A 54,980-nucleotide genomic window follows, 5' to 3' on the forward strand; every position below is an offset into this window, starting at 1 on the left:
CATGCCGCCGGACGCGACACTGTTCGACGAGGCGCCGCGCCACCTCTCGGCCATGGTCCGTGGCTATCCACCGGCGCTGCTGGCAGACCCGGACACTCGCCTGGTGCCCATGGCGGCGCTCGGAACGCCACTGCCCGGCAGCAACCAGCACTTTTTCGATGACTGGATGACCTACCGCCAACTGCCGGCCAGCGCCGCGTCGGTGATGACCCTGTTCCGCGAGCTGTGCCACAGCTTCTTCGACATCAACCTGCGGATGTTGCGCATCGGCATGCTCGGGGAAATCCACGGGCAGAACGCGGTGCTGGTGTGGAAGGCCGGCTTCGCCCAGGGCCTGCTGTTGCGCGATCACGATTCGCTGCGCATCTACGTGCCGTGGCTGGAACGCAACGGCCTGGCCGACCCGGCCTACCGGCTGAAGAAGGGCCACGCCAACACGCTGTACCACGATCGCCCCGAAGACTTGCTGTTCTGGTTGCAGACCCTGGGTATTCAGGTCAACCTCCGCGCCATTATCGATACGCTGGCTGAGGTTTACGCCTTGCCGCCGACCCGGTTGTGGAAAGCAATGGGCGAGGAACTCAACGAGCTGATCGACACCATCGAGTTTGATGCCGAGGCGCGAACCATGATCAAGCACCAGGTGTTCGAAGCGCCGCACTGGCCGCAGAAATTGCTGCTGACCCCGATGATCGAACGGGCGGGCGGCCCTGGCAGCATGCCGTTTGGCAAAGGCCAGGTGGTCAACCCGTTCCACAGGCTCGATCACGATGCCTGAACCGCGACATCATCCTTCCAGGCGCACGCTGCTGCGCCTGTCCCTGGGGGCGCTGGCCCTCAGGTGTTGCGCGCCGGCGTGGGCCGACACCGGCGCCGCGCCGTTGCGGGTGATTACCCTGTTTCAGGGTGCCACCGACTGCGCCGTGGTGTTGGGCGTGACGCCCTGTGGCGTGGTGGATTCCTGGAGTGAAAAACCGACCTATCGCTATTTGCGCGAAGCCCTGGGCGCCGTGCCCCATGTCGGGCTGGAAACCCAGCCCAGCCTTGAGGACATCGCGCTGCTCAAGCCGGACCTGATCGTGGCCTCGCGCTTTCGCCATGAACGCATCGCGCCCTTGCTCCGGCAGATCGCCCCGGTGCTGATGCTGGAGGAAGTGTTTGAATTCAAAAAGACCCTGGCCCTGATGGGCGCTGCATTGCAGCGGCAACAGCAGGCCGATGACATTCTCAACCGTTGGCAGCAGCGTGTGGCGCAACTGCGTCAGCAATTGCAGCAGACCTTTGCCGGCCGCTGGCCGCCGACGGTGTCGATCCTGGATATCCGCGAAGACCATATCCGCAGCTACCTGCCGGCCAGCTTCCCCGGTTCCGTGCTCAGCGAACTGGGCTTCAACTGGAGTGACAGCAGCCGGGAGGCGAGCGGGGTGTCGATCAAACTCACCAGCAAGGAGAGCCTTGCGGTGGTGAATGCCGATATCTTTTTCGTGTTTCTGCGGGCGCAGAACGCGGCGGTGCAACGCAACTACCAGAGCCTGGTGCAACACCCGCTGTGGCAGCAGATGCGTGCGCCGCAGCAAGGGCAGGTGTGGCAGGTCGATGGCATCGCCTGGAGCCTGTCGGGCGGCATGCTGGGGGCGAACCTGATGCTCGACGACGTGGCCCGCGTGGCCGCCGCGCAGGTGGCCTCATGAGTCCTGGTGCAAAGCTGTGCTGCGCCGGGGTCGTATTGCTGTTGTGCTGCGTGTTGAGCCTGGCGGTCGGTGCCACCTGGATTCCGCTGCCGCAGATTGCCGCGGCGTTTGTCCACCCCGACCCGCTGAGTATCGATCATGTGCTGGTCACCACCACGCGCCTGTCGCGGACCCTGATGGCGATTTCCGTCGGCGCCAGCCTGGCGGTCGCGGGCGCCCTGATGCAGGCCCTGACGCGTAATCCCCTGGCGTCCCCCGGCCTGTTCGGGATCAATGCCGGTGCGACTTTTTTCATCATCCTGTTTTCCTCGATCTTCTCCCTGGCCTCGCCGGATGCCTGGCTGTGGTGTGCCTTTCTTGGGGCGGCCGTGGCGGGGTGCCTGGTGTGGTTGATCGGCAACATGGGGCAGGGCAGTCTCAGTCCGCTGCGCATTGTGCTGGCGGGGGCGGCGATGGCCGCGCTGTTTTCCGCCTTCAGTCAGGCGTTACTGGTGGTGAATCAGGATGGCCTGGACACGGTGCTGTTCTGGATGGCCGGTTCCTTGACCGAACGCAGCCTGTCGACCGCCGCACCCTTGTTGCTGTGCGCGGTGCTTGGCTTGTCGGGGGCGCTGTTGCTGGGCGGGCAGCTCAACGTACTGAACGCCGGGGAAGAGATTGCCACCGGGCTCGGGCAGCGTACCGGGCTGATCCGGCTGCTGATGAGCGTGCTGGTGATCTGTCTGGCGGGCAGCGCCGTGGCACTGGCCGGCAGCATCGGTTTCATCGGCCTGCTGGTGCCGCACATGGTGCGCAAGGGGCTGTCCATCGACCACCGCTGGCTGTTGCCCGGTTGTGCGCTGCTGGGGGCCATTCTGCTGCTGTTGGCGGATACCCTGTCGCGGGTGGTGATCCTGCCGCAGGAGGTGCCGGTGGGCGTCATGACGGCGCTGTTCGGCGCGCCGTTCTTTATCATGCTGGCGCGGCGTGGAGGTCGTTATGGATAAGGTGGTGACCTGGCGCCGGGGCGGCTATTCCCGGCAGGTCAACCTCGGTACCTGGTGGCGACTGGCGGCGGCGCTGCTGGTCACCTTGCTGGTGATGCTCGGCTCGTTGGCGCTGGGCAAGGTGATCCTGTCGCCCTTCGAGGTGCTGCGCATCCTGTTTTCCAGCCAGGACCCCAGCCTGACCTTGATCGTCGAGCAACTGCGTTTTCCGCGCATTGTCCTGGCGGCCTTGGTGGGGGCGGCGTTGTCGGTGTCCGGGCTGATCCTGCAAAGCATCATCCGCAACCCGCTGGCGTCGCCTGACCTGCTGGGCATCACCAGCGGTGCCAGCGCCGCCGCCGTGCTCTATCTGTCATTCCTGTCGGTGACCCTGGGGCAACAGTTTCTGCCCCTGGCCGCGATGCTCGGAGCGGCCCTGGCGACACTGGCCATTTACCTGCTGGCCTGGAAGCAGGGGGCTTCGCCGTTGCGCCTGGTGCTGATCGGCGTCGGCGTGTCGGCGATGTTGACGGCGGCGACCACCTTCATCCTGGTCTTCAGTCCGCTGACCACCACCCTGTCGGCGTATGTCTGGTTGACCGGCAGCGTCTATGGCGCCAGTTGGCCCGAGCCCCTGGCGCTGGCGGGCTGGCTATTGGGCATTTGCCCGTTGCTGGTGCTGTTGGCCCGGCAGGTGATGGTGCAACAGCTGGACGACCACCTGGCCCAGGGTATCGGCGTGCGTGTGCAATGGCTGCGGGCCGGTCTGTTGCTGGTGAGTGTGGCCTTGGCCGGGGCGGCCGTGGCCTGGGGTGGCGCGATCGCCTTTGTCGGGCTGATTGCGCCGCACATCGCCAAGCGCCTGGTGGCCCCCGGTTTCGCCGGTCAGGCGGTGATGGCGGCGCTGGTCGGGGCCAACCTGGTGATGCTGGCGGACCTGGCCGGGCGCACGCTGTTCTTGCCCCTGGATCTGCCGGCCGGGATTTTTGTCGCGGTCCTGGGCACGCCCTTTTTTCTCTATCTGTTGATTAAACAACGTCATTAAGGAACTCAACGCATGACGTCGATTGCAAGTCGCGGCCTGACCCTGAGCTATCAGCGCCAGGTAATTATTGACGCACTGGACATGCAACTGCCCAAGGGCAAGATCTCGGTGCTGATCGGCAGTAACGGCTGCGGCAAAAGCACCCTGCTCAAATCCTTCGCCCGGCTGCTGAAACCGCAGCAAGGCTCGGTGATTCTCAACGGCGTGGATATCCAGCAAAAATCCACGGCGGCGGTGGCGCGTGAGCTGGCCATCCTGCCCCAGACCCCGACCGCGCCGGAGGGCATTACCGTGCGCCAGCTCGTGGCCCTGGGCCGATACCCGTATCAGAGCTGGATGCAGCAGTGGTCGGTCGAGGATGAAGCCATGGTCAATCGCGCGCTGGAGCAGACCAGCCTGCAGGCGCTGGCCGATCGCCCGGTGGATGCCTTGTCCGGCGGGCAGCGCCAGCGGGCGTGGATCGCCATGACCCTGGCCCAGGACACCGGCATCGTGCTGCTGGACGAGCCGACGACCTTTCTCGACCTGGCGCACCAGATCGAGGTCCTGGACCTGCTGCGCGACCTCAACCGGCTCGAGAACAAAACCATCATCATGGTGCTGCACGACCTCAACCTGGCCTGTCGGTATGCCGATCACATGGTCGCGGTGCATGAACGAACGGCCTTCGCCCAGGGCCGGCCCGAGGACGTCTTGACCCAGGCGCTGGTCAAGACCGTGTTCGACCTCAACTGTCGAATCATTCCTGACCCGTTCTTCGGTACGCCGATGTGCATCCCGTTCGGTCGGGAACTGCCGCAATGAGTCTGGCGGGTTATTTCACGGCGCCAGAGTGGGCCGTGTTGTCCGCTGGATTGCGGCTCAAAGACATTGAAGCGCGCGACCCGTTACGCTCGCTGATGGCCCGGGACTTGTTGCAGGAGGCGGTGTGCGAGCAACTGCTGGACGCCCTGGGCCCGGTGATCGGCTCGCCGACCCGGGCGATCACTGCCTCGCTGCTGGGCAAGCGCTTATCGTTCCTGGCGACCGGTGCCTGCCTGTATGCGATGTCGGTGTATGACAAGGGGCTGTTGCTGTCTCTGGACAACACGGTGATCGAGTACGGCCACGATGACGGGCTGTGGACGTCGTCGCTGCCGCTGCATCACGGCCAGCCGCTGACCTATGGGGTGAACGAGCGCGAGGCCTGGCGGGAAGCCGTGGTGCAGGCGCTGTTTGCCGGGCTGTTGAAACCGCTGTGGCAAACCTTCAACCGGGTCACCGGCGTTACCCGGCGCATCCTCTGGGAGAACACCGCGGTACGCGTGTATTCGTTGTATGAAAAACGCATGGCAAAAATCGACGATCCGTCGGTGCGCGAACGCTGCGAAGCGGACTTCCAATGGTTGCTGACTCAGGCCGAGCCTGCGCTGTTCGGCCTCGACTACAACCCGCTGAGCCATTTCCGCCGACCGCCGACACTGGTCGACGACGGCCAACGCAGCGTTCGCTTTCGGCGCACCTGTTGTTTCTACTACCTGGCCACCGAGCCTGCCGAATACTGCTCGACCTGCCCATTGCTACGCCCGGGGAAAAAATGCCGATGAGGGATCAGATTTCCTCGCGACAGCAGGTCGTCAGCAGGTCGTCAGCCGGGAGCTGCCAGACCAGTCCATTGTCACGCCCGGGGATTGCCGATGAGTTTTCAGATCAACCCTCGCCAGCAGGTCGTCAGCCGGGAGCTGCCAAACCAGTCCATTGTCACGCCCGGGGAATGCCGATGAGTTTTCAGATCAACCCTCGCCAGCCAGTCGTCAGCCGGGAACTGCTCGCCGCCTACCGTTCGATCCCTTCGTCGACCATCGGCCATTTTTCCGACCGTGGTTTCCTGCGCGGGATCAAGCCGTTGTTCAACGACATCCGCATGGTCGGCCAGGTCGTCACCGTCAAAGTCTTCCCGCCCGATGGCAGCATTCTGCGTGAGGCCCTGTTGCTGAGCGAGCCAGGCGACGTGCTGGTGATCGAATGCATGGGCGACGAGGAATGTGGTTGCTGGGGCGAACTGCGCACCTTGGCGGGATTGATCAAAGGCCTGGCCGGGGTGGTGGTGTCGGGCGCCGTCACCGACGTCAGCGCTTTGCGTCGTCATGGCCTGCCAGTGTTTTGCCGGAACGTCAGTGCATTCACCACGCGCGGCATCGGCGCACAGGGAGAAGTCAATCAGCCGATCCAGGTCGGCGCGGTTCGGGTGCAGCCGGGAGACCTGGCCATCGGTGACGATGACGGCGTGTTCATCCTCGATCCCGGCCGGGCCGCCGAGCTGCTGCCCGAGCTGTTGATCAAGGAGGAAACGGACCAGCGACGCAGGGCGGAATTCCTCCAGCGGCTCCACGGCCGTCCTGCATAAACCGCCGCAATCGCCGTTTGCCCTTGGCCCTTGTAGGAGCGAGCTTGCTCGCGAAGGCCTCAAGGGCGACGCGTTCATTCAGGAAGAACGCGTTATCGTTAACGTCCTTCGCGAGCAAGCTAGCTCCTACAGGGTTCGGCGTTGACCACAATCCATCGATACACCGCTGATCCCTGTAGGAGCTGGCTTGCCAGCGAAGGCGGCCTCAAGCCTTGCAGCGCCCATGACGACGCCTTCGCCGGCAAGCCGGGCTCCTACAGGGTGTGGCGTTGACCACAATTCATCGATACACAGCTGATCCCTGTAGGAGCTGGCTTGCCAGCGAAGGCGGCCTCGAGCCTTGCAGCGCCCATGACGGCGCCTTCGCCGGCAAGCCGGGCTCCTACAGGGTGTGGCGTTGACCACAATTCATCGATACACCGCTGATCCCTGTAGGAGCTGGCTTGCCAGCGAAGGCGGCCTCAAGCCTTGCAGCGCCCATGACGACGCCTTCGCCGGCAAGCCGGCTCCTACACAGGGGTTTGGCGTTGACCACAATCCATCGATACACCGCTGATCCCTGTAGGAGCTGGCTTGCCAGCGAAGGCGGCCTCGAGCCTTGCAGCGCCCATGACGACGCCTTCGCCGGCAAGCCGGGCTCCTACAGGGTGTGGCGTTTTCCACAATTCATCGATACACCGCTGATCCCTGTAGGAGCTGGCTTGCCAGCGAAGGCGGCCTCGAGCCTTGCAGCGCCCATGACGACGCCTTCGCCGGCAAGCCGGGCTCCTACAGGGTGTGGCGTTTTCCACAATTCATCGATACACCGCTGATCCCTGTAGGAGCTGGCTTGCCAGCGAAGGCGGCCTCGAACCTTGCAGCGCCCATGACGACGCCTTCGCCGGCAAGCCGGCTCCTACACAGGGGTTCGGCGTTGACCACAATCCATCGATACACCGCTGATCCCTGTAGGAGCTGGCTTGCCAGCGAAGGCGGCCTCGAGCCTTGCAGCGCCCATGACGACGCCTTCGCCGGCAAGCCGGGCTCCTACAGGGTGTGGCGTTGACCACAATTCATCGATACACCGCTGATCCCTGTAGGAGCTGGCTTGCCAGCGAAGGCGGCCTCGAGCCTTGCAGCGCCCATGACGACGCCTTCGCCGGCAAGCCGGGCTCCTACAGGGTGTGGCGTTGACCACAATTCATCGATACACCGCTGATCCCTGTAGGAGCTGGCTTGCCAGCGAAGGCGGCCTCGAGCCTTGCAGCGCCCATGACGACGCCTTCGCCGGCAAGCCGGGCTCCTACAGGGTGTGGCGTTGACCACAATTCATCGATACACAGCTGATCCCTGTAGGAGCTGGCTTGCCAGCGAAGGCGGCCTCGAGCCTTGCAGCGCCCATGACGGCGCCTTCGCCGGCAAGCCGGCTCCTACACAGGGGTTTGGCGGTCGTTCAGAACCCGAACTTGTCGCGCAACCCGTAATACCACGCCCCCAACGCCGCAAACGGTGTCCGCAGCATCTGCCCACCGGGAAACGGATAATGCGGCAGGTCGGCAAACGCGTCGAAGCGCTCCGCCTGGCCGCGCAACGCTTCAGCCAGGACCTTGCCCGCCAGGTGCGTATAGGTCACCCCATGGCCGCTACAGCCCTGGGAGTAGTAAATGTTGTCGCCCAGACGTCCGACCTGAGGCAGGCGCGACAGGGTCAGCAGGAAATTGCCGGTCCAGGCGTAATCGATCTTCACGTCCTTGAGCTGCGGAAAGGCCTTGAGCATCTTCGGCCGGATGATCGCTTCAATGTTCGCCGGATCCCGCGCGCCATACACCACGCCGCCGCCGAAAATCAGGCGCTTGTCACCACTCAGGCGGTAGTAGTCGAGCAGGTAATTGCAGTCTTCGACGCAATAATCCTGCGGCAGCATGGCCCTGGCCAGTTCCTCGCCCAGCGGCTCGGTGGTAATCACCTGAGTTCCGCAGGGCATCGACTTGGCCGCCAGCTCCGGCACCAGATTGCCCAGATAGGCGTTGCCGGCAACGATGATGAACTTGGCCCTGACGGTGCCCTGTGGCGTATGCACCCGCGGATTCGCCCCGCGCTCGATGCGCACCGCCGGCGACTGCTCATAAATAGTGCCGCCCAGCGACTCGACGGCCGCGGCTTCGCCCAGCGCCAGGTTCAGCGGATGAATGTGCCCGCCACTCATGTCGAGCATGCCGCCGATGTATTGATCGCAGGCCACCACTTCACGGATCCGGCGTTGATCCATCAACTCCAGCTGGGTGTGACCGAAACGCTCCCACAGGCGCTTCTGGGCTTCCAGGTGTTCCATCTGCTTGGCGGTGATGGCCGCGAACACGCCGCCATCCTTCAGGTCGCACTGGATATTATATTTGGCAACCCGCTCGCGAATGATCCGTCCACCCTCGAACGCCATCTGCCCCAGCAACTGAGCCTGCTTGGGCCCGACAGTGCGCTCGATCACATCGATATCGCGGCTATAGCTGTTGACGATCTGCCCGCCATTGCGCCCCGACGCGCCAAAACCCACCTTCGCCGCCTCCAGGACCGTCACCCGGAAACCGTTTTCCAGCAGAAACAGGGCAGAGGACAGGCCGGTGTAACCGGCGCCGATCACACAGACATCAGTCTCTACGTCATCCTGCAGGGCCGGGCGCGGCGGAACCGCATTGGCCGAAGCGGCATAGTAGGACTCGGGGTAGGGTGTGTGCGCCATCCTGCAGCCTCTGTTTAATATATTTTACGAGTGCATCGATCCTACCCGAGTTAAAAATCGGCCGCCAGCCACCGAAAATTCTTCTTTGCAGCAGCAAAATTAAATATTTTGCATATTCATAGGGTTAGCTCGAAAAAAGGTGTTGACACCCCTCGGGAATTCCGTAGAATGCCGCCACACAGCAGGCACGTAGCTCAGTTGGTTAGAGCACCACCTTGACATGGTGGGGGTCGTTGGTTCGAGTCCAATCGCGCCTACCAAACAAAATCCGCTCTGCTGGGCGGTCTGAAAGGGCTCACCGAAAGGTGAGCCCTTTTTTGTTGTCGATGGAAAAATCTCATCAGCGCTGAGGCTCGAAACGATTCACCGATCGTTCAGCAGTTCGGCGACCCCACGCGTGATGAATTCCAGGTTCTCATCGAGCTTGGTCAGAGAGCTGCGGATCCTGACGGCATCCTCGGCGGGGCCATGCAGTTGCTCGATCCAGAAGGAGAGCGCCTCGACGGACTCCGCAATGGCGAGCTGGTTTTCGTTGAGCTTGAATATCAGCGAAGGGATGAGGTCGTGGGTAGGCATGGCTGATTCCTCCTTTGAGTGAGGAAAGCGTAGCAGGCAAAAAAATCTGCAGTGCGCACGATCCTTCCCGCCTTCACTTGGCGTCAGTTGTCATTCGAGCCCATTACTTCAGCTGGCCATCGCGATTCGCAGTGCTACCGCGGCTTCAAGAAGCTTGTTCGCCTGGCTCGAGACAGCCGTTGCCAAGTCGTCATTCCCAGCGGCCTTGAGCATGGCTGCCAAATCCAGCAGCTTCCCCACCTCGATCTCCACGACGCGAACGGATTCGGTTATCTGGTATTGAAGTGAGTGCGCCATGCCATCAGCCCTCGTTCCGTCCGCTGTACCTCTTTCAATGAAGAGTCTTGGCCCTGCGACTTTCGCCGATTCTGATCCGGTCCAGTGCCCGGTTCAGAGCATCCAGGGCATCGAGGAGGGCTTTCGCTTCGGTCTCTCGACCCTCTCCCCAAAGACGTTCAGCCATTTTATTCATGGCCTGGATGGCGCTCTCTATTTCAGCAGCGGTTGCTGTGCTGGTGTCTGTCGGCCGTTTCTTGGTCATTGTCAGAATTTTTGCAGTGCCTGCACGAAAAAAGGGGGGGGCGCGAAAAAAAGCGTAAAAAAGGGGGGCGGGGTGATTTTCCAGAAAGGAACGGAAAAATAAAACCGTTCTTTTTTTGCCTCTACCGGGCGGTCTGGAAGGGCTCACCGAAAGGTGGGCCCTTAATGTTTGGCTTGAATTCATACAGAGCGTTCAAAAAGTATCGGGTTGGTTCACGCCGGGTAATGTGAACAACGGGAGCGTCCTGTTTCTGCGATTCTCCCTCTATAGCCGGATCCTTGTCACCACCTGTCTTCTCCCGCTATTGAATAATTGCAACTGATCCTCCGCCTCCACCTATGGTGCCACCGCCACCGCCACCGCCACCGCCACCGCCACCACCGCCGCCTACGGTTCCACCACCCGATCCACCGCCAGACCCGCCACCGGTTCCCGTTCCTGACTGGGACCCCCCAGATGAACCGAGTGACGAGGTGCTGGCCGAGTCCCCATCGGAATCATCGTCATCACGGGTGCTGGCGTAACCGCCGGCAATCGCGAATCGTTTAATCAGGAGGTCATAACTGACGATAGCCGCCACATTTTTGCCTTGGTAGCCGACACCCACGGGGATCCCGAACATTGGGGTAACGGCAAAGGGGTAGTAGCTGATACCTGCCGACGCGATGGCGCTATTTTCATCCCGGCTGGAAGTTGCATGAAGTGTGAAACCGATGCCGGTATTGGCGCCAAAGGCATAAGTCAAACCAGCAAAAGCGCCTATATCGGCAAGTGCGATCGGTGCCGCACAAGAGACAAGTGCAGCAGCTAAAATAATGTTTTTCATATCTGTTACCCCAAGGAAGCTCTGGAAAAGTCCTCTTTCTCTCAGCCCACAAAAAGCAATAACTCTTGAGTTATGAAGTTGTTATTTTTAGATCGGCTCCTTCGAGCCGGATGGGGATTTTCCAGGGCCCCAACGTCGTTGCGACATGACGTGAGCTTAGGCTTGAAGGGGGGACTTTCAAGACCGTTCGTCGGCAGGTTTCTGCCAGAGATGCTGCGCTCGATGGTCCCGGATAGAGGCCGCCGGGCTTTGCGCCAGGCTGAGCGGCTCTCATGCAACACAACCTGCAAAGGAGGGCGAATGTGCCATGCGCAAATTCAACCTGAAGCTCCTGAACGACGCCGATGACGCGTGCCCCGAAGTACTAGAAGTACTAAAGGGAGCGACAAACCCATCAAGGTCACAGATGCAATTTTTGTTGAAAACGGTTTTTTGGCAGGGTGTTACGGATATTTCAATTCTGAAGAAATATATTCGGCTGACTCTTTCGAAATCCTCTCAGTCTCCAGCTTCATCGCCTCGGCTATTTGCCAGGAGATGACGCGCTTGAGTGCGGCTGCAGAGACTTCCTCGACAAGGCCTTGCTCGGCGAGGAAATCGACGCTCATCAAGCTATCGAAGCCGGCCTTTTTTATCGGTCGGATTCTTGTTCAGGAACACGGGCTATCGGCCATTCGGGCGTAAACTAGCCAGGCTACCTCATCAAAAGGAGCCGCATATGATCGCCGATCAAACCAACAAACAGGCCGCTGATGCCCGAACTGTCTGGGATCAGTACTTCTGCGCTGCGTTGATTGCAGAAAGCAACCTGACGGCACCCGTTGTCGGAGGCGCTACGCACGAGGACAGGCAGAACCTGTTGATTGAAAGGGCCAAGGCCCTCGCCGACAAGATGATGGAAAACCGAAAATAACCGGAGCCCAGCCATCGCGCTGGGCTCTTTGCGTCCGGCGTGTCGACTCAGGTGATCAAGTCTACGGTGCCGCTCGCCAGGCGATAGACGCCGCCCACTATCTTCAACGAGCCTTTGCCCAGGGCATCGGTCAGCAAGGGCGAGGCATGTTTCAGGCGCTCCACCGAGTCTTTGACGTTTTGCACGGTGGCGTTTTCCATAAGGCTCCCGGGTTGACTGAGCACTTTCTCGATTGAGGGCTTGAGTGCGTCGGTCAGTTTCGGGATATGGCCAGGGAACACGGTGCGATCCTTGACGGCTTTGATGCCTGCGTCGATGGCGCCGCAGCTTTCGTGCCCGAGTACGAGGATCAAGGGTGCGCCTAGCACCGCGACGGCGTATTCGAGGCTGGCCAGCCCTTCGTCCGTGACGAAGTTGCCCGCGACACGTATGGCGAAAAGATCGCCTCGGGCGGTGTCGAATGCATACTCGGGGGCAATGCGCGAGTCGGAGCAACCCAATACCGCCACGAACGGGTTCTGGCCGGAGACCAGGGCTTCTCGCTCATCCTTGAAGTCATGGGTCTTGGAATCGCCGGCAACATAACGTTGATTGCCTTCCATCAGCCTTTTCAGGGCATTGTCGGGGCTGATCGAGTTTTGCGGTTTGGGGGGAGGGGCGGTTTTCTCGGCAGCCCGGGCGACCTTGTCGGGCAGTGCGCCGGCCAGTAGCAGGGCGCCTGCGCCCAGACCGGCCAGCCGAAGAAACCTACGACGACCACTCGCGATTTGCATAGCGTTTGAATCACATGATTCACACATGATCTTGTGTACTCGGGTCAGTTGGGGTGGGAACGACTTCGCATCAAGCACTGGTGCAGCGACGAGCTGACAGCGCTTGTGGGGTGGAGTCTAGCCGCGATCCGCCGGCAGATTGACGCTATGAGCGCTTGATGAACTTGCTGCGCGATGCACGCCCTCATGACATGCGCTACTACTGAAAGGCTGATTCATTTCGTCCAGACAGGAGTACTTCGATGCTGGCTCACTGGGTTCTGGCGGCGGTTCATCTCTTGGCGTTTGCCCTGGGCTTCTGGGCGGTGCTCTCCCGTGGCACGGCGCTTCGACGCCTGGTTGCCGGGGCCGGGGAGGCTCGCAGTGTATTGATCGCGGACAATCTGTGGGGTCTCTCGGCCGCCGTGCTGTTGGTCACCGGTGGGATGCGCGCCTTTGGCGGGTACGAGAAGGGCGCTGATTATTATCTTCATCAGCCGTTGTTCCACCTCAAAATGACATTTTTCGTGCTTATTCTGTTGCTGGAAGTCGCACCGATGGTGACGCTGATCAAATGGCGCAGGGCGCGGGCGCGAGGCGCGGCGATCGATACCGGCCGTGCGCAGCTGTTTGCTCGGATCAGTCATATCGAAGCGATGCTGGTGTTGCTGATGGTGGTGGCGGCCACGGGTATGGCGCGGGGCGTGACCTTTGGTTAACCGAACGCCAGGGCGCGTTTGTTCGGGGTGAGCCCGAGGCGTCTGGTATTCAGGGTATGAAACAGGATCGGCTTCACGTTCTCGACTGCATCGCCCGTAGGTGCCATGGTCATCGAGAAGGATGTGAGAAATGAAAGGCGATGCGAGGCATGAATCTCTAGCCAGCCATGGTTCCGGGGTGAACGGGCTGGCTACCGACTACAGCAGGACTCAGGACTGTGGCTTGTCCGGGGCGGTCAGGCCAGCCTGGATACGCTGATAAATTTCTTCGCGGTGCACGGCAACGTCTTTCGGAGCGTTGATGCCGATCCTGACTTGCTGGCCGCTAACGCCCAGGATGGTGATCGTAATGTCATCACCAATGTTTATGCTTTCACCGACTTTGCGGGTGAGTATCAGCATGGTCTTCTCCTTGATTGCTTTGTGGGGCACCTGATTCGGACAGTGCAGAGGTCGGTGGTCTATATAGATTAGTGCGAAGTCTCAAAGTTTGGGTGCCTCTTTCTGACGCGCAGATGCTGCATTAATTCCCAAGGTGTAACTATACAGAGGCCGCAACCATGATTCTCGTTGTTTTGAGTCGATTTTGCGGCACTCGGGAAGTATTCATGGATGCTAAAATCTGCGCTTTAGGCATCCAGAGGGAAGCGTTGTGCGCAAAATGGTCTTGGTAATCGCGGTACTGGCACTGGCGGGATGCGGTGAGGGCAAGCGTCCTGACGTGCCAAAGCCGCAGACAACAGCGGCGACCGCACCGGTGGCGGCCTCTGCACCCCAGTGGGATCTGGAGGTGCGAGGCGAAATAACCCAGGCTGTCAGCGACCTCAGCGGCTGGCTGATCGAGCATAGTTTCGTATCCAGTGTCGTCAAGGAAAATGGCAAGACGCGGATTCTGCTCGGGCCATTCAATTCCAGGGCCGAGGCCGAGGCCAAGCAGGCTGAAGTAGCCGCGGCGCTCACCCGGGCGAAAAAACAGAACATCGAATTGCTGGTCGTCGAACACACAGCGCCCCTGTAGGACGCTGCCCCCCTGTAAGGAGCGAGCTTGCTCGCGAAGGCCTCAAGGGCGACGCGTTCATTCAGACGATATGCGTCATCGTTGACGTCCATCGCGAGCAAGCTTGCTCCTACAGCGCCAGCACCGAACGCTTAACCGCACGCCTTCATATCCACCGGGCCGACAAACTCGTTGCCGCGCCCCATCACGCAGCCCACGCTCTGGTTGCGCTGACGTTCCCAGGCCTCGACCGGATAGGTTTTGTTCCAGGCTTCGTACAGTTGCCGATCCTGTTTCGACAGGCGCAAACCATACTGCTTGCTCATGTAGAAGTACGTCCGGGCGATCATGCCGCGAATGGAAGGGCGGGGCATGACCTTCTTCGCCTTGAAGTCGACCTGGGTCAGGCACGAACCGTATTGACCGGTTTGCACCGGCAGCCAGCCGAAACTGAAATTGCTGCGATCGCCGTTCACCTCTCCGATGCTCGGCACCAGGTTATGCAGGTCGGCCTCGGCCTTCTGGTAGACCGGATCGTAGCGCGTGCAGTTCTTGCGCCCGCCTTCTTGCCAGCACTGACGCTGATGGCCGATCTGCCAGGCCGGGACAATGTGTTCCCACTCGATGCGGGACGCACGCTTGGCGTTTTTGCGCGGGACATATCCGCAGGCCGCGAGATTGACCTTGTTGCCGGAGTATTTGCAGCCGCAATAAAACTCGGTGGATTGCGGGGCGTACAACTTCCAGGCGACTTTCTTGGCTTCGCTGAAGGTGCGTGGGGCGCCCGCCTGGGCGCCAAGGGTGATCAACAGAAACAGCAAAGCAAACCAGCGGACACTCATCGACTCAATCTTCCTTCGGCACAACCCAGAAAATCTGCACGCCGCCATCGTCGCGATAAGCGAGGGTGACGTTGTCGTTCTCATCGATTTCTTCGAGCAGCTGTTCCCACTCGTCCACGGGTTCGTCCGGCAGACGGAAGATCAAGGCGGCTTTGGCTTTTTGCGCGGAGGGGGAGTTGATGATTTTCTGCACGCGAAGACCCATGCGTACATAGGTGTCGGGAGAAACAGGGGTAGAGGCCACAGGATTATCCTTATTAAGCTGTACGTGCATACAGTATTTAACTGTAGGCATTTTCGCAACTACTTAAAATTCAAGAAATTCTCTCTGACAGCGGTTTTTCGCTTTTGATGTAGGACGGCGGAGATTTTTATTGGGGTCAAACCACTCGCCAAAAGGGCGAGTGGTGAGCGATGCCCGACCGGAACCGGTCGGGCGAGGGCGCATCAATATTCCCAGAACATCCGTTGCAGCTCTTTGCTGTCGTTGGTCTTGGTCAGCGCGACCATGGCCAGGATGCGAGCCTTCTGCGGGTTCAGGTCGTGGGCCACGACCCAGTCGTACTTGTCGTCAGGCTGTTCGGCGTTGCGCAGCACGAAGCCGCCGGCGTTGACGTGGGAGGAGCGGATGATCTGCACGCCGTCCTTGCGCAAGGCCTGCAGGGCTGGCACCACCCGCGAAGAGACCGAGCCGTTGCCGGTGCCGGCGTGGATGATGGCTTTGGCGCCCGACTGCGCCAGGGCTTTGTAGGCGGTATCGCTGACGTTGCCGTAGGAGTAGGCGATTTCGACGTTCGGCAGGCTCTCGATGGTTTTGATGTCGAATTCCGAATCCATGGTGTGGCGCTTGGCCGGCAGGCGGAACCAGTAGGATTTGCCTTCCACGACCATGCCCAGTGGGCCCCAGGCGCTTTTAAACGCTTCGGTCTTGATGTTGATCATCTTGCTGACGTCGCGACCCGACTGGATTTCGTCGTTCATGGTCACCAGTACGCCTTTGCCTCGCGCTTCCTTGCTGCTGGCCACGGCCACGGCGTTGTACAGGTTGAGCATGCCGTCGGCAGACATTGCGGTGCCCGGGCGCATGGAGCCGACGACGATGATCGGCTTGTCGGTTTTTTCCACCAGGTTCAGGAAGTAGGCGGTTTCTTCCAGGGTGTCGGTGCCGTGGGTGATGACGATGCCATCGACGTCGTTGCTGTCGGCCAGCTCAGCGACACGCCGGCCCAGTTGCAGCAGGTTGTCGTTGGTGATGCTTTCGGAGGCGATCTGCATGACCTGTTCGCCTCGAACGTTGGCCAGCTGGCTCAGCTCCGGGACCCCGGCGATCAATTGTTCGATGCCGACTTTCGCCGCCTGGTAGGTCGCGCTATTGGCTGCGCTGGCACCGGCGCCGGCAATGGTGCCGCCCGTGGCCAGGATCACCACGTTGGCCAGTTTCTGTTGGGTCTGCGCTTCTTCTTTCGCCTGAAGGGCGGTGGGCAGGAGTAGCAGGAGGGCCAGGGCGCCCGGGACCAAGGTCTTGAAAACAGATGTCATTATTTTTCTCTCTTGTAGTCAGACGGTGCTGATGCAGGTTCATCTAGATACGCCCCAAGGCGAGCTGAACGCTGGGGTTTACCAGAGGGAGCAGGATTCATACCAGACATGCCTTGTATCGGTAATAACTCGTAACCTAATGATTTTTATCATTAATTTTTAAACATTTTTAAACTAGCCAGCATTGGGTCGTCCGGATTTCCGAACGGCTGTGGCATTCGTGTTCGGCTCTCCGAGCGCCCGACCCCGGTTGGCATTGCCGATTTACCAGAATGCCTGTCTCTGCCATGCAAAATCACCAAACAGCGCTAGGCCGTCGTTGACAAATGTCGGCAGCATTCGCATAGTCCGGTTAACGCAAACGTTTGCGCCGCACTGCCGATGGCTTGATCAGCGGCGAGCGCGATGACCCTGTGCCAGTGCAAGCGTTGCTCACCATAATCATAAGATCGGAGTGAAACCATGAAGCTGCCATTCGCTGGACGTCTTCTTGCTGTCGCTATGCTGGCTGCCGCATCCGCCGCGTTGCCTGTCTCTTCGGCGTTCGCCGAAACCGCTGAAAAACCTAAAGTCGCACTGGTCATGAAATCCCTGGCCAACGAATTCTTCCTGACCATGGAAGACGGCGCCAAGGCCTACCAGAAAGACCATTCCGGCGAGTTCGAGCTGATCTCCAATGGCATCAAGGACGAAACGGATACGGCGAACCAGATCCGGATCGTCGAGCAGATGATCGTGTCCAGGGTCAATGCGCTGGTCATCGCGCCAGCGGACTCCAAAGCCATGGTGCCGGTGATCAAGAAAGCGATGGATGCCGGCATCACCGTGGTCAACATCGATAATCAGCTGGACCCGGCGGTGGTCAAAAGCAAAAACATCACGGTGCCGTTCGTAGGCCCGGATAACCGCAAAGGCGCGCGCCTGGTGGGTGAGTACCTGGCGAAACAGCTGAAGGCCGGTGACGAAGTCGGCATCATCGAAGGTGTCTCCACCACGACCAACGCCCAGGCCCGCACCGCAGGCTTCAAGGATGCGATGGACGCGGCGCAGATCAAGGTCGTCTCCTTGCAGTCCGGTGATTGGGAAATCAACAAGGGCAACCAGGTTGCCGCCTCCATGCTCAGCGAATACCCGAACATCAAGGCCTTGCTGGCGGGCAACGACAGCATGGCCGTCGGCGCGGTGTCTGCCGTGCGTGCCGCCGGCAAGGCCGGCAAGGTACAAGTGGTCGGCTACGACAACATCAACGCCATCAAGCCCATGCTCAAGGACGGTCGCGTGCTGGCCACCGCCGACCAGTTCGCGGCCAGGCAGGCGGTGTTCGGCATCGAGACCGCGCTGAAGATCATCAAGGGTGAGAAAGTCGACAGCGGCGTCAATGGCGTCATTGAAACGCCGGTAGAGCTGGTGACCCAGTAGTCCTTCTGGCGCCACAAACTGTGCTCGCCCATCCGGGCGGGCACATGGAGAGTTTTATGTCAGTTTTCGCCCCGAACGCTGTCCTCTCGGTCAGCGGCATCGGCAAGACTTACGCGCAACCGGTCCTGACCGGCATCGACCTGACGCTGCTGCGCGGTGAAGTGCTGGCCCTGACCGGCGAGAACGGCGCCGGCAAAAGCACGCTGTCGAAAATCATTGGCGGGCTGGTGGCGCCGACCACCGGCCAGATGCAGTTTCAGGGCCAGGATTATCGCCCCGGCAGCCGGACCCAGGCCGAAGACCTGGGCATCCGCATGGTCATGCAGGAGCTCAATCTGCTGCCGACCCTGTCGGTGGCGGAAAACCTGTTTCTGCACAATCTGCCCAGCCAGGGTGGCTGGATCAGCCGCAAGCAATTGCGCAAGGCGGCGATCGCGGCCATGGCCCAGGTCGGGCTCGACGCCATCGACCCCGACACCCTGGTCGGCGAACTCGGCATCGGCCACCAGCAAATGGTCGAGATCGCGCGCAACCTGATCGGCGACTGCCATGTGCTGATTCTCGACGAGCCGACCGCGATGCTCACCGCCCGCGAAGTCGAAATGCTGTTCGAGCAGATCACCCGCCTGCAGGCGCGCGGCGTCTCGATCATCTACATTTCCCATCGCCTCGAAGAACTGGCACGGGTCGCCCAGCGCATCGCGGTATTGCGCGACGGCAACCTGGTCTGCGTCGAGCCGATGGCCAATTACAACAGTGAGCAGCTGGTTACCTTGATGGTCGGTCGTGAACTCGGCGAACAGATCGACATGGGCCCGCGCCAGATCGGCGCGCCAGCGTTGACGGTCACCGGCCTGACCCGTTCCGACAAGGTTCGCGACGTGTCCTTCGAAGTGCGGGCCGGCGAGATCTACGGGATTTCCGGTTTGATCGGGGCAGGGCGCACCGAGTTGCTGCGCCTGATCTTCGGCGCTGATACGCCGGACAGCGGCAGCGTGGCACTGGGCTCGCCGGCGCGGGTCGTCAGTATCCGTTCGCCGGCGGATGCGGTCGGTCACGGCATCGCCCTGATCACCGAAGACCGCAAGGGCGAAGGCCTGCTGCTGACCCAATCGATCAGCGCCAATATCGCCCTGGGCAATATGCCGGTGATTTCCAGCGGCGGCTTCGTCAAAAACACTGACGAGATCGCCCTGGCCCAGCGTCAGATCGACGCCATGCACATCCGCAGTTCCAGTCCCACCCAGTTGGTCTCCGAGTTGTCCGGCGGCAACCAGCAGAAAGTCGTGATCGGTCGCTGGCTGGAGCGCGACTGCTCGGTGATGCTGTTCGATGAGCCGACCCGCGGCATCGACGTCGGCGCCAAGTTCGACATCTATGCCTTGCTCGGCGAGTTGACCCGTCAGGGCAAGGCGCTGGTGGTGGTGTCCAGCGACCTGCGCGAACTGATGCTGATCTGCGACCGCATCGGCGTGCTCTCGGCGGGGCGTCTGATCGACACGTTCGAGCGTGACAGCTGGACCCAGGATGACTTGCTCGCCGCCGCATTCGCCGGCTATCAAAAACGTGATGCGCTGCTCAACGAAGCAGCGCCGAGGGATCTTTCATGACGACTGCTACGTCCGCCGGCAAACGCAGTGGCAACTTCTATGGCCTCGGTACCTACCTGGGCCTGGCCGGTGCCTTGCTGGCCATGATCGCGCTGTTCTCGGTCCTGAGCAGCCATTTTCTGTCGTACGACACCTTCAGTACCCTGGCCAACCAGATCCCGGACCTGATGGTGCTGGCGGTTGGCATGACGTTCGTGTTGATCATCGGCGGCATCGACCTCTCGGTCGGTTCGGTGCTGGCGCTCGCGGCATCGACGGTCAGCGTGGCGATTCTCGGCTGGGGCTGGAGCGTATTGCCGGCGGCGCTGTTGGGGATGGGCGCCGCGGCGTTGGCGGGAACCATTACCGGTTCGATCACCGTCGCCTGGCGGATCCCGTCGTTCATCGTGTCCCTGGGCGTGCTGGAAATGGCCCGTGGCGTGGCGTATCAGATGACCGGCTCGCGCACGGCCTACATCGGTGACGCCTTCGCCTGGCTGTCCAACCCGATCGTCTTTGGCATTTCGCCGTCGTTCATTATCGCCTTGCTGATCATCGTCATTGCCCAGGCCGTGCTGACCCGTACCGTGTTCGGTCGCTACCTGATCGGCATCGGCACCAACGAAGAGGCGGTGCGCCTGGCCGGGATCAATCCCAAACCCTACAAGATCCTCGTGTTCAGCCTGATGGGGCTGCTGGCCGGTGTCGCCGCGCTGTTTCAGATCTCCCGGCTGGAAGCGGCGGACCCGAATGCCGGCTCCGGCCTGGAGCTGCAAGTGATCGCCGCGGTGGTGATCGGCGGCACCAGCCTGATGGGCGGCCGCGGTTCGGTCATCAGTACCTTCTTCGGCGTACTGATCATTTCGGTACTGGCCGCCGGCCTGGCGCAGATCGGCGCGACCGAACCAACCAAACGCATCATCACCGGCGCGGTCATCGTGGTGGCGGTGGTGCTTGATACTTATCGCAGTCAGCGCGCAAGCCGGCGGACCTGAGTCATGGCAACAATCAAGGATGTGGCAGCGCTGGCGGGAATTTCCTACACCACCGTGTCCCACGTGGTGAACAAGACCCGGCCAGTCAGCGAAGAAGTACGGGTCAAGGTCGAGGCCGCCATCAAGACGCTCGACTACGTGCCCAGTGCGGTGGCCCGCTCGCTCAAGGCGAAAACCACGGCGACCATCGGCCTGTTGGTGCCCAATAGCCTCAACCCGTACTTCGCCGAACTGGCGCGGGGGATCGAGGATTACTGCGAGCGCAATGGCTATTGCGTGATCCTGTGCAATTCCGACGACAACCCGGACAAGCAGCGCAGCTACCTGCGGGTGTTGTTGGAGAAGCGTATCGACGGCTTGATCGTGGCGTCGGCCGGCGGCGATGCGGGGCTGGCGCTAGGCCTGGCGGGCGTGCGCACGCCGATGGTGATCGTCGACCGAGGGCTGGAAGGGGTCGATGCCGACCTGGTGCGCATCGATCACGAGTACGGCGCCTATCTGGCGACGAAGCACCTGCTGGAGTTGGGGCATCGGGACATTGCCACCATCGGCGGTCCGGCAAATACCAGCGTGGCGCAGATGCGCCTGGCCGGTTATTGCCGCGCCTTGCAGGAGGCCGGTGTCACGGTGCCTCGTGAGCGCATGCTGGAAAGCGATTTCACCAGCACCGGCGGCTACAGCGCCGCGGCGATCCTGCTGGAAAACAATCCGCCCAGCGCGATATTTGCCGGCAACGACATGATCGGCATCGGCGTGCTGCGGGCCGCCGCCGAGCGCAATATTCGAGTACCGACTGAACTGTCGGTAATCGGCTTCGACGATATCCAGATCAGCCGGTATGTGTATCCGGCGCTGACCACCGTCGGCCAGTCGATTCTGCAACTGGGCGAGATGGCCGCTGAAGTGCTGTTGCGCCGGATCGCCACACCGGCCATGGCCACTGATCAACGGATCGTGACACCCAGTATTGTCCTGCGCGAATCGACGGCGCCGCTGGCCGGTGTGTTTGACCACTACCGCTGAATCGAAAGCTCTGGAAACCAAAAGCTCTGGAAACCTAAAGCTCTGGAAAACAATAGCTCCGCTGAAACCGAATTGATGAGTGACGTATGCCAGCAAAAGTAGTGGTGATAGGCAGCCTGAACATGGACCTGGTAACCCGGGCACCGCGACTGCCCCGAGGCGGCGAAACGCTGATCGGCCAGTCGTTTGCCACGGTTCACGGTGGCAAGGGCGCGAATCAGGCGGTGGCTGCGGCTAGGCTGGGCGCGCAGGTGTCGATGGTCGGCTGCGTGGGCAGCGACGCCTATGGCGAGCAGCTGCGCGGGGCGCTGTTGGCCGAGCAGATCGATTGCCAGGCGGTCAGCGTGGTTGACGATTCCAGCGGCGTGGCGTTGATCGTGGTCGACGACAACAGCCAGAACGCGATCGTGATCGTCGCCGGGGCCAACGGCGCGCTGACGCCAGCAGTGATCGACCGTTTCGACCCGGTGCTGCAGGCGGCGGATGTGCTCATCTGCCAGCTGGAAGTGCCGGATGCCACGGTCGGCCATGCACTCAAGCGCGGCCGCGAATTGGGCAAGACCACGATTCTCAACCCGGCGCCGGCCAGTCGCCCGCTACCGGCGGACTGGTACGCGGCCATCGATTACCTGATTCCCAACGAAAGCGAGGCCTCGGCGCTCAGCGGTCTGCCCGTGGACTCCCTGGCCAGCGCCGAAACGGCCGCCGCCCGCTTGCTCGCCCTGGGTGCCGCCAAGGTGATCATCACCCTCGGTGCGCAGGGCTCGCTGTTTGCCAACGGCAGCGGCTTCGAACATTTTCCGGCACTGCAGGTAAAGGCTGTCGATACCACCGCGGCCGGCGACACCTTCGTCGGTGGTTTCGCCGCAGCACTGGCGGCCGGCAAAAGCGAAGCCGAAGCGATCCGCTTCGGTCAGGTCGCTGCGGCGCTGTCGGTGACCCGTGCCGGTGCGCAACCCTCGATTCCCACCTTGTCCGACGTACAGGCCTTCAAAACACCATGAAGAAGACACCGTTGCTCAACGTCGCCCTGTCGCGACTGATCGCCTCCCTGGGCCATGGCGACCGGGTGGTGATTGGCGATGCCGGCCTGCCGGTGCCACCGGGCGTCGAGCTGATCGACCTGGCGCTGACCCACGGCATTCCGGATTTCGTCAGCACCTTGAAGGTGGTGCTCAGCGAAATGCAGGTCGAAAGCCACGTACTGGCCCAGGAGATCCTGCACAGGAAACCCTCGACACTGGCGACCCTGGATGAACTGGACGCCGAAGGTGCGCTGGGACGGCGTGAGCTGCTCAGCCATGACCAATTCAAGATCCTCAGCCGCCAGGCGCGGGCGATTGTTCGCACCGGCGAATGCCAGCCGTACTGCAACATCATTCTGGTGGCCGGGGTTACATTCTAACGGCCACGTTTTGACGGCCACGTTTTAACGTTTGAATCTTCATGCACAAGGAGTGCGCCATGTACCGCTATGCTCAGAAACTGCACCTGCTACGGAGTCTTCTGCTTTTGTCCCTGATGACCGCAACAAGCGCCCAGGCGGCGCAAAGGATCGACCTGATCATCGACACCGACCCCGGTGCCGACGATGTGGTGGCCTTGCTGTTTGCCCTGGCCTCGCCGCAAGAACTGAACATTCGGGCGCTGACCACCGTCGCCGGCAATGTGCGCCTGGACAAGACTTCGCGCAATGCGCGGCTGGCCCGCGAGTGGGCAGGGCGCGAGGAGGTGCCGGTGTACGCCGGCGCGCCGAAACCGCTGATGCGCACGCCGATCTACGCCGAGGACATCCATGGCAAGGAAGGCTTGTCGGGTGTCGCCGTCCACGAGCCGAAGGCGGGCCTGGCCGAAGGCAACGCGGTCAACTACCTGATCGAGACCTTGAAGGCCGCCAAGCCCCACAGCATCACCATCGCCATGCTCGGTCCGCAGACCAACCTGGCGTTGGCCTTGATCCAGGAGCCCGCTATCGTCCAGGGCATCAAGGAGGTGGTGGTCATGGGCGGGGCGCACTTCAACGGCGGCAATATCACCCCGGTGGCCGAGTTCAACCTGTTCGCCGACCCGCAGGCCGCGGAGGTCGTGCTCAAGAGTGGCGTGAAGCTCATCTACCTGCCGCTGGACGTGACCCACAAGATTCTCACCAGCGAGGCACGCCTGAAGCAGATCGCGGCAATCGACAACACTGCCAGCAAACTGGTGAGCGATATTCTCAATGAGTACATCAAGGGCGACATGGAGCACTACGGCCTTGCGGGTGGCCCGGTGCATGACGCCACGGTGATCGCCTACCTGCTCAAGCCCGAGCTGTTCACCGGTCGTTCAGTGAACGTGGTGGTCGATAGCCGCGAAGGCCCGACTTTCGGCCAGACCATCGTCGACTGGTATGACGGCCTGGGTGCGCCAAAGAATGCCTTCTGGGTTGAAAGCGGCGACGCCCAAGGCTTTTTCGACCTGCTGACCGAGCGCCTGGCGCGCCTGAAATAAGCGGCTAGCCGCAGGTGCCAGCCTGCGGACTCAGTTCCTCGCTGTTTGCGCGATGCCCAGGTAATTTCCCGGGTACTTTTCGAACACCTGCGTGATGAATGAGCGGGAGGCTTCGGTTCCAAGCTCCTTGACCAATAGATCGATCGCAATGATTGCCAACTCTTCCGGGCTGCCGGGGCTATAGGAGCTATGGCCCTGTGGCCAGCTGGCTTTGATGTCGGCGTCGATGCGTACGGTGGTCATGAGGGGGCTCGTGAATTGGGGAAAGTCTGAGTGTGAAGTTAACCATTTTGCGCGACGTTTGGCACTCCGACTTAGGCATGAGGGGAGGGCTATGCGACACTTGGCCTTTGATGGATTTTCAAGGACCGTGCTGTGCAGATCGATTTGAACACTCCTGACGGCTTGACCCTTGAAGCCGTGCGCCAGCTGCTGGCCTCTGCCAGCGATGATGAGCACACGCAACTGCGGGTCACCAAGGGCGGCATCGCCTACATTTCGTCGGGCGTCGTGGGGGGCACCGATATCGACGGATTATTGTTTCGCCTGGAAACCTGGGCCAAGGGCTCCGGTTATGTCGGGCGTGTCGCGGCCAGCGACGAGGTCTGGGTCATGCAGATCTTCAATGCGCTGAAACAGAACTGGCCCAATCCGCCCTTCGACTACATCGATGTCTATTGAGACTTGTTCATATTCAGTCATGATTACGCGGTGGACAGCCGGCGATGCTCAGGCAAACTCGCCGCTTTTCATGATCGAGGGCAGGGTGCTATTACGCCCTGGGAAACCAAACGCCAGATTGGCGGTCGCACGATCTCAGCTCAACTATTGAAAAAAAGGAGGCTTCATGCCTTGGAAGCTCGCGTCATTGGGTACTTTGCTGGCCGCTGCCATGTTGGCCGGTTGCAGCACTACCTCCACCGAGTCGACAACTGACCCTGCCACGACCAGTGACACGGGGTACAACCGTTGTGAGGCAAAAGCTGCCGAATTCGCCATTGGCAAAAAAGCTTCGCCCGAACTGCTGGAGCAGGCGCGTACCCGCGCAGGCGCACAGAACGCACGTTTCCTGCTGCCCTCCGACATGGTGACGCTGGAGTATCGCTCCGATCGCCTGAACCTGAACACCGATGCCAGTCGGGTGGTCACCCGCGTCAACTGCGGCTGATCGCTGCGCTTTTGTTGCGCCCATAAAAAACCCCGTCACATGGACGGGGTTTTTTTAGTGCGCCAGAAACTTACTCTGGGCGGACTTGTGCAGCTTGCATACCCTTTTGGCCTTTCTCAGCCACGAAGGAAACGGTCTGGCCTTCTTTCAGGCTTTTGAAACCGTCGCTTTCGATAGCTTTGAAGTGTACGAACAGGTCGTCACCGCCACCTTGAGGAGTGATGAAGCCGAAGCCTTTTTCATCGTTGAACCATTTAACGGTGCCGGTTTGGCGATTAGACATGGTGTATCTCCAAGAAACATATATTTTCAGTAGTGCTGTGCTGCTCAGGCCAACTGGGCACACCGGGGTATCATAGTCGAAATGTTCGCTTTGGGAGCCCCCCGGACGTGCTGTTTGTCCTACAGTAGCGCATTCTTTGTTGCTTTGTATGGCTGAAAGCCCCGGTTTAAAAGGCTTTCAGCCGAAAGTAAAGACGATAAAAAAACCTGTAAAACCTGAAAAAATCATCGGAAAAAACCCGTTCCGGGGGCTTTTCATCGTCGATCGAGGCCTCGAAAGCCGTCAGTCAGGCTTACTTTTTCGCCTTGGAATCGGGCTTGCAGGCGGCAATCTTGGTCAGCGCTTTTTGTTTCAGGGCGTCGCTGGCGGTGTTGTCCATCAGTGACTGAATGTCAGCCGCCGGGTAAGACTTGATCGCGTCAGCCCCGCAAGCACAGTGAGATTTCGCTGCGGCCGCGCCGATCTGAGGGGTGGCTGCCTCGGTGCACTGAGCCATGTATTTCTCGCGCTCGCCCTTAGGCCAATCGGCATGGGCGGCCAGTGGCAGCAGCAGGACGACGGGGGCGATTACCGCGAATAAACGATTCAGACGCATGCTCGGATGCTCCTTGTGGGTCAATGTCTTGTTATCTGAGGGGTAAAGCGGGGTTCAAGTTCAGCACTCTGGCATAAAATCCGCTGATTTGCCCCCGTAGCGGTCTGGCTGCGGCGACGACCGTTCATCTGTGCTAGCATGCCTCGCTCGGGCTTTTGCAGGCTCCGGATGACTTTCAGTCCCGGTGGCGGCAAAGGCGCGACAAAATCCTGATTTGAATCCCAGTCACTCTGGTTCGGTTTTCCGGTTGGCCGCAAGGCTCCTGCCGCTGTAAGGCAGGCGTTCGTCATTGAATGGCCTGGACCGGATCTTGTACTGGCTCATCCCAACCCACGTGACCTTTGGTAGGGGTCACCACTAGGAGAGGAGGCGCCATGCCAACTATTACTCTTCCCGACGGCAGTCAACGTTCATTCGATCACCCGGTTTCCGTAGCCGAGGTCGCCGCATCCATTGGTGCCGGTCTGGCCAAGGCCACCGTGGCCGGCAAGGTCGATGGCAAGCTGGTCGACGCCAGCGACATCATCAGCGCCGATGCTACGCTGCAAATCATCACGCCAAAGGATGAAGAGGGGCTGGAGATCATTCGCCACTCTTGCGCCCACCTGGTCGGCCACGCGGTCAAGCAGCTGTACCCGACGGCCAGGATGGTCATCGGCCCGGTCATCGACGAAGGCTTCTATTACGACATCGCCTTTGAACGTCCCTTCACCCCGGACGACCTGGCCGCCATCGAACAGCGCATGCAACAGCTGATCGAAAAAGATTACGACGTGATCAAGAAAGTCACTCCGCGCGCCGAAGTGATCGAAGTGTTCACGGCCCGCGGCGAAGACTACAAGCTGCGCCTGGTCGAGGACATGCCGAACGAGCAGGCCATGGGCCTGTACTATCACGAAGAATACGTCGACATGTGCCGCGGTCCGCACGTGCCGAACACACGCTTCCTGAAATCCTTCAAGCTGACCAAGCTGTCCGGCGCCTACTGGCGTGGCGATGCCAAGAACGAGCAATTGCAGCGCGTCTACGGCACCGCCTGGGCCGACAAGAAGCAGCTGGCGGCTTACATCCAGCGCATCGAAGAAGCCGAGAAGCGCGATCACCGCAAGATCGGCAAGCGCCTGGGCCTGTTCCACACCCAGGAAGAGTCGCCGGGCATGGTGTTCTGGCACCCGAACGGCTGGACCTTGTACCAGGTGCTCGAGCAGTACATGCGCAAGGTGCAGCGCGACAACGGTTACCTGGAGATCAAGACGCCGCAAGTCGTTGACCGCAGCCTGTGGGAGAAATCCGGGCACTGGGCCAACTACGGCGACAACATGTTCACCACCCAGTCGGAAAACCGCGACTACGCGATCAAGCCGATGAACTGCCCGTGCCACGTGCAGGTGTTCAACCAGGGCCTGAAAAGCTACCGCGAGTTGCCGATGCGCCTGGCCGAATTCGGTGCTTGCCACCGTAACGAGCCATCGGGTGCGCTGCACGGCATCATGCGCGTGCGTGCGTTCACCCAGGACGACGCCCACATCTTCTGCACCGAAGAGCAGATGCAGGCCGAATCCGCGGCGTTCATCAAGCTGACCATGGACGTTTATGCCGACTTCGGCTTCAAAGACGTCGAGATGAAACTGTCCACTCGTCCGGAAAAACGCGTCGGTTCCGACGAATTGTGGGATCGCGCCGAAGCGGCATTGGCTGCAGCCCTTGATAGTGCTGGGCTGCCGTACGATCTGCAGCCAGGCGAAGGTGCGTTCTACGGTCCGAAGATCGAATTCTCGCTGAAAGATTGCCTTGGCCGTGTCTGGCAGTGTGGTACCCTTCAGCTCGATTTTAACCTGCCTGTCCGTCTGGGAGCCGAATACGTCTCCGAAGACAACAGTCGCAAGCACCCGGTGATGTTGCACCGGGCGATCCTGGGCTCCTTCGAACGTTTCGTCGGAATCCTGATCGAGCACTACGAGGGTGCGTTCCCCGCGTGGCTGGCTCCGACCCAGGCAGTGATCATGAATATCACTGATAAACAGGCCGATTTTGCCGCCGAGGTCGAAAAAACCCTCAACGAAAGCGGATTTCGTGCCAAGTCTGACTTGAGAAATGAAAAGATCGGCTTTAAAATCCGCGAGCATACGTTGCTCAAGGTTCCTTATCTCTTGGTTATCGGAGATCGGGAAGTCGAGATGCAGACTGTCGCTGTGCGTACTCGTGAAGGTGCTGACCTGGGCTCGATGCCCGTCGCCCAGTTCGCTGAGTTTCTCGCGCAAGCGGTTTCCCGGCGTGGTCGCCCAGATTCGGAGTAATTACTATTAAGCGTGAAATGAGACAAGATAAACGAGCTGCACCGAAAGCCCCGATCAACGAGAATATCTCGGCACGCGAGGTTCGGTTAATTGGAGCTGAAGGTGAACAGCTTGGGATTGTGTCAATTGAAGACGCGCTTCTTAAGGCTGAAGAGGCCAAACTGGATCTGGTGGAAATTTCCGCCGATGCAGTACCCCCTGTTTGCAAACTGATGGACTACGGCAAATCGATCTTCGAGAAGAAGAAGCAGATTGCCGCGGCCAAGAAAAACCAGAAGCAGATTCAGGTTAAAGAAATCAAGTTTCGTCCAGGGACGGAGGAAGGGGATTACCAGGTAAAACTGCGCAACCTGGTACGTTTCCTGAGTGATGGGGACAGGGCCAAGGTATCCTTGCGATTCCGCGGCCGTGAGATGGCCCACCAGGAGCTGGGGATGGAACTCCTCAAGCGAGTTGAAGGTGACTTGCTCGAGTACGGTTCGGTCGAACAGCATCCTAAGATGGAAGGACGCCAGCTGATCATGGTCATCGCCCCGAAAAAGAAGAAATAATCAATAGGGCACGGCAGGCCTTCTGATTATGTTTATCAACTGAATGCGGAGTATCCGAACATGCCAAAAATGAAAACTAAAAGTGGTGCTGCTAAGCGGTTTCTGAAAACTGCTAACGGTATCAAGCACAAGCACGCTTTCAAGAGCCACATCCTGACTAAAATGTCGACCAAGCGTAAGCGTCAACTGCGCGGTAGCAGCTTGCTGGCACCGTGTGACGTGGCAAAAGTCGAGCGCATGCTGCGCCTTCGTTAATTTTAGTCAAGAATAGAGGAAGTAACTCATGGCTCGTGTAAAGCGTGGCGTCATTGCCCGTAAACGTCACAAAAAAATTCTGAAACTTGCTAAAGGCTACTACGGCGCTCGCTCGCGCGTATTCCGTGTTGCCAAGCAAGCGGTAATCAAGGCAGGCCAATACGCCTACCGTGACCGTCGTCAGAAAAAACGTCAGTTCCGCGCTCTGTGGATCGCTCGTATCAACGCTGGTGCACGTATCAACGGTCTGTCCTACAGCCGTTTCATCGCCGGCCTGAAAAAAGCGTCCATCGAGATCGACCGTAAGGTTCTGGCTGATCTGGCAGTGAACGAAAAAGCGGCGTTTGCTGCGATTGTCGAGAAAGCTAAAGCCACCTTGGCTTAAGTACCCCCGACAGTCACCCGGCCTCACCTCTGTGGGGCCAGGTGTTAAACGTCATAAATAGGGGAAGAGCCTTCAAGCTCTTCCCCTATTTTGTATCTGGAGTCTGTACATGGAAAACCTGGATGCGCTCGTCTCTCAAGCACTAGAGGCTGTGCAAAGCGCTGAAGATATCAATGCCCTGGAGCAAATCCGGGTTCACTACCTTGGCAAGAAGGGCGAATTGACTCAGGTGATGAAGACCCTGGGGAATCTGCCGGCAGAAGAGCGTCCGCAAGTCGGCGCCCTGATCAACGTTGCCAAGGAGCGTGTCACAGAGGTTCTCAATGCGCGCAAGGCACTGTTTGAAGAGGCCGACCTGGCCGCCAAACTGTCCGCCGAGTCCATTGACGTGACCCTGCCTGGCCGCGGCCAGACCTCGGGTGGTCTGCATCCGGTTACTCGCACTCTGGAACGTATCGAACAGTTCTTCACCCACATCGGCTACGGCATCGCCGAAGGCCCTGAGGTCGAAGACGATTACCACAACTTCGAAGCGCTCAACATCCCAGGCCATCACCCGGCCCGGTCGATGCATGACACCTTCTATTTCAATGCCAACATGTTGCTGCGCACCCATACCTCGCCGGTACAGGTCCGCACCATGGAATCGAAACAGCCGCCGATCCGCATCGTCTGCCCAGGCCGTGTGTACCGCAGCGACTCCGATATCACCCACTCGCCGATGTTCCACCAGGTCGAAGGCCTGCTGGTCGATCGCGACATCAATTTCGCCGACCTCAAAGGCACCATCGAAGAGTTCCTGCGCGTGTTCTTCGAAAAAGAACTGGCCGTGCGGTTCCGTCCTTCGTACTTCCCGTTCACCGAGCCATCCGCTGAAGTCGACATGGAATGCGTGATGTGCAGCGGTAAAGGCTGCCGAGTCTGCAAACAGACCGGCTGGCTGGAAGTGATGGGCTGCGGCATGGTTCACCCCAACGTGCTGCGCATGTCCGGGATCGACCCGGAAGAGTTTTCGGGCTTTGCCTTCGGCATGGGCGTTGAGCGTCTGGCCATGCTGCGTTACGGCGTGAACGACTTGCGTCTGTTCTTCGACAACGACTTGCGGTTCCTCGCGCAATTTCGCTAGTCGTAACGAATTCTTAGGAGAGCAGGATGAAATTCAGTGAAAAATGGCTGCGTGCTTGGGTTAGCCCGCAGGTAGGTCGCGACGAGCTGGTTGCCCGTCTGTCGATGGCCGGTCTTGAGGTCGATAGCGTAACGCCGGCCGCCGGCGAATTCACCGGTGTGGTGGTGGGCGAGGTGCTGAGCACCGAGCAGCACCCGGACGCCGACAAGCTGCGCGTGTGCCAGGTCAGCAATGGTTCAGAGACCTTCCAGGTGGTTTGCGGTGCGCCGAACGTGCGCCCGGGCCTGAAGATCCCGTTCGCCATGATCGGTGCCGAACTGCCAGGCGACTTCAAGATCAAGAAAGCCAAGCTGCGCGGCGTCGAGTCCAACGGCATGCTGTGCTCCCAGGCCGAGCTGCAAGTCGGTGAAGGCAACGACGGCCTGATGGAATTGCCGGACGATGCGCCGGTCGGCGAGGACATCCGGGAATACCTGGGCCTGGACGACTCGAGCATCGAGGTCGACCTGACCCCGAACCGCGGCGACTGCCTGTCCCTGGCCGGCCTGGCCCGTGAAGTCGGCGCGCTGTACGCCACCGAAGTCACCCGTCCGGTCATCGCCACCGTGCCGGCCGTGCACGACGAAGTGCGTTCGGTTGAAGTGCTGGCGCCCGCCGCCTGCCCGCGTTACCTGGGTCGCGTGATCCGTAACGTCGACCTGTCCAAGGCGACGCCGCTGTGGATGGTCGAGCGTCTGCGTCGTGCCGACGTGCGCAGCATCGACGCCGCCGTCGACATCACCAACTACGTGATGCTGGAACTGGGTCAACCGCTGCACGCGTTCGATCTCGCCGAAATCAATGGCGGCATCCGCGTGCGCATGGCCGAAGAAGGCGAAAAGCTGGTGTTGCTCGACGGCCAGGAAGTCAGCCTGCGTAGCGACACCCTGGTGATCGCCGACCACACCCGCGCCCTGGCCATCGCCGGCGTCATGGGTGGCGAGCACAGCGGCGTCAACACCGCGACCACCCGCGATGTATTCCTCGAAAGCGCGTTCTTCGACCAGATCGCCGTGGCCGGCAAGGCCCGTTCCTATGGCCTGCACACCGACGCCTCGCACCGCTACGAGCGTGGCGTGGACTGGCAGCTGGCCCGTGAAGCCATGGAGCGCGCCACCGGCCTGCTGCTGGAAATCACTGGCGGCGAAGCCGGCCCGATCATCGAAACCGTCAGCGAGCAGCACCTGCCGAAAATCGCCCCGGTCACCTTGCGTGCCCAGCGCATCACCCAGATGCTCGGCATGGAAATGAACCCGGCCGAAGTCGAGCGCCTGCTCAACGCTTTGGGCTTGACCGTTTCCGCCGACGGGGCAGGGCAGTGGCGCGTAGAAGTGCCAAGCCATCGCTTCGACATCAGCCTGGAAGTCGACCTGATCGAAGAACTGGCCCGCCTGTACGGCTACAACCGTCTGCCGGTTCGCTACCCGCAAGCCCGCCTGGCACCGCAAGCCAAGGCCGAAGCCCGCAGCGACCTGCCTGAGCTGCGCCGTCTGCTGGTGGCCCGTGGTTATCAGGAAGCGATTACCTACAGCTTCATCGATCCGAAACAATTCGAGTTGTTTAATCCAGGTGTCGAACCGCTGCTGCTGGCCAACCCGATCTCCAACGACATGGCCGCCATGCGCTCGTCGCTGTGGCCCGGCCTGGTCAAGGCACTTCAGCACAACCTGAACCGCCAACAGGATCGCGTCCGCCTGTTCGAAAGCGGCCTGCGCTTCGTCGGTCAGCTGGCAGGCCTGAAGCAAGAGCCAATGATCGCGGGCGTAGTCTGCGGCAGCCGCCTGCCGGAAGGTTGGGCGCAAGGTCGCGATGTCGTCGACTTCTTCGACGTCAAGGCCGACGTCGAAGCGGTACTCGGCTTCGCCGGTGCCCTGGATTCGTTCACCTTCGTGCCGGGCCAACACCCTGCATTGCACCCGGGTCAAACCGCGCGCATCGAACGTGAAGGACGCCTGGTCGGCTACGTCGGCGCCATCCACCCCGAACTGTCGAAAACCCTCGGTCTTGACCGTCCGGTCTTCGTCTTCGAGTTGGTTCTGGCCGAAGTGGCATTGGGTAAAATGCCTAAATTCCAGGAGTTATCGCGCTTTCCTGAAGTGCGACGTGACCTGGCGCTGATTGCGCACAAAGACGTCGCGGCCAGCGCCGTACTGGACGTAATCCGTGAGAATGCAGGCGAGTGGCTGACAGACCTCAGGCTATTTGACGTGTATCAGGGTAAAGGCATTGATCCTGATAGAAAAAGCCTTGCAGTCGGCTTGACCTGGCAGCATCCATCGCGCACTCTTAATGACGATGAGGTGAATACCACGACACAAAACATCCTCACCTCGCTCGAACAAAGGTTGAACGCCACGTTAAGGAAGTGACGTATGGGGGCTTTGACGAAAGCTGAGATGGCGGAACGTCTGTATGAAGAGCTGGGCCTGAACAAACGGGAAGCCAAGGAATTGGTCGAACTGTTTTTTGAAGAAATCAGGCACGCGCTCGAAGACAACGAACAGGTCAAATTGTCCGGTTTCGGCAATTTCGACCTGCGGGACAAACGCCAGCGGCCTGGCCGCAATCCGAAAACGGGGGAAGAAATCCCGATCACGGCGCGCCGTGTGGTCACCTTTCGTCCAGGGCAGAAGTTGAAGGCCCGAGTTGAGGCTTATGCTGGAACCAAGTCATAACGACGAGCTACCCGTCATCCCCGGCAAACGCTACTTCACCATCGGTGAAGTCAGCGAGCTGTGCGCCGTAAAGCCGCACGTGCTGCGCTACTGGGAGCAGGAGTTTCCTCAACTCAACCCCGTCAAACGCCGCGGAAACCGCCGGTATTATCAGCGCCAGGACGTGCTGATGATCCGGCAGATCCGCGCACTCCTTTACGATCAGGGGTTCACCATCGGCGGCGCACGCTTGCGTTTGTCCGGCGATGAAGCCAAAGATGACACCACCCAGTACAAACAGATGATCCGGCAGATGATTGCCGAGTTGGAAGACGTGCTGGTTGTACTCAAGAAATAAATTTCTGCTTTTAAATACTTCCAGTTTTCAAAAGCTTGGGATATATTCTTGAGCGTTCCTCGAGATGAGGAATGAGATTCACGCCTAGTCGGGGCGTAGCGCAGTCCGGTAGCGCACTAGCATGGGGTGCTAGGGGTCGAGTGTTCGAATCACTCCGTCCCGACCATATAAATCAAGGGGTTGCGAGTTTTTATCTCGCGACCCCTTTTTATTTTATTGCGTTTTTACCCCTACAAAACGACTGGCTCTTAGTGGAATCTGCACGGATATTGCGGACTCCAATCGGCGCATTTCCGGTGCTTTTTTGGGATTGGTGGCTACGTTTTTCCGGACTACCGCTCGGATACTAAGTGTCAAACAGGCAGCCGGCGAACATGAATTAACTCGGTATCAATACCAGCTACTTGCACCTCCTTTTGCGCAAGGTTCGCAAGACGCTTTCTCTGGGGTTCAAAGACATCTTCCCGCTGCGTGCCGGGGCATTCAGAATTCGATTTTCCGTTTGTTGTACTGGAGGGGAGGGAAGCAAACGAGTTCGAGATTGATGTCGGCTCTCAGGCGACGCCGAATTGACCCAACTGCCGATGTAAGCCGGGCTCCGTACCGTTGCGAATGTGATTGCGGATTGCTTGGGGGCATTGCGGTGTTCCGTTTTAGCCCCAGCGCCGGCTCTGGAACTCACTGATCTTGATCAGTTCTCTTTTCATTGGATGCTCCATGCCGCGCCCACCGTTCATCGAGAGGCAGTGAGTTGTAAGGTTTTGGTTTGCAATTGGATGAATTAGGGCGGGAACACTGACGTTGCGTATCAGGGATTAGCTGATATACGAGGAAGGCTTGGTCGAATAAGGTTCAGTAGTTCGCCCTGCCAGCTGTTTCAGAGAAATGCTGAGTGGCCGCAACTGGTCAGGGTGGGCTTACTTCTCACCGAGGCCCCGTGTAGATGAGTCAGGCCATGAAGGCGGGGGCATAGACTGGCATGATCATGGCGTCACCTCGCGATTGCCAAAGAGCTCTACAACTCATGCTCAAGCAGTGCAGCAAGGTGTTCGTAGTCGCCGAGTCGAGTAGTTAGCAAGCATTTATTGATCTCATCCCAGCAGGTCGGGACACCACGCTCTTCCAACCAGTTGTGCGCAAACGGGAACGCTTCCATCGCTGACTCGGTGCGGAACACATAGGTATTTCCAAGGCGACCGCGCCACTGAAGAGAACAGCCGCCAATGAGCACTTTAAGGCGGCGTGCAAGCTGCGCATTGCCCAGCGTAATTCGGAGACCGCCACGGCTGATCATGCTCAGATACTGCGCGTGATGATGGTCTTCATCACTGACACTTGTGAGCCCTTTGCGGCCGCCGATGTAATTTATGATCACGCCTCTGGCAGTTCTCTTGACCTGCACGCCAGACTGCCTGCAGGATTTCTGTGTTAGCGACCTTCATGGCGTCACCTTCCGGCAGTGATCCCTCGGGTCCCAGAACATACTAAGTCAGCACGACCGTCCGGTACCCACGCCTTTCCCCACCAGTTTTTCGCGCACCCTCATGCAGGTACAGTACAAACTCCCCCGCGTCATGGAAGGCGAGTTCGAACGAGTGGGTGAATTGCGTGCCGACGATTACTCGATAGATGAAGTTGAAGCGGTGATAGTGAATCGCCGAGTGCTCGAAGCAAGCGCGCCGCGGCAGTTCTGGGAACCACAATGCAGCCGCTGGTTGCCCCGGAGCTGCGCCCGCACAAAGCCGAGGCCGTGAGGGGGATCTTGTTGGTCATTACGTCGTCGATGATGATGAGTACACCACCGCAACAGTGAGATAGAGAGCGCCCCAGAAGCAGGCGCTTACGGTCATGGCTTTCAGGATCATGGCGTCAACTCCAGTTGAGGTGCGGCGGCCGCGATCCCCGCGACAGCCAGGGCATAGACTTCCGGGTGCTGCTTATCGAAAGCTGGGAGTGTTTCCGTTTCGACCCACGTTCCGTATACCTGGCCTTTTTTGAGCCAAAGCTTTCTTCCCGTACGGTGCCTGCGTCCAAGCAGTGATACCAACGCCGTGAGCGGCGATCTGCTTAGCGGTGATGAAGCCTTGGCGGCGGTGCAGGGCCAGCACCTTTAAACCCGACTCTTTCCATGGTGTCAGCTTCACCGGTGACGGCACGTCTGCCGGGAGATTGGTTACCAGAATAGGAATCTGACAGCGCTCATCGCGATTCCAATCGAACATGTACACCTCGGAGAACCAGGCTTCGCGCCCTTGGGCAGCAGGTCCAGCCATCCAAGCTGTTGAACTCATCGATGAACTTCACGCGCAGAGGTCAGCCTCCTTTTCGATCGTTTCAACAGGCATACAGAATCCTTTGCCGCTACAGCGGCTGAAAGTTGTACATAAAATTTGGATCCGTACAGCTGTAACGACCAATTCAACAGCTTTGTGTTTCCTGGCACCGCGTGGTAATTGAAGTAGCCACTCACCCCCGAGGGAGCCACCTCCCTTGAGCCCGGATGGGTTCATGACACCGGCGCTTCAGCTCATTCCGAATAGCCAGATGCGTCGCACGCATTCGATTCTTGACCGTCAGACGCAGTATTTGGAACCCACCGCGTCTGTTGGTACTACAACAGTGCGTGAAGCCGAGGAAGTCAAATGTCTCCGGTTTACCTAAACCTCGTTCCCTACGATTTCTCGCAGTAGGACGACCAAACTCAATCAGTCGTGTTTTCGAGGCATTGATGGACAATCCGAACTTGGCCAAGCGCTCCTGCAACTGCACCAGAAACTGCTGAGCCCGCCATTGCGTCCTCAAACCCACCATGCTGTCATCCGCGTAGCGCACAACGATCACATCGCCACGGGCATGTTGCTCACGCCACTGCCTTGTCCACAGATCCTGCACGTAGTGAAGATAGATATTCTCCAGCAATGGCGATCGAGCGCCGGCAACAATAGAGCAAACTCTCGGATGAAATGGGGGCTGCGCATTGCCAGGGAGAGTTATGCTCTGAGGTATGCGGGATGCCCCGACGTTGAGATTGTTCTCGTCATTGAAGTCATCTTCCCCACTGACGGGAGACTCAGTCATGAGCCGAAAACCGCGTGCCGCGAAAAAACCTTGGCGGGGCGTCTCTAGTTCACGCTGATACCAGTCGTTTGATCCAGTCCAGCAGCACACTGGGCAGCAACTCTGGTCTGTGCAACAAGGCGTATTGCCGAGAGCCGAATACCGCTGGCAGGTAATTCGCCGCCTGGCGGTCGATAGTCAAACAGAAGGGATAGATGCCTTGGAGCTTGGCTTCGGTTACGGCCTGACGCATGTCTTCGACGCCGTAGCGACCTTCGTACTGGTCAGCATCGTTGGGCTTGCCGTCGGAGAGCAGCAATAAGAGACGGTGCGTGGCAGCTTCGCGCATCAGCAACGTGCTGGCATGGCGCAGGGCGGCGCCGGCCCGGGTGTAGCGTTCCGGTTCGAGAGCCGCAATGCGCCGACCGACTTCAAGGCTGTAACGCTCATCGAAGGTTTTCAGAGTTCGGATTGTGACCCGTTGCGGCCCTTCGCCGGAAAACGCCAGCACACTATAGGCCTCGCCCAGGCTCTCTAGCGCCAGGCAGACCAGCAGTAACGCTTCGCGCTCGACATCAATGACCCGGCGATGGCAGGACAGCCAGCTGTCGGTGGAGCCGCTGACGTCGATCAGCAACATGATCGCCATGTCGCGACGGCCACGGCGATGGGTCTGATACAGCGCCTGCGGCATGCTCAGGCCGGCGCGGGCCTCGGCGCAACCGTCGATATACGCTTCCAGATCGATTTCGTCGCCGTCCCATTGTTTGCGCAGCCTGACGCGTTGGGCCCGCAGGCTTTCGAATTGCCGGCGGATTGCATCCAGCACCGGACGATGAGTATCAAGGGTTTGCTCGACCCACTGCTGCGGGCCTTCCCGGGCAGGACACAGTTGCAGGGTCACCCCCGGATCACGGTACACCTGGCGGTGATAATCCCACTCGGGATAGCTGATTGCGTGGGTGGGGAGGTCCTGTGCGCGGTGCTGAAATCGGGTCCGTGGCGGGTCGACGGACAGCAGCACTTCTTTCGGACGACCTGCCGCCACCACCAGCCGGGCTTCGTTGAGTTCGGACAATGACTCGGCGAAATCAGCCGCAGGGGTATCAGTATCCCGGTCGGTCGGGCGCTGCATGCCCATGGGGTCTTCGGCTTTTTCCAGCGGTTCGGCGGGTTGCACCATCCACAGGCCTTGTTCCTGATCGTCGTCCTCATCGGCACAGGCCTCGCGTGCAGTGGGCTGACGCGTGAGGCGGGCACTGCGTGGCAGGGCATCGTCGGTGTCGATTTCACCGGGCGGGGGCGACACTTCCTGACCCGCCGACGGCTCGCGCAGGTCGCCGGTCCAGGCATCAAGGAGAAGCCTGTCTGCGCCGAGCTCGTGAGATTCTTCGGAGAGGAGACGTTGCGCGAGGGCTCCTGACAGTTGCAGGGAATTGGCGGCGTGGGTGGGTGTCGCCAACCCTTCCAGAGGCGCGCCGCATTCACTGTTCAGCAGTAAACGCAGGAAGTTTTCCAGGGGTTGTCGCTGGCTGGGAAAGGCGTGAAGCGGCGGGCGGGTCGCCAGGGCATGCTGGCGCAAGTCATGGATCGAGGGCGCCAATCCCGGCAACAGGCGTATCAAATCCGCATCAGCAGCCCAAGCTTCGAGAAGTAGATAGACGCTGCGCTGCATCGGGTTGTCTAGGGCTGACAGGGCGTTGGCACTGCCTCGTTGGGCGCGCATCGCCTGTTGCAAGGCCAGGGCTCTATAACGCTTCAGGGTGAGCGGATTCTCGCTGCTTCCCAGATCCTGCGGTAGCCATATAGTCACGCCATCGGTCGCTGGGACGGCGCTTTGCTGACACGGCTTTTCGTGACGCACAAAAAACTTCTTCAGCAGCGTAGGGGGCGAGGGCGGTTGCGCGACGCGCAGCGAATAGTGGGTGTTGAACACCGCCTTGATCAGCAAATCGAGGTATTGTGCGACATCTCCGAGGGTGACGATTTTTGCCATGTCCGAGGGGGCCTGGTGACGCCGCCACAACGCCTGTGCATACACCGTCGCGTGGCGTGCAACATCGGTAATGAGGTCCTCGGCTTCGGCCATTTAGATAAATGTCAGGTCGACGAGGTCGCGCATGGCAGCGACCAGCACCGCGTCATCGGACAGCGGCGAGATCAACGCGACTCGACAGGCGATGGGCGCAGCAATTCCGCTGGTAATCAGTCGCGCAGTGGCAATCAGCAGACGGGTACTGGGGACTTCCGCCAGGCCCCGGTCCTGCAAGGCGCGTAGTCGCTGGGCGAGCGTGACCAGGGCGTGGGCGGTGGCGTAGTCGGTTCCACCTTCATGGATGACAATGGCGATTTCGCGCTCGGCCGGCGGGAAATCAAAATCCAGCGCCACAAAGCGCTGTCGGGTGCTCGGCTTCAAATCCTTGAGTATTCGTTGGTAGCCTGGGTTGTATGACACCACCAATTGAAAGTGTGGCGAGGCTTCAACGATCTCGCCGATTTTGTCCAGCGGCAGAATTCGTCGGTGGTCGGTCAGCGGGTGCAGGACGACAATCGTGTCTTGCCGCGCTTCGACCACCTCGTCCAGGTAACAGATCGCGCCTTCGCGCACCGCTCGGGTCAGCGGGCCCTCCGTCCAATGGGTGCCCTGGTGACCAATCAGGAAACGCCCGACCAGGTCGCTGGCACTCAGATCGTCATGGCAGGAAATGGTGATCAACGGGCGTTTGAGGCGCCAGGCCATGTGTTCGACAAAGCGGGTCTTGCCACACCCGGTGGGGCCTTTGAGCATGACGGCCAGTTGCTGCGCGTGGCATTGCTCGAAAATCGCGACCTCATCGCCGCTGGGCTGGTAATAGGGTTCAGCTTGCAGCGGCGCGGACTCTGCGGTCGACAGGTTCTGTTGCATTCGCGAACGATCCATCAAAACGCTGCGCCTGACGCACGAGGCACGTCCAGAACCGGATCGGCTTCATCGACATTGAATTGCGGCGCATGGCGGAAAAAATCGAAGATAAACAGCCCGACACCCAGGCTGAACATCGACGCCGTCGCCACCAGCATCAGGAAATGCACCTGAATCTTCAACTGCACGTCCAGATAGCCCATGCCGAGAATGCGCTCCAGGTACACCTGAGCAATGCCCGCAGTGGCAAATGACAGGGTCATGCCGAACATCCCTCCCAACTGCAGCCAAAATGCCCAATAACCGATACTGCTTTCCTCTACGGGACGACGGGTCATGCCTGGGAGCGCGTAGGTGATCATCGCCAGGACTATCATGGCATAGGCCCCGTAGAAGGCCGCATGGCCGTGCATGGCGGTAATCAGGGTGCCATGGGTCCATTTGTTGACGTCGGGAAAGGTGTGGGCCAGACCAAGGAGGCCAGCGCCAAACATGGTGAACAGGGCGCTGCCCATGGTCCAGTGCAAGGCCAGTTTGTTGGGATGAGAGAGGCCGGAGCGGCGCATTGCGTTGTAGGCGTAGATCGCCATACCGACCAGCGCCATGGGCTCAAGTGCACTGAAGAAACCGCCCAATGGAAGCCAGTAATGGGGGACGCCGATCCAGTAATAATGGTGGGCGGTGCCAAGGATGCCGGCAATGAACACCAGGCCGACAATCACGTACAGCCACTTTTCCATGACCTCGCGATCAGCACCGGACAGTCTGATCAGCAGATAGGCCAGAAAGCCGCCCTGGATCATTTCCCAGACACCTTCGACCCACAGGTGAATCGTCCACCAGCGGTAGTAGATCGACACCACGTAGTTTTCATAGTGCAGCAGCGCCGGCAGATAAAGCACGGCGGCACTGGCCAGCCCCAACAAAAGAACGCCTTCGGTGGCAGTGAAACGCCCGGCTTTCTTGATGGTCATGCCGATGTTGTAGAGAAACATCAGCATGCAGATCACGATCACGATCTTGTGCGGCAGCGGTTGTTCGAGCAGTTTGTTCCCGGTGCCATAACCGAACAGATAGCCCAGCACGGCGGTGACGCCCATGGCCGTCCACAACCCGAGCTGAATATACGCCAGTTTGGTGCTGTGCAACTCGCCACGGGACTCGTCCGGCACCATCCAGTAGGTTGCCCCCATGAACCCAGTCAGCACCCAGACGATCAACAGATTGGTGTGAATCGCCTTGGTGACATCAAAGGGCAACACATCCAGCAGGGGATCCGGTCCGAGGTATTTGGCTGCCGAGAGCAAGCCGAATACCAGTTGCAGACCGAATAGCGCCATGGCAACGGCGAAGTACCAGTAAGCGACGGATTGAGATCTGTAACGCATGGTCATCCCCTTTGATTACTGGAACGACGCCAGATAGGCGACCAGTTGATCGATCTGTTCGGGCGTTAGCGATTTGGCGAAGGTGTCCGGCATGAAAGACATGCCATTGGCGGAATACATGTCGCCCGGATGCAGGTAGGCGCTTGGCGTGACGATGGACTCGCGGATGAAGCCTTCGACGTCCTTGGCCTTGCCCTTGTAGTCAGGCGAGGCAATGACCTGTTTGGCCCGAGCAGCCAACCCGGCCAGTGTCGGTCCGGCGAGATTGACCCCCGGTGCAATCGAATGGCAAGCGCTGCACACCGGTGTGGCAGTGGTTCGAAACAGCGCCTCGCCCAAGGCGATAGGGTCTTCCTTGTCGGACACCGGGCGTGCGGCGGGTGGCTGGTTGCCACCGGCGACGTTCTGCTGCGCCACGGTGAGGTCCATGCCGGGAATCGACGTGCCGGTCACAAGGATCGGCCGCGGTGGCCAGCCTTGATTGTCGACCTTGCTCACCCAATCCATAAAGGCGATCAAAGCCGCGATTTCTTCGTCATTGAGTTTTAGATTCGGCATCAACCGGCGATGGCGTTGCTCGTCATAAAACTTTGAGGGGTCTTTGAGGAACGCGGTGAGATAAGGGGCGCCGCGCTGCTGGGTGATTTTCGTAAGGTCCGGAGCGTAATACGCGCCTTCACCAAACAACGTATGGCAATTGATGCAATTGTATTCATGCCATACATCCTTGCCGCGAGTTACTTCTGGCGTGATCTGTTGAGCGTTGGTCAATTTTGGAAACTGCCGGTGACTATCAACCGTCATGCCGAGAAACACAACGGCGGCGATGGCCGTCGATATCAGCGCGAACGAGCGTGTCTGGCGTTTGTTCATTGCGAACTCCCTAGACGCCGATACCCGTCCAATAGGTGATGCCGATAACGCCGGCATAAACGACCGCGCTGGCCATCAGCACGAGCACTGCATAGCTGACGAACTTCAAGACGTTGTGCACGACTGCCTCCCAATGTGAAAGTGCAGGTGGAAAGTTCCCGGAAAAGCGCTCTGCCGGGTGGGTATTAATCAACAGGAAGAGCGTTAGGCGCATGCACAGCGGCTTTGCGCTGCTCGGAACGAGGCAGGCGACCTCGACTTCTGCTGCACTGACGATTGTCTCAGGTCAGGATTCGAATAGCCGAGAACAGGCACTAATTATTAACGATACCAAGCGCTGCATATTTGAGTGCCGTGTTTCAGGTTGGGAAAATTAATGATCTTGAGTCTAGTAGACTTCGCATGGCTGTCAAGAAATTGAATAAAATTTGAACCAGTCGTAGTGGCGGTCACACAGAAGAAATTGAAATAATCGAGGTGAAGCAAATGACCAGCGTATCTCTATTGAGGGCGGAGGCGCATGGTATTCAGTCATGATCAACCGTAAGTGCTCGATGGCGTCATGATATTTTGAGATCGGTATTTCGTCTATTCTCATGATACTGGCTGAAATTTTCAATCCAGATAGAGCCGATCGAGAAAGATCAAGGGCGGCGCAGCTCAAGCTATGTGCTTCACTGAACTGCTGGTTTTTACGTTCAAGCATCAGCTTTTAGGCATACTTCGGCTTGACCGGAAATCCAAGACCGGGCTTCTGCATCTCCTGACGATTTATACGGCCTCAAAATGGTCGATAGCGTCGATCATGTGGTGCGATTTCGAAACTGTCGGAGTGGTGGGATTCTATTAGAAAGCTTTTCAATTATCGAATTCGTTAATAATAAATTTCAAAAAACGACTTAAAAAAGGCCCGCAAACGGGCCTAAAAAGCGGTTCTATTAGTCGCATGAAGCTGTTTCAGCTTCTTACTCCTCAGATGCCACCAGTCGCGCACCTTTACGCGTGACCTGCTGCCCGACTTCAAAACTCGCATTGGGTGAGCGCACCGTACTAATCTCACCTTGCGCGTTTTTCACTTCATAAGCGGTTTCAGATTTGCCAATGCCTGCTTGCACCGCACTGCCGGTGAAAAAACCGCCAGCTGCGCCGACTAATGCACCAATCGGGCCCCCTGCCGCGCCAACCATCATTCCGGTCAAGGCGCCGAAACCCTTGCCAGCGGTTGTGTCGGGGACTTCACGGATTATCTGGTCAGCCTGGCATAGCGGAGACAGTAGTGTTAACAGGGTAAAACTGAGCGCGATTGAACGAGTCATGACATTGTCCCTTTGGGGTTTGCGTTAAGTTCGCTATTCAATACACAAAGCGGGCCAATAATTTTATTGATTAATATCAATGGTTTAAGTAATATAATAGTCATTATGACCTAATTCGGAAAGGGTCATAATGACAATAAATAGTCAATATGACTATCTCGACTGATAGCTTGTGCGCGCGTGCATGGCTGGACGATTGGTACTCGATGAATGACTTTGGCATGGGGGCGCAGTACCAATGCTAGGGATATTCCGACGCCTCCAGTACTTAACTAACATTTGTAAGCTGCAATGCCGGTAAAGGCCAAAGTTCCGATACCAGTCGGGCAGGCTGTCTAGGTTTCAGGGATTGAGTCTTTTCTGTCGCCAAGCATTGAGCAGTCATGTTCGTTTTCTATCTTGTCAAGGGTCGGAGCACATCTTCCTCACCCGGTCGATAAGAGCGACTGTGCCTGCGTATTGTTAAGCGAGCGCAATTGACCTAAACGCCAGTGCGCCAACTGGTGCTCAATACCGACGAGATCATTGGAAATTCCTCGAGTAGATTGGTAAGAGTCGGCGCCTACATAAAAAGCGTACCTTCGGTCTTCCGTGTCGGCCCTAGTCGAGACAAGTCGACGGCGTCGGTGTGTAAGCGCCGTCAAAATCAAGGAAAAGGGGGGGGGGGCGAATTCCTCTGCACCGAGGTTTCTCCCGTAAGTGACCCTCACCGAATAGCTGGGGCTCGATGGGTCATAGCGTGTTTTAGCACTCACTTCGGTGTCTCCGACCTTCTCTGCGGGAGCGGAGTCATTACTTTAAACACATGAGATAGCGTATCAACGAAAAGCTTAGGGGCCGTGCTGGGTAATTGCACAGGCTTGCTCACCCATTTGTATTCGACTTGACCCGTCGTTTGCTTTCCCACTGACCACTTGTTTGCATTCGAGCTGACCAGCGATAGATGACGTATCCTCAACCAAAAAAAGCATGGCGATCTCTACCGCGCCGCATTGTGTGCCTGAAAAATGATGAGCCTGAGCGCTTGCCGAAGGGCACCCAAGTCAGTCAAAGCAAGGAGGTGGTAGGCAATCCATCAGTGTTAAAAAATCTCAGACGCGTACATTTCTGCCGTGGAAACCGAAGCAGACTATTTCAACACAACGGCCAAAAAGAGGGACTCTAAAGAGACTTGAGAAGCCGAGCCGATTCATCGCGCTGATCCAACGTCCTAGGTGGATTTTCGGAACAGCTCTTGCCGAATTTTCCCGATGGCTCCCATGGGATTGAGCCCCTTGGGGCAGACCCAAGAGCAGTTGCCGATGCTTCGGCAACGGAACAAGCTGAACGGGTCCTCCAGCCGCTCTAGCCGTTCCACCGTGGCCTGATCGCGGCTGTCGATGATGAAACGCCAAGCCTGCAACAGCCCGGCTGGACCTACGTACTTTTCTGGGTTCCACCACCAGGATGGACATTGCGAGGAACAGCAGCCACAGAGAATGCATTCATACAGCCCATCGAGCTTAGCGCGCTCTTTGGGGGACTGGAGACGCTCGATGGCCGGTGTTGGTTCGTGGTTGATCAGCCATGGCTTGATGCTCTCGTACTGCTGAAAGAAGAGACTCTGGTCGACTACCAGATCGCGGATGACCGGCATGCCGGGCAAAGGTCTGATGATCAGTATGCTGGCCGTGCCCAGTGCCTCTGAAACTGGCGTGATGCAAGCCAGTCTGTTCTTGCCGTTGATATTCATGCCATCCGAGCCGCAAACACCCTCCCGACAGGAGCGCCGATAGACCAGTGTCTGATCTGCCTCGTGCAGGAACTCCAGCGCATCCAGCACCATTCGTACTCGAAACTCCTCGGGCAACGACAACGACTGCATCCAAGGCGACCGTTCTTGTTCTGGATGGTATCGATATACCTGTACTTCAATCATGGCTCGTTTCTCCTCCACCGATTACGACGAGAGTGGACAGCACCTTGACCCGGTGAGTACACGGTGCCCACATCCGGTCGATCAGAAGAATTCCTCACGTGGAGCATAGACGTTGATGACGTCAGAGCGAATTTGCTTCCGGCGCGAGCTTACGGGGCGGACGGTGAAGCGTCGCTGACAGACAATCCGCTTCCTGAGACTGTGCGAAGCATCGGCGCGGGCAACGATGGAGCAGCAGTAGATCTGCAAATCACGGCGGCTACCGAGATTCCAGAGTTGTCGAATGCCGAATTGGTCCATCTTTGTATCCGAGCTATTGCCTTGGAAAACCTGGTGATCGTGCTGCTCGCTCAAGGTTCGGATCAGCAACTGGCCGTCCCCGTGAAATGACCTCCTATATCACGCCAAGATCGGGGGTCACCCACCACCCCCTAACGATTCATGCGGATTCGCAGATGATCGATAGCGTCGCCCGTGCAATGCGATTTCGCAAGCTGTCTGAGTCATGAGGGTGCCCTCGGCCCTTATGCCGGACACCTCTCAGCCGACAACTGGCGCTGGGTAACGAAGCGAATTCCCCAAAGGGGTCGCGGCCGCGGTCAAAGTTGCGGGTTCGGCTCTGCCTCGGCCCATAAGATGCACAACCATTCTGCCGCGATAGAGAAGGTAGTCCGCTACGATTCTGCGATGAAAACGCCACCAGACGGCCTCCGAACACATGATCGCGCATCGCTGGTCCTGACTGAGTTCTTGTAAACGCAACAAGCCCTGTTCAAATTCTTCGGACAACGCATAGTCGGCATAGTTATGAACTTTGGTTGATCCAGAATCCATTAATGTCTGGCGTCACAGTTTTTGGTTTTTTTCGTAATCCGCCAGGTTTGGCTAGTTGTATGTAATTGATGTTTTGCGCAGCAAGCGCTTGCGATAATGTATTAAAATTGAATTGAGGGTTAGTTTGCGATAGGGGCACGGTACGGATATCCGCGAGCCATTCAATATGTTCGGCCCGAAGTAGTTCAATGAACTCAGATAGGGTTCTGGTGGAGTGGCCTATTGTATAAATTACTGGAAGCTCGAACATTAGCCTGGTCCAAAAATACCAAAAGTGCTAACTATGACAATGTATAATCGGCTTCGTTTACTGTCTCCTAGAACGCTTAGGCGTAAGGTCAAGCGCTTCACCATCGATTGATGGTCCTTCGCCTGAAATTGTATTCGCAAGGGGGGGGTTATTCGGAAATTCCAGTTTTAGTCAAGAAAAAAATTTATTAAGGCTGTGTTTTAGACGAAAACGCGATTAAAATCAGACATGAACGCTCGTCAGGAGAGGTTTTTTTGTGCAATGACTAAAAATATACCGACCTATTTGGTGATGATTTTTTGTCTGCTGGATAGCTTTCCTTAAATAAATATTGAACCATTGGTGCTGAAAATTGTTTTGACCCGCTTATAGAATATGATTGCTATGTCCGTGAGTAAGGAGGAGTGTTGATCACATAATTCTAATTAAGAGGCGATGGAGCATAATCGTTACTCGGCGGGTCATTCGTCAGAGGTCGATCGCTCAGCGAACCCATGCGTGCTTCCAAGCTCTCACTGCTCGGTGTCCGGCGTCCATTTAAATATGGGCTGATCATTTTGTTGTGCCTGGTGTTCGATGGGTTTTCCGGATTACAGGCGAAGGACTATGGCGGGCTCGAGCAGCAGCGTGTAGACGCCATATTTCCTGGCAGCGATGGACTTTCCGAGCCCAGCGGCGAGTTCAAGGTCCGCACCATCAGCGCCGGCAAAACCCTGCTCGGTTACGTGTTCCAGAGTCAGGACGTGGTGGACATTCCGGCCTATTCCGGCAAACCGGTCAACATGCAGGTCATCCTCGATCCCCAGGGTGTCATCCAGGACGCCTACGTACTGGAACACCATGAGCCGATCCTGCTGATCGGCATTCCCGTGGAAAAGCTGCATGCCTTCGATGCCAAATACAAAGGGATCAAGGCCGACCGAAGGGTGGTGGTCGGTCACTCCAGTGATCCAGAGGCGGTGTCGGTCGACGGGATCGCCGGCGCGACGGTGACCGTCATGGTGGTCAACGAGATCATCATGCGCGCGGCGCAAAAGGTGGCCGTTTCGCTGAAACTGGTTGAGGACAAGTCCGGGCAGACGCAGAAGCCCGCCACCGTGCGCCAGGACTTTTACGAAGCCGCGACCTGGGAGCAACTGACCGGCAACGGCGCGATCCGCCAGTTGAACCTGACCCGTGGCCAGGTCGACGCCGCCTTCAAGGGCACCGAAGCCGAAGGCATCGACAACGCCAGTGCCGAGCAAGTCGATGAACCCTTTATCGAACTCTACGTAGCCGACCTGAATCCGCCGACCATCGGTCGCAACCTGCTGGGCGACAATCAGTACCGTTTCCTCATGCAGGACCTCAAGCCGGGCGAGCAGGCCATCGCCGTGTTGGGTCGCGGCCTGTATTCCTACAAAGGCTCGGGTTATGTGCGCGGCGGGATTTTCGACCGGGTGCAATTGCGCCAGTTCGGCCACGTCATCAGTTTCCGCGACATGGACCATCAGCGGCTCTCCGACGTGTTTGCCAAGGGCATGCCGGAATTCAACGAGATGTCGATTTTCATTGTGCGCGAACCGGCCCGGTTCGATCCCGGATCGCCCTGGTCCCTGGAATTGCTGGTGCGCCGTCAGACCGGCGCGGTCGCCGGTGTGTTCAGCAGTTTCGAGCTGTCTTACCAACTGCCCGAGCCCTACCTCCTGCGCCCACCGCCCAGCGCCGAAGAACTGGCCGCGATCGAAGTTGCCAACCGGCCGACGTGGGTCAATATCTGGTACCAGAAAGCCTTTCAGATCGGGATCCTTTGCACGGCGCTGGCGGTGTTGATGGTGATTCTGTTCCTGCAGGACACCTTCACCAAGTACCCGCGTTTCCTCCACTGGCTGCGTCGCGTCTATTTGATCTTCACCGTGGTGTTCATTGGCTGGTACGCCCTGGGGCAGATTTCAGTGGTCAATGTCCTGACGTTCGCCCATGCCCTGGTCGAGAACTTCCGCTGGGAACTGTTTCTCACCGACCCGATTGTGTTCATCCTCTGGACCTTTACCGCCGCCAGCATTCTGCTGTGGGGGCGAGGGGTGTTCTGTGGCTGGTTGTGCCCCTTCGGCGCCTTGCAGGAACTGATCAACGAAGCCGCGCGCAAAATCAAGATCCCGCAATATGAACTGCCGTTCGCGTTGCATGAGCGCCTGTGGGCCGTGAAGTACATCATTCTGCTGGTGCTGTTCGGCATCTCGCTGGAGTCGATGACCACCGCCGAGCGATTTGCCGAGGTGGAACCGTTCAAGACCGCCATCACCCTCAAATTCGATCGCCAGTGGTGGTTCGTCGCCTACGCGGTAGCGCTGCTGGTCATCAATATCTTCACGCGCAAAGTCTATTGCCGCTACGTCTGCCCGTTGGGCGCGGCGCTGGCCATTCCCAGCAAGCTGCGCCTGTTCGACTGGCTCAAACGCCGCAAGGAATGCGGCACCCCCTGCCAACTGTGCGCCAAGGAATGCGAGATCCAGGCCATTCACCCGGACGGCCACATCAACGCCAACGAGTGCCATTACTGCCTCGATTGCCAGATGACCTACCACAACGAAAACAAATGCCCGCCACTGGTGCTCAAGAACAAGCGCAAGACACGGGACAAGCCAGCGCCTGTCACTCAGAGCGCCGAGCTGATTCCGGTGGTGCAAGTGTTTGAGCCCTGACCCCTTGCGGCATTTTCAGGGAACAGGAATCGATTGACCGAGCTTTCTCATATCTGCCCCGATGGAGCAAAACCCATGAGCGATAAAAAGTCGAAAAAAGATCATGACGCAGCCGATGGCCCAGGCCTGAACCGTCGCCTGTTTCTGGGCGCCTCAGCCCTGACCGGCGTTGCACTGGCGGGTGGCACAGCCTTGGGTAGCGCCGTATTCAGTCGCGAGACTTTTGCCGCGGCGGCCAAGGACGCGCAGTCGAAAATTCATGTGGGGCCAGGCGACCTGGATCAGTACTACGGTTTCTGGAGCGGCGGCCATCAGGGGGAAGTGCGGATCATGGGCATTCCGTCGATGCGCGAGCTGTTGCGCATCCCGGTGTTCAACGTCGACTCCGCCACGGGCTGGGGCCTGACCAACGAAAGCAAGCGGATCATGGGCGACAGCGCCCACTTCCAGAATGGCGACTGCCACCACCCGCACTTGTCGATGACCGACGGCAAGTACGACGGCAAGTACCTGTTCATCAACGACAAGGCCAACAGCCGCGTTGCACGTATCCGCCTGGACATCATGAAGTGCGACAAGATGCTCACCGTGCCTAACGTGCAGACCATTCACGGGTTGCGTCTGCAGAAAATGCCCCACACCCAATACGTGTTCGCCAACTCCGAATTCGTGATTCCGCACCCCAATGACGGCAGCACCTTCGACCTGCAGGACAAGAACAGCTACACGATGTTCAACGTCATCGATGCCGAGAAAATGGAGATGGCCTTTCAGGTGATAGTCGAAGGCAACCTGGATAACACCGACGCCGACTACACCGGCAAGTATGCGGCCTCGACCTGCTACAACTCGGAGAAGGCCTACGACCTGGGCGGCATGATGCGTAACGAGCGCGACTGGGTGGTGGTGTTCAACATCCCGCGCATCGAAGCGGCGATCAAGGCCGGCAAGTTCATCACTTTGGGTGACGCCAAGTCACCGGTCATCGATGGGCGTAGAACCGAGGGCAAGGAAAGCGAGTTCACGCGCTATATCCCGGTGCCGAAGAACCCTCACGGGATCAATATGACGCCCGACGGCAAGTACTTCATCGCCGCCGGCAAGCTCTCGCCGACCTGCACGATCATCGCCACTGCCAAGCTGGATGATCTGTTCGACGATAAATTCAAGGACCCGCGCGAGGTGGTGGTCGGCGAACCCGAACTGGGTCTTGGCCCGCTGCATACTACTTACGACGGTCGCGGTAATGCCTACACCACTCTGTTCATCGATAGCCAGGTGGTGAAGTGGAACATCGACGAAGCCGTTCGCGCCTACGGCGGCGAGAAGGTCAACTGCATCAAGCAGAAGCTCGATGTGCAATATCAGCCGGGGCACAACCATGCCTCGCTGACCGAAACCAGCGAGGCCGACGGCCAGTGGCTGGTGGTGCTGAGCAAGTTTTCCAAGGACCGTTTTCTCTCGACCGGTCCGCTGCACCCGGAAAACGATCAGTTGATCGATATCTCCGGCGACGAGATGAAACTGGTGCACGACGGCCCGGCGTTCGCCGAACCCCACGATTGCGTGATGGCCCGCCGCGACCAGATCCGGACCAAAAAGATCTGGGACCGCAACGACCCGTTTTTCGCCGAAACCGTGGCCATCGCCGCCAAGGACGGGATCAAGCTGGAGACCGATAACAAGGTCATCCATGACGGCAAGAAAGTCCGGGTCTACATGACCTCGATGGCCCCGGTCTACGGCGTCACGGAGTTCACCGTCAAGCAGGGTGACGAGGTCACGGTGACCATCACCAACATCGATCAGGTGGAAGACGTGAGTCACGGTTTTGTCATGACCAACCACGGCGTGAGCATGGAGATCAGCCCGCAGCAGACGTCCTCCATCACCTTCATCGCCGACAAGCCGGGGTTGCACTGGTACTACTGCAGCTGGTTCTGTCATGCGCTGCACATGGAAATGGTCGGTCGAATGCTCGTCGAGAAGGCTTGAGCGGCGGGTCGTATCAGGGCCGTAGAAAGGTGAGCGCAGTGTTCAGATCCCGGGGCAGTAACCGGTTACGTGGCATGGCACTTGTGGTGTGGGTGCTTGTATCGGCAGTCGCCCAGGCGTCGCCAAGGCCCATCACCGAACTGCCCCTGCAACCTGCTGGCGATCGCCACTGGACGCTGCCTGCCGGAAACTACCAAGGGCAGTTCAGCATCGATCAGCCGATGCGGATCGATTGTGAGAAAGATGCAGTCATCGATGCGCAGGGGCAGGGTAACGCGCTGTTCATCAGCGCGCCCGACGTGCGGGTCGAAGGGTGCACATTGCTTGACTGGGGGCGTGACATGACGGCCATGAACTCGGCGATTTTCATCGGTCCCAAGGCCCTGCGTGCGGTAATAGGCCACAACCACATGAAAGGACCAGGCTTCGGCATCTGGGTGGACGGCACCCGCGACGTCAGCCTGATTGGCAACGATATCGAAGGTGACCCGGGCATCCGCTCCCAGGATCGCGGCAACGGCATTCATCTGTATGCCGTGCACGGCGCCCGGGTGATCGGTAATCACGTGCGGCTGACCCGGGACGGCATCTACATCGACACCTCGAACGGCAACCTGCTGCAGGGCAATACCCTGGAAGACCTGCGCTACGGCGTGCACTACATGTACGCCAACGATAACCAGTTGCTCGGCAATACCACCCGCCGCACGCGCACCGGCTACGCCTTGATGCAGAGCCGCAAGCTGACGGTGATTGGCAACCGCTCCGAGCAGGACGAGAACTATGGCATCCTGATGAACTACATCACGTATTCCGAGCTGCGGGACAACTTCGTCAGCGACGTGCGCAGCGGTGCCGCCGAGGGCGGTATGGTCAGCGGCGCCGAGGGCAAGGCGCTGTTCATCTACAACTCGCTGTTCAATGTCATCGAACACAACCACTTCGAACGCAGCGCCGTGGGTATTCACCTCACCGCCGGGTCCGAAGACAACCGCATCGCCGACAACGCCTTTGTCGACAATCAGCAGCAGGTCAAATACGTCGCTACCCGCTTGCAGGAATGGTCGGCCCAGGGCCGCGGCAATTACTGGAGCGATTACCTGGGCTGGGATCGCAACAACGATGCGGTAGGCGATGTGATCTACGAGCCCAACGACAACGTCGACCGTCTGCTTTGGCTGTATCCACAGGTGCGGCTGTTGATGAAAAGCCCGAGCATTGAGGTGCTGCGTTGGGTTCAGCGCAGCTTCCCGGTGACGAAATCGCCTGGGGTCAAGGACAGTTTTCCGTTGATGAACCTTCCGACGCTGCCTCAGACACAGGGGCCGACCTTATGAACCCGGTCGAGATCGAAGGCGTCAGCCAGCGTTATGGCAGCATGACCGTGTTGCACGAGCTGACCATGAACCTCGGCGAAGGCGAGGTACTTGGCTTGTTTGGCCACAATGGTGCGGGCAAGACCACGGTGATGAAACTGATCCTTGGCCTGCTCAAGACCAGCGCCGGTCAGGTGCGCGTACTCGGTTGCCGACCCGCCCAGGCCGAGGTGCGTCGTCAACTCGGTTATCTGCCGGAAAACGTGACCTTCTACCCGCAACTCAGTGGCCGCGAAACCCTGCGCTATTTCGCCCGCCTCAAGGCTACGCCCCTGACGCAAGTTGATGAATTGCTCGATCAGGTCGGGCTCACGGCGGCGGCGGACCGTAGGGTGAAGACCTATTCCAAGGGCATGCGCCAGCGTCTGGGCCTGGCTCAGGCGGTGCTTGGCCAGCCGCGCCTGCTGTTGCTGGACGAGCCTACGGTGGGGCTGGACCCGATTGCCACCCAGGATTTGTATGGGTTGATCGACCGTCTGCGCCAACAGGGTACGAGCATCATCCTTTGCTCCCATGTGCTGGCCGGAGTCGAAGTGCATATCAATCGAGCGGCCATCCTGGCCAATGGTCGCCTGCAGGCGATCGGCAGCCTGGCCCACCTGCGTGAAGACGCCGACTTGCCGGCGCGTATCCGTGCCCATGGCCTGGCCCGGCGCGAGCAGTGGTTGCAGCGCTGGAATGCGGCCGGGCACACCGCCACCGCCATGGGCGGCAACGGAGTCGAGGTGATGGCGGTCAACGGCCACAAAGTCGATCTGCTGCGCCAATTGTTTCACGAGGATCAACCCCAGGACATCGAGATCCTGCAACCGTCCCTCGAGGACCTTTACGGTTATTACATGAGTCGTGCGCCCGGCGGCACAGAAGGCATTCATCCATGAATCAGATCTGGAGTATCGCCGCCAAGGAGTTCAGTGACGGACTGCGCAATCGCTGGCTGCTGGCAATCAGTCTGTTGTTCGCCATTCTGGCCGTGGGCATCGCCTGGCTCGGCGCGGCCGCATCCGGGCAAGTGGGTTTCACCTCCATCCCGGCAACCATCGCCAGCCTGGCCAGCCTCGCGACCTTCCTGATGCCGCTGATCGCGCTGTTGCTGGCCTATGATGCCATCGTCGGTGAGGACGAGGGCGGCACGCTGATGCTGTTACTCACCTATCCGCTGGGCCGTGGGCAAATCTTGTTGGGCAAGTTTGTCGGTCACGGCTCGATCCTGGCCCTGGCTACGCTGATCGGCTTTGGCTGCGCCGCCGTTGCGATCGCTTTGCTGGTCGATGATGTCGAGCTGGGATTGCTGCTGTGGGCGTTCGGCCGTTTCATGGTGTCTTCCACGCTACTGGGCTGGGTGTTCTTGGCGCTGGCCTACGTGTTGAGCAGCAAGGCCAGTGAAAAATCCAGCGCGGCCGGAATGGCCCTGGGTGTGTGGTTTCTGTTTGTGCTGGTGTTCGATCTGGCGCTGCTGGCGTTGCTGGTGCTCAGCAAAGGCCGGTTCAACCCCGACCTGTTGCCCTGGTTACTGTTGCTCAACCCGACCGACGTTTATCGCCTGATCAATCTCTCCGGTTTCGAAGGCAGCGGCAATGCCGTCGGCCTGATGGCGTTGAGCAGCGATCTACCCGTGCCGCCTGCATTGCTCTGGCTTTGCCTGTTGCTTTGGGTCGGGGTTTCGCTGCTGTTGGCGCACTGGATATTTCGCCGTCGACTCACTTGATCGTTTTACCCTGGAGACCATCGAGATGAACACTCTTTACCTGGCCGGGGCCCGTGCCCTGGTGGTCGTCATGACCTGCCTGGGTCTGGCGGCCTGCAATGATCGCGCAGAGCAAAAGCAAGCAGTGGCGCCTGTGGCTTTCCATCAGAGTGATGAGTGTCATGTCTGCGGGATGGTCATCGCCGATTTTCCGGGCCCCAAGGGCGAGGTCGTAGAAAAAGGCACGGTCAAGAAGTTCTGCTCCACCGCGGAAATGCTCGGATGGTGGCTTCAACCGGAGAATCACCACACTGAGGCGAAATTGTATGTGCACGACATGGGGAAAAGTGCGTGGGAGAAACCCGACGACCATTTTCTGATTGATGCAACCCAAGCCTACTATGTAGTCGGCACTCAGCTTAAAGGTTCCATGGGTGTGGTTCTGGCGTCATTTTCCGAGGAGGCCACCGCACGCAAACTGGCCAGCGAGCAGGGCGGCAGGGTGTTGCGTTTTGAGAGTATCGATCTGGCGCTTTTACAGCAAACCCCGACAATGTAGCCGAGCGGCCCGTTTCGCAGAAGAGAGCGGGCTCGCTTCTGCGGTGTGTGGGTCTTTTACTGGGGCACTCTTACTTCAGCGTCAAGATCCAGTCGGCCAAGGTCTTCGCTTCTTCGTCGGTCACCTGGTTGGCCGGCATAGCGATTGGCCCCCATTTGCCCGTACTGCCTTCTTTGATGCTCTTGACCAGGGTTGCCGATGCGTCGGCCTGGCCGGCGTATTTGGCCGCCACTTCCTTGTAACCTGGACCGACCATTTTGGCGTCGACCATATGGCAGGCAACGCAGGTTTTGCTCTTGAAGAGCGCCTCGCCATCAACGGCTTGAGCTGACTGCAACGTCAGCGCGGCACCCAAGGCCAACAGTGGAACCAGAATACTTTTCATCAGTGTTACCTCAGACTACGA

Annotated in this window: 57 protein-coding genes, 2 tRNA genes and 1 pseudogene (1 of these 60 running past the window's edge); 36 read left to right on the plus strand and 24 right to left on the minus strand. The window is 59.0% G+C overall.

From position 1 onward, the window contains the following. From ELQ88_RS12135 to ELQ88_RS12165, 7 genes are all read left to right on the plus strand, one after another. On the plus strand, window positions 1-778 hold the final stretch of the coding sequence (locus tag ELQ88_RS12135; RefSeq protein WP_138965260.1) for an IucA/IucC family protein. 1,070 nt of this gene lie to the left of the window's left edge; 778 of the gene's 1,848 nt are visible here — the last part of the coding sequence; its start codon lies off the left edge, out of view; it ends in the stop codon at window positions 776-778. Beyond that, window positions 771-1,691, plus strand: coding sequence for an iron-siderophore ABC transporter substrate-binding protein (locus tag ELQ88_RS12140; RefSeq protein WP_138965262.1), 921 nt, complete (start codon window positions 771-773; stop codon window positions 1,689-1,691). Before ELQ88_RS12135 ends, ELQ88_RS12140 begins: the two co-directional genes overlap by 8 nt. Beyond that, window positions 1,688-2,677 (plus strand): iron ABC transporter permease, encoded by a 990-nt coding sequence (locus ELQ88_RS12145; RefSeq protein WP_138965264.1) that lies wholly within the window; start codon window positions 1,688-1,690, stop codon window positions 2,675-2,677. Before ELQ88_RS12140 ends, ELQ88_RS12145 begins: the two co-directional genes overlap by 4 nt. Next, window positions 2,670-3,701, plus strand: coding sequence for an iron ABC transporter permease (locus tag ELQ88_RS12150; RefSeq protein ID WP_128870249.1), 1,032 nt, complete (start codon window positions 2,670-2,672; stop codon window positions 3,699-3,701). The genes ELQ88_RS12145 and ELQ88_RS12150 overlap by 8 nt, the downstream gene beginning before the upstream one ends. A 12-nt stretch (window positions 3,702-3,713) precedes the next feature. Continuing rightward, on the plus strand, window positions 3,714-4,505 hold the full coding sequence (locus ELQ88_RS12155; RefSeq protein ID WP_128870248.1) for an ABC transporter ATP-binding protein: 792 nt from the start codon (window positions 3,714-3,716) through the stop codon (window positions 4,503-4,505). Next, the gene (locus ELQ88_RS12160; protein WP_138965266.1) at window positions 4,502-5,287 is read left to right on the plus strand and encodes an IucA/IucC family C-terminal-domain containing protein; all 786 of its coding nucleotides are present in this window, start codon (window positions 4,502-4,504) and stop codon (window positions 5,285-5,287) included. The genes ELQ88_RS12155 and ELQ88_RS12160 overlap by 4 nt, the downstream gene beginning before the upstream one ends. A gap of 167 nt (window positions 5,288-5,454) precedes the next feature. Further along, on the plus strand, window positions 5,455-6,087 hold the full coding sequence (locus ELQ88_RS12165) for an RraA family protein (RefSeq protein WP_168187319.1): 633 nt from the start codon (window positions 5,455-5,457) through the stop codon (window positions 6,085-6,087). A 1,432-nt stretch (window positions 6,088-7,519) separates the two neighbouring features. Here ELQ88_RS12165 and ELQ88_RS12175 read toward each other — a convergent pair. Further along, window positions 7,520-8,803 (minus strand): FAD-binding oxidoreductase, encoded by a 1,284-nt coding sequence (locus ELQ88_RS12175; RefSeq protein ID WP_138965270.1) that lies wholly within the window; start codon window positions 8,801-8,803, stop codon window positions 7,520-7,522. A gap of 183 nt (window positions 8,804-8,986) precedes the next feature. Between ELQ88_RS12175 and ELQ88_RS12180 the strand changes: the two genes are divergently transcribed. Then, window positions 8,987-9,063, plus strand: a tRNA-Val gene (locus ELQ88_RS12180). 103 nt (window positions 9,064-9,166) lie between these two features. Here ELQ88_RS12180 and ELQ88_RS12185 read toward each other — a convergent pair. The 5 genes from ELQ88_RS12185 to ELQ88_RS34095 form a co-directional block, all read right to left on the minus strand. After that, window positions 9,167-9,379, minus strand: coding sequence for a hypothetical protein (locus ELQ88_RS12185; protein WP_128870621.1), 213 nt, complete (start codon window positions 9,377-9,379; stop codon window positions 9,167-9,169). Window positions 9,380-9,487: 108 nt separating this feature from the next. Next, window positions 9,488-9,676, minus strand: a complete 189-nt coding sequence (locus ELQ88_RS12190) for a hypothetical protein (RefSeq protein WP_128870620.1) — start codon at window positions 9,674-9,676, stop codon at window positions 9,488-9,490. A 34-nt stretch (window positions 9,677-9,710) separates the two neighbouring features. Beyond that, on the minus strand, window positions 9,711-9,920 hold the full coding sequence (locus ELQ88_RS34610; protein ID WP_128870619.1) for a hypothetical protein: 210 nt from the start codon (window positions 9,918-9,920) through the stop codon (window positions 9,711-9,713). A gap of 301 nt (window positions 9,921-10,221) precedes the next feature. Next, complete coding sequence (locus ELQ88_RS34305; RefSeq protein ID WP_178084684.1) at window positions 10,222-10,746, minus strand: hypothetical protein; 525 nt, start codon at window positions 10,744-10,746, stop codon at window positions 10,222-10,224. A 443-nt stretch (window positions 10,747-11,189) separates the two neighbouring features. Continuing rightward, window positions 11,190-11,354, minus strand: coding sequence for a hypothetical protein (locus tag ELQ88_RS34095; protein WP_161599956.1), 165 nt, complete (start codon window positions 11,352-11,354; stop codon window positions 11,190-11,192). Between the two features lie 110 nt (window positions 11,355-11,464). Between ELQ88_RS34095 and ELQ88_RS12205 the strand changes: the two genes are divergently transcribed. Beyond that, window positions 11,465-11,659 carry a hypothetical protein gene (locus tag ELQ88_RS12205; protein ID WP_138965272.1) on the plus strand — a complete coding sequence of 65 codons (195 nt, stop codon included), beginning with the start codon at window positions 11,465-11,467 and terminating at the stop codon, window positions 11,657-11,659. Between the two features lie 47 nt (window positions 11,660-11,706). On the opposite strand, the gene ELQ88_RS12210 is transcribed toward ELQ88_RS12205, so the two are convergent. Beyond that, window positions 11,707-12,459, minus strand: a complete 753-nt coding sequence (locus ELQ88_RS12210) for a carbonic anhydrase (RefSeq protein ID WP_128870616.1) — start codon at window positions 12,457-12,459, stop codon at window positions 11,707-11,709. Window positions 12,460-12,674: 215 nt separating this feature from the next. Between ELQ88_RS12210 and ELQ88_RS12215 the strand changes: the two genes are divergently transcribed. Next, window positions 12,675-13,130 carry a DUF2214 family protein gene (locus ELQ88_RS12215; RefSeq protein ID WP_138965275.1) on the plus strand — a complete coding sequence of 152 codons (456 nt, stop codon included), beginning with the start codon at window positions 12,675-12,677 and terminating at the stop codon, window positions 13,128-13,130. Window positions 13,131-13,340: 210 nt separating this feature from the next. Here ELQ88_RS12215 and csrA read toward each other — a convergent pair whose 3' ends face one another. Further along, window positions 13,341-13,532 (minus strand): carbon storage regulator CsrA, encoded by a 192-nt coding sequence (csrA, locus tag ELQ88_RS12220; protein WP_008028241.1) that lies wholly within the window; start codon window positions 13,530-13,532, stop codon window positions 13,341-13,343. Between the two features lie 250 nt (window positions 13,533-13,782). On the opposite strand from csrA, the gene ELQ88_RS12225 reads away from it, so the two are divergent. Then, window positions 13,783-14,148, plus strand: a complete 366-nt coding sequence (locus ELQ88_RS12225; RefSeq protein WP_128870614.1) for an SPOR domain-containing protein — start codon at window positions 13,783-13,785, stop codon at window positions 14,146-14,148. A 131-nt stretch (window positions 14,149-14,279) separates the two neighbouring features. On the opposite strand, the gene ELQ88_RS12230 is transcribed toward ELQ88_RS12225, so the two are convergent. The 3 genes from ELQ88_RS12230 to ELQ88_RS12240 all read right to left on the minus strand — a co-directional run bounded on the left by ELQ88_RS12230 (window position 14,280) and on the right by ELQ88_RS12240 (window position 16,508). Continuing rightward, window positions 14,280-14,969, minus strand: coding sequence for an endonuclease I family protein (locus ELQ88_RS12230; protein WP_128870613.1), 690 nt, complete (start codon window positions 14,967-14,969; stop codon window positions 14,280-14,282). A gap of 4 nt (window positions 14,970-14,973) precedes the next feature. After that, window positions 14,974-15,264, minus strand: coding sequence for a DUF1654 domain-containing protein (locus ELQ88_RS12235; RefSeq protein ID WP_128870612.1), 291 nt, complete (start codon window positions 15,262-15,264; stop codon window positions 14,974-14,976). A 152-nt stretch (window positions 15,265-15,416) separates the two neighbouring features. Continuing rightward, window positions 15,417-16,508, minus strand: coding sequence for an asparaginase (locus ELQ88_RS12240; protein WP_128870611.1), 1,092 nt, complete (start codon window positions 16,506-16,508; stop codon window positions 15,417-15,419). Between the two features lie 462 nt (window positions 16,509-16,970). Between ELQ88_RS12240 and ELQ88_RS12245 the strand changes: the two genes are divergently transcribed. The 7 genes from ELQ88_RS12245 to ELQ88_RS12275 all read left to right on the plus strand — a co-directional run bounded on the left by ELQ88_RS12245 (window position 16,971) and on the right by ELQ88_RS12275 (window position 24,024). Then, entirely contained in the window at window positions 16,971-17,927 is a 957-nt protein-coding gene (locus ELQ88_RS12245; protein WP_138965277.1) for a sugar ABC transporter substrate-binding protein, read from the plus strand. A gap of 56 nt (window positions 17,928-17,983) precedes the next feature. Further along, window positions 17,984-19,537 carry a sugar ABC transporter ATP-binding protein gene (locus ELQ88_RS12250; RefSeq protein ID WP_138965279.1) on the plus strand — a complete coding sequence of 518 codons (1,554 nt, stop codon included), beginning with the start codon at window positions 17,984-17,986 and terminating at the stop codon, window positions 19,535-19,537. Then, a complete protein-coding gene (locus tag ELQ88_RS12255) occupies window positions 19,534-20,511 on the plus strand; it encodes an ABC transporter permease (RefSeq protein WP_138965281.1) in 978 nt (325 codons plus the stop codon). The genes ELQ88_RS12250 and ELQ88_RS12255 overlap by 4 nt, the downstream gene beginning before the upstream one ends. A 3-nt stretch (window positions 20,512-20,514) precedes the next feature. Then, window positions 20,515-21,534, plus strand: a complete 1,020-nt coding sequence (locus tag ELQ88_RS12260; RefSeq protein WP_138965283.1) for a LacI family DNA-binding transcriptional regulator — start codon at window positions 20,515-20,517, stop codon at window positions 21,532-21,534. A gap of 86 nt (window positions 21,535-21,620) precedes the next feature. After that, window positions 21,621-22,538, plus strand: a complete 918-nt coding sequence (gene rbsK / locus ELQ88_RS12265) for a ribokinase (RefSeq protein ID WP_138965285.1) — start codon at window positions 21,621-21,623, stop codon at window positions 22,536-22,538. Next, window positions 22,535-22,939, plus strand: coding sequence for a D-ribose pyranase (gene rbsD / locus ELQ88_RS12270; protein ID WP_138965287.1), 405 nt, complete (start codon window positions 22,535-22,537; stop codon window positions 22,937-22,939). The genes rbsK and rbsD overlap by 4 nt, the downstream gene beginning before the upstream one ends. Window positions 22,940-22,998: 59 nt before the next feature. Beyond that, window positions 22,999-24,024, plus strand: a complete 1,026-nt coding sequence (locus ELQ88_RS12275; RefSeq protein ID WP_128870605.1) for a nucleoside hydrolase — start codon at window positions 22,999-23,001, stop codon at window positions 24,022-24,024. Window positions 24,025-24,054: 30 nt separating this feature from the next. On the opposite strand, the gene ELQ88_RS12280 is transcribed toward ELQ88_RS12275, so the two are convergent. Continuing rightward, entirely contained in the window at window positions 24,055-24,267 is a 213-nt protein-coding gene (locus tag ELQ88_RS12280; RefSeq protein WP_128870604.1) for a hypothetical protein, read from the minus strand. Between the two features lie 132 nt (window positions 24,268-24,399). On the opposite strand from ELQ88_RS12280, the gene ELQ88_RS12285 reads away from it, so the two are divergent. Further along, entirely contained in the window at window positions 24,400-24,705 is a 306-nt protein-coding gene (locus ELQ88_RS12285) for a hypothetical protein (protein WP_128870603.1), read from the plus strand. Between the two features lie 166 nt (window positions 24,706-24,871). After that, the gene (locus ELQ88_RS12290; protein ID WP_138965289.1) at window positions 24,872-25,192 is read left to right on the plus strand and encodes an I78 family peptidase inhibitor; all 321 of its coding nucleotides are present in this window, start codon (window positions 24,872-24,874) and stop codon (window positions 25,190-25,192) included. A 70-nt stretch (window positions 25,193-25,262) separates the two neighbouring features. On the opposite strand, the gene ELQ88_RS12295 is transcribed toward ELQ88_RS12290, so the two are convergent. Continuing rightward, a complete protein-coding gene (locus tag ELQ88_RS12295) occupies window positions 25,263-25,475 on the minus strand; it encodes a cold-shock protein (RefSeq protein ID WP_003179963.1) in 213 nt (70 codons plus the stop codon). Window positions 25,476-25,767: 292 nt separating this feature from the next. Next, the gene (locus ELQ88_RS12300; RefSeq protein ID WP_128870601.1) at window positions 25,768-26,070 is read right to left on the minus strand and encodes a hypothetical protein; all 303 of its coding nucleotides are present in this window, start codon (window positions 26,068-26,070) and stop codon (window positions 25,768-25,770) included. 374 nt (window positions 26,071-26,444) lie between these two features. Between ELQ88_RS12300 and thrS the strand changes: the two genes are divergently transcribed. From thrS to ELQ88_RS12345, 9 genes are all read left to right on the plus strand, one after another. Continuing rightward, window positions 26,445-28,367, plus strand: a complete 1,923-nt coding sequence (gene thrS, locus ELQ88_RS12305) for a threonine--tRNA ligase (RefSeq protein ID WP_138965291.1) — start codon at window positions 26,445-26,447, stop codon at window positions 28,365-28,367. Then, window positions 28,367-28,918 carry a translation initiation factor IF-3 gene (infC, locus tag ELQ88_RS12310; protein ID WP_169857083.1) on the plus strand — a complete coding sequence of 184 codons (552 nt, stop codon included), beginning with the start codon at window positions 28,367-28,369 and terminating at the stop codon, window positions 28,916-28,918. The genes thrS and infC overlap by 1 nt, the downstream gene beginning before the upstream one ends. 60 nt (window positions 28,919-28,978) lie before the next feature. Next, complete coding sequence (gene rpmI, locus ELQ88_RS12315) at window positions 28,979-29,173, plus strand: 50S ribosomal protein L35 (protein ID WP_008145659.1); 195 nt, start codon at window positions 28,979-28,981, stop codon at window positions 29,171-29,173. Between the two features lie 28 nt (window positions 29,174-29,201). Further along, window positions 29,202-29,558, plus strand: coding sequence for a 50S ribosomal protein L20 (gene rplT / locus ELQ88_RS12320; protein ID WP_007905879.1), 357 nt, complete (start codon window positions 29,202-29,204; stop codon window positions 29,556-29,558). Between the two features lie 109 nt (window positions 29,559-29,667). After that, entirely contained in the window at window positions 29,668-30,684 is a 1,017-nt protein-coding gene (gene pheS, locus ELQ88_RS12325; RefSeq protein WP_007905876.1) for a phenylalanine--tRNA ligase subunit alpha, read from the plus strand. Between the two features lie 26 nt (window positions 30,685-30,710). Continuing rightward, window positions 30,711-33,092 carry a phenylalanine--tRNA ligase subunit beta gene (gene pheT, locus ELQ88_RS12330; RefSeq protein ID WP_138965293.1) on the plus strand — a complete coding sequence of 794 codons (2,382 nt, stop codon included), beginning with the start codon at window positions 30,711-30,713 and terminating at the stop codon, window positions 33,090-33,092. Between the two features lie 3 nt (window positions 33,093-33,095). Next, window positions 33,096-33,398: an integration host factor subunit alpha gene (gene ihfA, locus ELQ88_RS12335; RefSeq protein ID WP_002553164.1), complete on the plus strand. Its 303-nt coding sequence runs from the start codon at window positions 33,096-33,098 to the stop codon at window positions 33,396-33,398. After that, complete coding sequence (locus ELQ88_RS12340; protein ID WP_003179985.1) at window positions 33,379-33,735, plus strand: MerR family transcriptional regulator; 357 nt, start codon at window positions 33,379-33,381, stop codon at window positions 33,733-33,735. Before ihfA ends, ELQ88_RS12340 begins: the two co-directional genes overlap by 20 nt. Window positions 33,736-33,824: 89 nt before the next feature. After that, window positions 33,825-33,901, plus strand: a tRNA-Pro gene (locus tag ELQ88_RS12345). 849 nt (window positions 33,902-34,750) lie between these two features. Here the strand turns inward: ELQ88_RS12345 and ELQ88_RS12350 are convergent. The 9 genes from ELQ88_RS12350 to ELQ88_RS12395 all read right to left on the minus strand — a co-directional run bounded on the left by ELQ88_RS12350 (window position 34,751) and on the right by ELQ88_RS12395 (window position 45,189). Next, window positions 34,751-35,137, minus strand: coding sequence for a hypothetical protein (locus ELQ88_RS12350; RefSeq protein WP_138965295.1), 387 nt, complete (start codon window positions 35,135-35,137; stop codon window positions 34,751-34,753). A gap of 535 nt (window positions 35,138-35,672) precedes the next feature. Beyond that, complete coding sequence (locus ELQ88_RS12360; RefSeq protein WP_224790941.1) at window positions 35,673-36,026, minus strand: hypothetical protein; 354 nt, start codon at window positions 36,024-36,026, stop codon at window positions 35,673-35,675. Window positions 36,027-36,201: 175 nt separating this feature from the next. Then, complete coding sequence (locus ELQ88_RS12365) at window positions 36,202-36,813, minus strand: reverse transcriptase domain-containing protein (RefSeq protein WP_228761599.1); 612 nt, start codon at window positions 36,811-36,813, stop codon at window positions 36,202-36,204. 49 nt (window positions 36,814-36,862) lie between these two features. Next, on the minus strand, window positions 36,863-38,881 hold the full coding sequence (locus ELQ88_RS12370) for a VWA domain-containing protein (RefSeq protein ID WP_138965297.1): 2,019 nt from the start codon (window positions 38,879-38,881) through the stop codon (window positions 36,863-36,865). Continuing rightward, window positions 38,882-39,697, minus strand: coding sequence for a CbbQ/NirQ/NorQ/GpvN family protein (locus tag ELQ88_RS12375; protein WP_138969502.1), 816 nt, complete (start codon window positions 39,695-39,697; stop codon window positions 38,882-38,884). A 14-nt stretch (window positions 39,698-39,711) separates the two neighbouring features. Further along, on the minus strand, window positions 39,712-41,082 hold the full coding sequence (locus ELQ88_RS12380) for a cbb3-type cytochrome c oxidase subunit I (RefSeq protein ID WP_138965299.1): 1,371 nt from the start codon (window positions 41,080-41,082) through the stop codon (window positions 39,712-39,714). A 15-nt stretch (window positions 41,083-41,097) separates the two neighbouring features. Beyond that, a complete protein-coding gene (locus ELQ88_RS12385; RefSeq protein WP_138965301.1) occupies window positions 41,098-41,955 on the minus strand; it encodes a cytochrome c in 858 nt (285 codons plus the stop codon). A 965-nt stretch (window positions 41,956-42,920) separates the two neighbouring features. After that, window positions 42,921-43,271: a hypothetical protein gene (locus tag ELQ88_RS12390; RefSeq protein ID WP_138965303.1), complete on the minus strand. Its 351-nt coding sequence runs from the start codon at window positions 43,269-43,271 to the stop codon at window positions 42,921-42,923. A 1,210-nt stretch (window positions 43,272-44,481) separates the two neighbouring features. Next, complete coding sequence (locus ELQ88_RS12395) at window positions 44,482-45,189, minus strand: succinate dehydrogenase iron-sulfur subunit (protein WP_138965305.1); 708 nt, start codon at window positions 45,187-45,189, stop codon at window positions 44,482-44,484. Window positions 45,190-45,459: 270 nt separating this feature from the next. On the opposite strand from ELQ88_RS12395, the pseudogene ELQ88_RS12400 reads away from it, so the two are divergent. The 7 genes and pseudogenes from ELQ88_RS12400 to ELQ88_RS12435 form a co-directional block, all read left to right on the plus strand. After that, a pseudogene (locus ELQ88_RS12400) lies at window positions 45,460-45,698 on the plus strand (hypothetical protein); the annotation flags it as partial. A 1,069-nt stretch (window positions 45,699-46,767) separates the two neighbouring features. Further along, on the plus strand, window positions 46,768-48,957 hold the full coding sequence (locus tag ELQ88_RS12410) for a NosR/NirI family protein (protein ID WP_138965307.1): 2,190 nt from the start codon (window positions 46,768-46,770) through the stop codon (window positions 48,955-48,957). A gap of 75 nt (window positions 48,958-49,032) precedes the next feature. Beyond that, window positions 49,033-50,952, plus strand: a complete 1,920-nt coding sequence (gene nosZ, locus ELQ88_RS12415; RefSeq protein ID WP_138965309.1) for a TAT-dependent nitrous-oxide reductase — start codon at window positions 49,033-49,035, stop codon at window positions 50,950-50,952. Window positions 50,953-51,026: 74 nt separating this feature from the next. Then, window positions 51,027-52,289 carry a nitrous oxide reductase family maturation protein NosD gene (locus ELQ88_RS12420; RefSeq protein ID WP_138969503.1) on the plus strand — a complete coding sequence of 421 codons (1,263 nt, stop codon included), beginning with the start codon at window positions 51,027-51,029 and terminating at the stop codon, window positions 52,287-52,289. Beyond that, entirely contained in the window at window positions 52,286-53,209 is a 924-nt protein-coding gene (locus ELQ88_RS12425) for an ABC transporter ATP-binding protein (protein WP_138965311.1), read from the plus strand. The genes ELQ88_RS12420 and ELQ88_RS12425 overlap by 4 nt, the downstream gene beginning before the upstream one ends. Further along, window positions 53,206-54,036 (plus strand): ABC transporter permease subunit, encoded by an 831-nt coding sequence (locus tag ELQ88_RS12430; RefSeq protein ID WP_138965313.1) that lies wholly within the window; start codon window positions 53,206-53,208, stop codon window positions 54,034-54,036. The genes ELQ88_RS12425 and ELQ88_RS12430 overlap by 4 nt, the downstream gene beginning before the upstream one ends. Window positions 54,037-54,061: 25 nt before the next feature. Then, a complete protein-coding gene (locus ELQ88_RS12435; RefSeq protein WP_138965315.1) occupies window positions 54,062-54,574 on the plus strand; it encodes a nitrous oxide reductase accessory protein NosL in 513 nt (170 codons plus the stop codon). A 70-nt stretch (window positions 54,575-54,644) separates the two neighbouring features. On the opposite strand, the gene ELQ88_RS12440 is transcribed toward ELQ88_RS12435, so the two are convergent. Beyond that, window positions 54,645-54,959, minus strand: a complete 315-nt coding sequence (locus ELQ88_RS12440) for a c-type cytochrome (RefSeq protein WP_138965317.1) — start codon at window positions 54,957-54,959, stop codon at window positions 54,645-54,647. Between the last annotated feature and the right edge of the window lie 21 nt (window positions 54,960-54,980).

This window comes from Pseudomonas sp. MPC6, from assembly GCF_006094435.1.
Classification (GTDB): Bacteria; Pseudomonadota; Gammaproteobacteria; order Pseudomonadales; family Pseudomonadaceae; genus Aquipseudomonas.

What these genes read in the sequence shown, in the direction of transcription:
- ELQ88_RS12340 (WP_003179985.1), top strand. Translation starts at nt 33,379, where the DNA reads ATGCTGGAACCAAGTCATAACGACGAGCTACCCGTCATCCCCGGCAAA.
- ELQ88_RS12230 (WP_128870613.1), bottom strand. Translation starts at nt 14,969, where the DNA reads ATGAGTGTCCGCTGGTTTGCTTTGCTGTTTCTGTTGATCACCCTTGGC.
- ELQ88_RS12275 (WP_128870605.1), top strand. Translation starts at nt 22,999, where the DNA reads ATGTACCGCTATGCTCAGAAACTGCACCTGCTACGGAGTCTTCTGCTT.
- pheT (WP_138965293.1), top strand. Translation starts at nt 30,711, where the DNA reads ATGAAATTCAGTGAAAAATGGCTGCGTGCTTGGGTTAGCCCGCAGGTA.
- ELQ88_RS12215 (WP_138965275.1), top strand. Translation starts at nt 12,675, where the DNA reads ATGCTGGCTCACTGGGTTCTGGCGGCGGTTCATCTCTTGGCGTTTGCC.
- ELQ88_RS12245 (WP_138965277.1), top strand. Translation starts at nt 16,971, where the DNA reads ATGAAGCTGCCATTCGCTGGACGTCTTCTTGCTGTCGCTATGCTGGCT.
- ELQ88_RS12165 (WP_168187319.1), top strand. Translation starts at nt 5,455, where the DNA reads ATGCCGATGAGTTTTCAGATCAACCCTCGCCAGCCAGTCGTCAGCCGG.
- ELQ88_RS12410 (WP_138965307.1), top strand. Translation starts at nt 46,768, where the DNA reads ATGCGTGCTTCCAAGCTCTCACTGCTCGGTGTCCGGCGTCCATTTAAA.
- ELQ88_RS12390 (WP_138965303.1), bottom strand. Translation starts at nt 43,271, where the DNA reads ATGACTCGTTCAATCGCGCTCAGTTTTACCCTGTTAACACTACTGTCT.
- ELQ88_RS12260 (WP_138965283.1), top strand. Translation starts at nt 20,515, where the DNA reads ATGGCAACAATCAAGGATGTGGCAGCGCTGGCGGGAATTTCCTACACC.
- ELQ88_RS12435 (WP_138965315.1), top strand. Translation starts at nt 54,062, where the DNA reads ATGAACACTCTTTACCTGGCCGGGGCCCGTGCCCTGGTGGTCGTCATG.
- ELQ88_RS34610 (WP_128870619.1), bottom strand. Translation starts at nt 9,920, where the DNA reads ATGACCAAGAAACGGCCGACAGACACCAGCACAGCAACCGCTGCTGAA.
- thrS (WP_138965291.1), top strand. Translation starts at nt 26,445, where the DNA reads ATGCCAACTATTACTCTTCCCGACGGCAGTCAACGTTCATTCGATCAC.
- ELQ88_RS12145 (WP_138965264.1), top strand. Translation starts at nt 1,688, where the DNA reads ATGAGTCCTGGTGCAAAGCTGTGCTGCGCCGGGGTCGTATTGCTGTTG.
- rbsD (WP_138965287.1), top strand. Translation starts at nt 22,535, where the DNA reads ATGAAGAAGACACCGTTGCTCAACGTCGCCCTGTCGCGACTGATCGCC.
- nosZ (WP_138965309.1), top strand. Translation starts at nt 49,033, where the DNA reads ATGAGCGATAAAAAGTCGAAAAAAGATCATGACGCAGCCGATGGCCCA.
- ELQ88_RS12150 (WP_128870249.1), top strand. Translation starts at nt 2,670, where the DNA reads ATGGATAAGGTGGTGACCTGGCGCCGGGGCGGCTATTCCCGGCAGGTC.
- ELQ88_RS12425 (WP_138965311.1), top strand. Translation starts at nt 52,286, where the DNA reads ATGAACCCGGTCGAGATCGAAGGCGTCAGCCAGCGTTATGGCAGCATG.
- rplT (WP_007905879.1), top strand. Translation starts at nt 29,202, where the DNA reads ATGGCTCGTGTAAAGCGTGGCGTCATTGCCCGTAAACGTCACAAAAAA.
- ELQ88_RS12295 (WP_003179963.1), bottom strand. Translation starts at nt 25,475, where the DNA reads ATGTCTAATCGCCAAACCGGCACCGTTAAATGGTTCAACGATGAAAAA.
- ELQ88_RS12290 (WP_138965289.1), top strand. Translation starts at nt 24,872, where the DNA reads ATGCCTTGGAAGCTCGCGTCATTGGGTACTTTGCTGGCCGCTGCCATG.
- ELQ88_RS12365 (WP_228761599.1), bottom strand. Translation starts at nt 36,813, where the DNA reads ATGACTGAGTCTCCCGTCAGTGGGGAAGATGACTTCAATGACGAGAAC.
- csrA (WP_008028241.1), bottom strand. Translation starts at nt 13,532, where the DNA reads ATGCTGATACTCACCCGCAAAGTCGGTGAAAGCATAAACATTGGTGAT.
- pheS (WP_007905876.1), top strand. Translation starts at nt 29,668, where the DNA reads ATGGAAAACCTGGATGCGCTCGTCTCTCAAGCACTAGAGGCTGTGCAA.
- ELQ88_RS12240 (WP_128870611.1), bottom strand. Translation starts at nt 16,508, where the DNA reads ATGACATCTGTTTTCAAGACCTTGGTCCCGGGCGCCCTGGCCCTCCTG.
- ELQ88_RS12190 (WP_128870620.1), bottom strand. Translation starts at nt 9,676, where the DNA reads ATGGCGCACTCACTTCAATACCAGATAACCGAATCCGTTCGCGTCGTG.
- ELQ88_RS12440 (WP_138965317.1), bottom strand. Translation starts at nt 54,959, where the DNA reads ATGAAAAGTATTCTGGTTCCACTGTTGGCCTTGGGTGCCGCGCTGACG.
- ELQ88_RS12370 (WP_138965297.1), bottom strand. Translation starts at nt 38,881, where the DNA reads ATGGCCGAAGCCGAGGACCTCATTACCGATGTTGCACGCCACGCGACG.
- ELQ88_RS12140 (WP_138965262.1), top strand. Translation starts at nt 771, where the DNA reads ATGCCTGAACCGCGACATCATCCTTCCAGGCGCACGCTGCTGCGCCTG.
- ELQ88_RS12360 (WP_224790941.1), bottom strand. Translation starts at nt 36,026, where the DNA reads ATGAGTTCAACAGCTTGGATGGCTGGACCTGCTGCCCAAGGGCGCGAA.
- ELQ88_RS12175 (WP_138965270.1), bottom strand. Translation starts at nt 8,803, where the DNA reads ATGGCGCACACACCCTACCCCGAGTCCTACTATGCCGCTTCGGCCAAT.
- ELQ88_RS12280 (WP_128870604.1), bottom strand. Translation starts at nt 24,267, where the DNA reads ATGACCACCGTACGCATCGACGCCGACATCAAAGCCAGCTGGCCACAG.
- ELQ88_RS12185 (WP_128870621.1), bottom strand. Translation starts at nt 9,379, where the DNA reads ATGCCTACCCACGACCTCATCCCTTCGCTGATATTCAAGCTCAACGAA.
- ELQ88_RS12430 (WP_138965313.1), top strand. Translation starts at nt 53,206, where the DNA reads ATGAATCAGATCTGGAGTATCGCCGCCAAGGAGTTCAGTGACGGACTG.
- ELQ88_RS12250 (WP_138965279.1), top strand. Translation starts at nt 17,984, where the DNA reads ATGTCAGTTTTCGCCCCGAACGCTGTCCTCTCGGTCAGCGGCATCGGC.
- rbsK (WP_138965285.1), top strand. Translation starts at nt 21,621, where the DNA reads ATGCCAGCAAAAGTAGTGGTGATAGGCAGCCTGAACATGGACCTGGTA.
- rpmI (WP_008145659.1), top strand. Translation starts at nt 28,979, where the DNA reads ATGCCAAAAATGAAAACTAAAAGTGGTGCTGCTAAGCGGTTTCTGAAA.
- ELQ88_RS12300 (WP_128870601.1), bottom strand. Translation starts at nt 26,070, where the DNA reads ATGCGTCTGAATCGTTTATTCGCGGTAATCGCCCCCGTCGTCCTGCTG.
- ELQ88_RS34305 (WP_178084684.1), bottom strand. Translation starts at nt 10,746, where the DNA reads ATGAAAAACATTATTTTAGCTGCTGCACTTGTCTCTTGTGCGGCACCG.
- ELQ88_RS12420 (WP_138969503.1), top strand. Translation starts at nt 51,027, where the DNA reads ATGGCACTTGTGGTGTGGGTGCTTGTATCGGCAGTCGCCCAGGCGTCG.
- ELQ88_RS12395 (WP_138965305.1), bottom strand. Translation starts at nt 45,189, where the DNA reads ATGATTGAAGTACAGGTATATCGATACCATCCAGAACAAGAACGGTCG.
- ELQ88_RS12385 (WP_138965301.1), bottom strand. Translation starts at nt 41,955, where the DNA reads ATGAACAAACGCCAGACACGCTCGTTCGCGCTGATATCGACGGCCATC.
- ELQ88_RS12205 (WP_138965272.1), top strand. Translation starts at nt 11,465, where the DNA reads ATGATCGCCGATCAAACCAACAAACAGGCCGCTGATGCCCGAACTGTC.
- ELQ88_RS12235 (WP_128870612.1), bottom strand. Translation starts at nt 15,264, where the DNA reads ATGCCTACAGTTAAATACTGTATGCACGTACAGCTTAATAAGGATAAT.
- ELQ88_RS12375 (WP_138969502.1), bottom strand. Translation starts at nt 39,697, where the DNA reads ATGCAACAGAACCTGTCGACCGCAGAGTCCGCGCCGCTGCAAGCTGAA.
- ELQ88_RS34095 (WP_161599956.1), bottom strand. Translation starts at nt 11,354, where the DNA reads ATGAGCGTCGATTTCCTCGCCGAGCAAGGCCTTGTCGAGGAAGTCTCT.
- ELQ88_RS12210 (WP_128870616.1), bottom strand. Translation starts at nt 12,459, where the DNA reads ATGTGTGAATCATGTGATTCAAACGCTATGCAAATCGCGAGTGGTCGT.
- ELQ88_RS12160 (WP_138965266.1), top strand. Translation starts at nt 4,502, where the DNA reads ATGAGTCTGGCGGGTTATTTCACGGCGCCAGAGTGGGCCGTGTTGTCC.
- ELQ88_RS12255 (WP_138965281.1), top strand. Translation starts at nt 19,534, where the DNA reads ATGACGACTGCTACGTCCGCCGGCAAACGCAGTGGCAACTTCTATGGC.
- ELQ88_RS12155 (WP_128870248.1), top strand. Translation starts at nt 3,714, where the DNA reads ATGACGTCGATTGCAAGTCGCGGCCTGACCCTGAGCTATCAGCGCCAG.
- ELQ88_RS12380 (WP_138965299.1), bottom strand. Translation starts at nt 41,082, where the DNA reads ATGCGTTACAGATCTCAATCCGTCGCTTACTGGTACTTCGCCGTTGCC.
- ihfA (WP_002553164.1), top strand. Translation starts at nt 33,096, where the DNA reads ATGGGGGCTTTGACGAAAGCTGAGATGGCGGAACGTCTGTATGAAGAG.